The following is a 57,671-nucleotide window of genomic DNA, read 5'->3' as shown; positions in this document are numbered from 1 at the left end:
CCCAAACAGAGTAAAATTCCTGTCCACCCATTTCTGTCGGAGCTTGCATACTTACAATGGATTTGCCTCCTTCCCGAAAATCCAGTTTGGCAACGGGTGATGTGAAGTGTTTAGGTCCCCACCAACGCTTCACAAGCTCGGGTTCAGTCCAGACTTTCCAAACCAGTTCAACCGGTGCATTAAATGTTCTGATAACTTCGACTTGTTTTGCCATGATTGTTTTCAATGAGAGGATTAAATCAATTGGGAATCGTTCTTTGGCAGGCCTACGTTTTCAAATGCTCATGCATTCACCAGCGCCTCAATATCAAATTTCTGCATTTGCATGAAAGCCTTTGCAACACGTGGTGCTTTTTCAGGATTTGACATTAACTCATTTAATAGGGTAGGCACTACCTGCCAGGACAATCCGAACTTATCTTTACACCATCCGCAACGGCCTTCCGAGCCCCCGTCAGCAATAAGTTTGTACCAGTAATGGTCGATCTCTTCCTGGTCTTTACAGGGAATGACAAAGGAAACGGCTTCATTAAATTGAAATTGATTACCTCCGTTCAGGCCCATAAAGAATTGCCCGTTGAGTTGAAAATTCACCACTACTCCTGAATCGTTGATGATGCTTGAGTCGGGGAAAATAGTACAGTAAAATTCTGCTGCAGCCCTGGCTTGACCATCAAACCAGAGGCAGGGATACATTTGCTTTTTCATTTAATTGATTTTTACGTTAATAATGAACTACTTTTTTCGCTTTGTTTTTTTCTTTTGCATTTCATCCAGTAAATCTTCAATTGCATCAAATCTGCCCTCCCACATTTTCCGGTATGGTTCCAGCCAGTCTCCAACTTCTTTTAATTTTTTTAAGTTGAGATGATAGTAAATTTCCCTGCCGGATTGCGTTTGGCCCAACAATTCGCATTCAGTTAAGATTTGAATATGTTTTGAAATTGTTTGCCTGGTTGAGTCAAATTTTTCGGCGATCTCACCTGGTGTCATTGACTGAAGTGCCACCAGGCCCACTATTACCCTGCGGGTTGGGTCGGCTAAAGCCTGGAACACGTCTCTGCGGATATTCATTTTATGCAGCTATTTGACTGCAAATATAAGTGCAGTTATTTGACTGCGCAAATTTTTTTTCAATTGCCCGGCACAACTACATTAACCTATTGTTATCAATCTTATCCAGACAAAAACCTACTTAGGAAAGTACTAATTTCATTTCATGCACCTGAATACTTTATTGGAAAACCTGACAAGTAAAACAACTGGTATTTTATACTACAGTGAATCAGAATATCCGCTGGCTATCGAACAGTGGGGCCTGCTTCCTGCAGCAGCAACAATGGGAAAGATAGCCTCCCGCCACCAGGTGGAACCAGGCATCGTTAAGTCCGTTAGCCCGGCAGATTTCTTCAGCGAAGTAGAGCGCGTACCCGATCCAAACGATGCACCCATTGTAGAAAACGCACAAAAATTTAAAGCCCTTCATCAATTTCTCAACGAACACTTTACCAGCATCCAGGTAGTCCGGGTGGAAAACGGCGCCAGCATTCCGGTGTATATCGTTTGCCATCAGCCCGACGGCACCTGCATTGCACTGGCTACAACAGCGATAGAATCCTAAGCAAATCAGCACATTACCGAAACCCTTTAAAAACATGAATTATGAAACGATTCATCAGGCACTCCATTGCCATTTGTTTGGTTGGCCTATTATTTTCTGCCTGTAAAAAAGAAGCAGATATCCAGCCACTGGAAACCAGTAAACCGCGTACCGCTGCCACAGAATCCGTTGTTCTTCTCAATGAAAACTTTGAATCGGGCAGTAAAACAGCCTATGCAACCGCCAGCGTATCACTGAGCAGCGGGTCCTGGACATTTGACGATGCATTGACCGGCAACCTCGCCGCTGATTTGAAAAATGGCTCCAAATCAGTTCGTATAAGGAACACCGGTAGTATCACCACCGATTTCAGCATGACCAACGCAACCGGAACGGTTACCGTTAGCGTAAAGCATGGTACCTATGGTTCAGATGCAAACAGCAACTGGCAGCTCTGGACATCGGCCGATAATGGGCAAACCTGGACCCAGCAGGGCAACACCATCACCACTTCCGGAAGTCTGCAAACGGCTACGTTCAGCTTCCCGGCAACCAGCAGCCTGCGTATCTCTATCCGTAAAACCTCCGGTGGTTCCAGCAGGATCAACATCGATGATGTGTCTGTTGCTGCCGGCAGCGGCACAGGTGGCGGCGACGGCGGTGGCAGCGCATCCGACGACAGCAACCTGCTCCTTGGCAACCCGAGCAATGCATTGGCAGATATTTCCTCCGAGAATAACTACCTGATGGCAAGAACATATTATGCATTGTCGTATAGCCGCAACCGTGGTACCCCTAATTGGGTGAGCTGGCACATACAATCATCAGACCTCGGTACCTTATCAAGAAGCAACGACTTCCGGGCCGATAGCGACCTGCCCGCCGGCTGGTACCAGGTACAGAACAGCAGCTATAGCGGCTCCGGATTTGATCGTGGTCATAACTGCCCGTCGGGCGACAGAACAGCGTCAGCCACCGCCAATTCTGCTACTTTTCTCATGACTAACATGATGCCACAGGCCCCAAATAATAACCAGAAAACCTGGGCTAACCTGGAAAATTATACCCGCGACCTCGTGAAAGCCGGTAACGAAGTATACGTTATCTGCGGCTCTTATGGTCAGGGCGGTACCGGTTCGCTGGGAGGTGTTACCAATACCATTGATAACGGACATGTAACCGTTCCTTCCAATATCTGGAAAGTAGTGGTAGTAATACCTAGTGGCAACGGCGATCTGAACAGGATCAACGGCAGCACCAGGGTTATTGCCATAAATACTCCCAACCGCAACGACATCGATATCGACTGGACTGAATATAAAACAACTGTTCGGGATATCGAAAGCGCAACCGGCTATAATTTGCTGTCGACGCTGAGACCGTCGTTACAGGATAGCCTGGAAACCAGGTTGGATCCGTGAGAACAGCATACTAATAGCATCACTGTATAAGCAGTAACAGACTAAAATGCCCTCTAAAAAGTGATTAACTTTTTAGAGGGCATTTTTATGGCCGCACCTCACGTGCCTCTCCTTGCAGCATGATCTCCTTGTCGTAAACTGTTTGTTATTTGTCGCATTAACTCCCCATCTCCTCAAATTAAGTATCGGAATTTTACAGGAGAAAGATATTGAATGATTGAAGCAATATTTTGCCACTTTTAAGCATCGACTATGAATTATCGTTTAAGCATCGGGGTTACCTGTTTGATATCAGTCGTTTTTTCTATTGCCTGCCTGGCAGCAGGGGCGGTGGCTGTTGACTATAACTTTGACGCCTTTTCAGATCCCCGGTTGGTACTCAGGTATTCAGCAAAATACCACACCGCCTACTGGTTCAATATCCTGGACATGTTTGGGTATTACCTTTTATTGATACCACTTGTAATGTACTATCATCAACAGTATAAATTTCGTTCGCCCTGGACAGCCCTTATTACATTTAGTGGTCTGGCTTATACGTTGATTGGCGCGATAGGGGCAGTAACACTGGCGGTATCGTGGCGGTTCCTTATGCAGCAGTATACCGATGCAGGCGGAAACCTGGAAGAAGTAACCGAAGTTGTTTTTCTAAACATTACCCTGATTATTACCAAAGGTTACTGGAATATGCTGGAAGCAGTTTTTGCCGCCATATGGTTTGCCGGCATTGGCCGGCTTTTATACAATGAAAATAAGGCTGTTGGTATAACAGGCGTCATCACCGGTATTGCGACCTTGCTGGATGCCACCGGAAATATTTTCGATGTAAAAATATTGGCCGAAACCGGCCTGAATGTATACCTGGTTTCCTCCATTGTATTCGTACTGATGCTGGGCGTAAAACTTATTAAAACCTCCCGGCAACACCATGTCGGGAAATGATCATGAAAGAAGAGTAAATTTTTTTGGTGTCGTGTAGTGCCATCTTTTTGTCGTGTTTTACCCCCTGCTTTGTCACCACCCTGGTTTTACTTTGTGATATACATTTTAGTATAGTAGCTGCTACTGCAGGTATAATATTATTTCACCCAAACGATAACAATTTATTATGCGCAAACTTAAACTTCAGATGCAGCTATCGCTCGACGGATATGCTGCGGGGCCTAATGGAGAGCTTGACTGGATGACATGGAATTTTGATGACCAATTAAAAGAGCATTTGAACGAGCTGACGGATCCGGTAGATACTATTTTGCTCGGTCGTAAATTGGCAGAAGGCTTTATTCCAACCTGGGAAGCCAGGAAATCCGAACCGGCAGGAGAGGACCGGGCATTTGTTGACAAGATGAATGACACGCACAAGATTGTCTTCTCCAGAACATTAAAAAATGCCGATTGGAAAAATACGATAGTTACCAATGGTAACCTGGCGGATGAAATTAATCTCCTGAAGAAAAACAAGGGAGGTGATATGATTATGTACGGTGGGAATGATTTTGCAGCTAACGTGATTAACGAAAACCTGGTTGACGAATACAATTTATACATTCACCCCGTAGCCATAGGGAATGGGTTAGCCCCTTTTTCGGGTAAGAAGGATTTGGAACTGCTGCAGTCAAAAGTGTTCCCTTGCGGCATTGTGTGGGTGCAGTATAAATCAAAATCATAGCCTGTCTAAATAGAAATTTTTGCAAATGAAAAAAGCACTTGTATCAGCAGCATTACTTATCAGCAGTTTTATTTCAATAAAATTAATGGCACAGGAACACCCACCGCTAAAACCGGATACAGCGGGCTACGCACCTGTAAACGGTTTGAAACTGTACTACGAAATTTATGGTGAAGGTAAACCTTTGGTGTTAATTCACGGGGCATATCAAACGATCCCCTTATGTTGGGGAGGGATGATAACCGAACTTAAGAAAACCCGGAAAGTGATAGCGCTGGAGTTGCCGGGGCATGGCCATACCGTGGATATTGACCGGCCGTTTTCTTACCCGGCATTTTCGGACGACGTAGCAGCGTTGTTAAAATACATCGGTGTTAACAAGGCCGATATCATGGGTTTTAGTATCGGAGGAACTACGGCCATGCAGCTTGCGGTGCTGCATCCGGATGTGGTGGATCGGCTTGTAGTACTTTCCGCACCATACCAATATACCGGCTGGCTGCCTGTTATGAGAAACATGTTGCAATCGCTGCCCCCGGGTTTTCTTGATCAGACACCCTATAAGGCGGCTCACGCGGGTATTTACAAAGACAGCACTGCCTTCCACAAATTTACGGCTAAGTTCATAAAGTTTGATACGGAGAATTTTGACCTGGGCGATGCCAACATAAAAAATATAAAGGCCTCCGTTTTGTTTATTATGGGAGATAATGACGGCGTGGATATAGCACATAAGGCGAAGATGTACCAGCTATGTGGCGGGAATGTATTTAGTGATATATCCGGACATCCAACATCTCAACTGGCGGTGTTGCCCAATACCGGCCACGTAGATGTAATTATGCAAACGGATAAAGTGCTTGAACTGGCAGAACACTTTTTGAAATAGTCATAGCCTTGTCAGTGATAATATAGCGGCCAACAGGAAATGAACGCATAACCGTAACCATAGCAGGGGGAAGTTTTCGGTGAAAATGAAAGAGGCTACGCTTTGTCGCGGTAATCCAGCGGAGTGTTCCCACTCCACTGTTTAAATGCTTTCCGGAAAGTACCCGGTTCTGTATAACCAAGCTTATAGGCAATTTCAGCGACACTTAATTCATTATGTTTTAGCAGCACGGAAGCCAGTTCAAATTTTATGGTATCGCTTAGTTCCCTGTAAGTGGTATTTTCCTCCTGTAATTTACGCTGTAAGGTACGCGGGGTCATATTCAAAGCCAGGGCAATAGTTTCCAGCTGGGGAAAATCGTAGTGATAGTTACCAAGAATTGCTTCCTTTACCTTTGCCGTAAGCCGCACTCCTTCATTAGCCGTTCTTAGTTTTTCATGCAGCAAATTTTCAATAATTTCGTTTAACTGCGGGTTGTAGCCAAGTATTGGTACTTCCAGGTCTGATTTCTTAAAGACAATACAATTACAATTTTTGTTGAACAGTGGTTTACGCCTGAAAATCTTTTCGTGCTCTGATGTATCATTAACTTTTGAAAACCGGTACAGTACCCGGATAGGATATACTACCCGGCCGGAAAGGACCCTGATGAAATTTAAAATGGCGGCAAAAGGTATATCAACCCCATGGCGGGCGCTCTCAGGGGCGATATCGTTCCAAAGTTGTACAGGCTCAAAATAAAGCAGCACTTCGTCCTCTTTTTCTTCATAAATGAAATCGTATAGTGCTGTGAATGTCCTGGTGAAATAGACTGTTTTTTTGAAAGCCGTAAGTACATCGCTGCTGCTCTGCTGCAGATGCCCGGCCTGGCCGATAATAGGAGGGGCGGCTTTTTCCCCTAAATGTAAACCGATATTAGCGTCGCCGGAAATTTGCAACAGCGCCTCCATAATGGCAATATTGCATTCCAGTGATACCTTCATTTCTATGTTATTTAAATCGTCCGGATGAATATTTGCCGCTTTGCAAATGGCGGCTACTTCCTGCTCATTTCTTGCTCCCAGCATTATCAAATTGCGCATCACGGGCATGGCCACCCAATACGGACTAATGGAGTTTGCTTTCATTTAACTTAAAAAATGAAATAGCAAGGTAATACATTTGTCAATAGATCGTTACAGCTCCCGTAAAGCCGGTTACTAATATTTTGATGTTTACGATATTTCTGTTACCTTAGAAAAGTTAACATCCAATGTACAGCCTTAACCCAATGTAAGGCCCCGTTCCCGAGTAAGGAAATATCTTTTATACCCTGGATTTTATCGCTGAGGCTATAGAAAGGAAAACACAAACTTATACCGTTTTTATCGTCGTTATCATAACTGTTATAACCGGCATTTTATGGATGTAAAATTCAGTACTTTCCTGGCCATGCAATGGGCCACCCTGATCGTGCCTTTCCTGTTTTTAGTGATGCTTTATTATGCCTGGCGGGATGTGAGGTCCTACCTGAAAAGGAAACAACTGAGCGAGGAGGCACGTAACTATGAAGAGTGGCTCAAAAATCAGCGGTTGTCGAACGACCTGGCTTCCGGAGAGCCTTCCGCTTTGGAACAGATCATGCTGGAAATAAATGACTGGGAAAACCGGTCGGAAATAAGGCTTACCAACACGGCAAAGTCCATGATCATTCTTCCGCTGCTGGAGCTGAGTGAGTTCGAAGAATTGAATGCGCAGGATTGGCGCTCCTCGGTGCGCGAAATCCTGAACGAGGCAAGAGAAGATCCCGCCTACCTGGATAAACGTTCCCGTGGCCGTACTACTTCGTTTTCCATACTACGCGGTATTTTCAAAAAATGGTGCAATATTCCTCCTTTTTGCAGAGAAAAATAATGGCTACTTAAAATCCTTACCATGACTAATACCCCATACGATCATCACCAGGAAGCGGTTAAAACTTATATGGAACAGACCAAGTTACTGGTCACGCTGGCATCGGCGTTTCTGTTGGCGCCGGCATTCTTCTATGAGAAACTCGAATTCATCGGCTGGGCGTTGGCAACGGCGGAAGTGCTATTTATCTTGTCAGTACTGGCCGGCTACGTGGTTTTTGGATCGATCGCCGGCAGCCAGCATAAGGGAACGCCGGATGTTTACCGACCTGCTACAATGAATTCTTCAGTAGCCCAACTCATATTCTTCCTGGTGGGGATTGGCTTTTTGCTCTTCGCGGTTTTTAATGCCAAAAAAGAGGCGACGGCCAAAGAAGAAAAGGCTCCGCCCCAGGTGATTTATAGCAATACTTACATTGCGGGCGACACTTGTTGCTGCCGCCCGAATTGTACCGGCAAGCGGAGTCACATCATACTCAAACACGCAAAAAAATAGGGACTTATTGTTTCAAAAGGCGTTTGGCGGAGTCGGAGGATCAATCCAATGACAACAATGGTGAAACCTAACCCATACAAAAACAGGTAGGCGCCGTTTTCCTGGTGCCGCAACCTGTTTGCAAATGGAGGAATGATTCACTGCGTAACGCAGCAGCAACCACGATAATAGCTTTTAGCCGTTAGCTTTTAGTAAATGCAGCGTATAATAATGCGGCGTAGATTAACATATTGTCATCACTGTCGCATTATTATACGCTGCATTTATTAAAAGCTAACAGCTAACAGCTAACAGCTAAATCTTAGGATATATCGTAGCTATAAAACTTTTATCTGTTGCTGATAATACTGTATTCCAGCCTACGGAGAAACCATTTGTAGTAAAGCCTTTATCTATTGGATATTGCATAATAGAAGCGGGGTCATATTTGCTGTACTGCGTTACCTGGCTGCTGTATTTGTAAAAAACATTATAATCAACATCCGATTTTGACCAGCCAAACTGTGCGTAGTAAGCATAAACGACAGGTTTGTTCCACAGGATGTTGGCCGCCGGACTGGATTGCTCATGAGCCAGGCCTATAGCATGACCAAATTCATGGGTGACGGTTCTGCTGAATTCGCTGTCGTCTGTGGTATCATCAAACCATCCAAAGTGTATGGATTCATCGTTGCCGGGTGCAGCTGTCAGCGCATCAGTGCCAATATATGACCAGCTTTGCTGATCATTGCTGAAACTAACTTTCAGATTAGCCGGCTGATTGTCTGCAACAAAGTTAAACTTGATGCTGGCATAATTTTCCCATACCTTGGCATATGTTTTTACTTTGCTTCTCAGGAATGTGCTCCCATTTAGAAATTTAACCGTAATTACTTTTTTGTTGGGCCACCTGGAGGCTTTTACAACTACTCCCTCTGTAGTAACGTTTCCCTTAATCATAGGTTTGTCAACGCATACCCTGGCCTGTACGGCCGTTTTGTTTTCAATCTGTGCAGGGGCGTTGTCGGTTTTTTTACAACCCGCTACCAATGCTGCCATTAAAGACAGGTAACATAATAGGTGCTTCTTTTCCATGATTTGCTTTTTAAATAAAGGTTTGAGATTTGGGTTAAAAGAGAATTGAAAAATCGATAAAAATATGGTTCATTGTATCGTTGATGTCATCGACAGATTGCTAAAATAGCAAACAGACAGCGTACGCCCCGCTACGATACGGGTCTTGGTTTTCAATAAAGTAGTGCGCTCGTTGTGAATTGTAGTTGTTAGGTTTCCATACTAAATTGGCAATTTTTGAAATATTAAAACTGTCAGGTTGTTTCCAAATATACAGCAAAATGTTATTCGGCAAATTTGTTTCGTATAAAAAAGTTGTGCGTTGGTCTGAATACGCCGCCAATTTAATAGTCTACTGATTTGGTATAGGAAAGTTTATTTTTTTGATAAAAAAAGCTATATTTGAAATCTGTCGAGCAAGAAAATACTATACGCGTAATTTTAAGGTGAACATGAAATCATAAGTAGTAAACCTTTATACCAATTTCTATGAACTTTTTTGAATAAGCCTGTTTGATTTCCCGGATCTGGTACTGTAGATGAATACCTTCACCCATCAGGTGTTGTAGCCATACATATATCTTTCCTGAAACAAAACCAAAATCAATGAACCCGAAAATCCAAAATTTATCGTTGTACTTACTGCGCAGGACCCTTCGTGCCTTGAGGATCTGATACCCGTTGCACCTGTAGTTTTTGATCGCTTATTATTTCCGACGGCCATCACCTGGCGGAACGGCAATGCTATGCCCTGAAACGACGTACCACGTGTAATTTATTTCCTGAAAAAGTAATCCTATTATGAAAACAAAGCTACTCCTGTTTTTAGGGTGTTGTGTGCTGTCATTGTTCGCACAGGCGCAACAACCTGGTCCCGGGGAAAGGGACTACCGTATTCTTCATGTCAACAAAAAATTTACTCCCGGAAAAGGATTCCGGGTAGACAATAACACTATCCGCTCCAATAGCGCAAATACCAGGGTGTTTTTTGTAAGAAACGACTATTTCCTGGTACAGTTTGATCAGCTGCCCACGGAAAACCAGCGGGCTGCGTTGAAAGGCCTGGGTATTACCTTGCTGGACTATTTTCCTAACCTGGCCTATTATGCCCATTTCAAAAAAGAGGTAAGCGCTGATCAGCTGTCGGGGTTAGGAGTGCGTACTATATTACCGGTCGACGAAGGCCTGAAACTATCTCCCGGTCTGTTTGACGGGAAAATCCCTGCGTATGCAAAGAAAGGAGATAATGTAGAAGTACAGGTAATCCTCTATACGGGCGCTGATGCCGTGGCTGCCGAGAAAAACATCCTCCGGCATGCCACTATTATTGACCGCACGTCTCCTGTGCAATGGAAAATACTGGTGCCGCAAAATAAGTTAAGTTCGCTGGTCAATGTAAAAGAGATCAAGTTTATTGAGCCTGTAAGCGATGCCCCCATGCCGGAAAAAGAAGTGGCCGAGCCCGGGAAGGAAGATATATTCAGTAATGACTTCGGGCGTTCCAACTATGTAAACTCTGGTTTTGGCGGTGTATTGTTTAATGGCGACGGCGTAAATGTGATGGTCCGGGAAAACGGCATGTATAAAGGACCGGATCTGCAGGGACGTGTTATGGACGGAACCAATCAGCCCGGCGATCCCTCCAGCCATCCATCCGGTGTGGCCAGCTACCTGGGTGGTGCAGGGAACATCAACCCGCGCGACCGCTCCAATGCCTGGGGAGCTAATATACTGGCCATTTCCGGACAGAATACTTATACACTGTATGATGATCCCGTAAAAAAGATTCGCGTCACCAATATGTCGTACGGCTGGTGGAATACCGATAACCGTACCGTTACTGCGGGTTATAACAGCACTTCACAGGAGCACGATAATTTTGAACGTACCCGTCCCGAAGCGATGCTGGTATATTCTTCCGGTAACGTAGGCGACTATACGACCTTGGGAGGTAAGTACAACGGGATGGCCGGATGGGGTAATATATCCGGCGAAGCCAAAAACGCAAAGAATATCCTGACAATCAGCGGCACAGATTATGAAGATAATTTTCTCGACTGGACCTGTAAGGGACCTGCTTACGACGGCCGCATTGTTCCGCAGCTGGCGATAGAAGGACAGGGCGGTACTTCGTTTGCAGCCCCGAAAATATCCGGCATCTTTGCCATCCTTTCCCAGGCCTATAAAACAGAACTTCAGGCGCCGGTACCGGCCGCATTGATTAAAGCAGTGATGATGAATACTGCCGATGATGTTTATAATCCCGGTATTGATTTTAAAAGCGGTTTTGGCCGCCCAAACGTACGCCGCGCCTACCTGGCGATCAAAAACAGGCGATTCGCGGCCGACAGCATCGCACAGGGTAGCCGTAAGAGCTTTCCCGTTGTAGTGCCCGCAGGTACGGCACAGCTGCGCGTAATGGTGTACTGGACTGACTATGAGGCCACACCCGGTGCCGCCCAGGCCCTGGTAAACGATCTTGATTTAACCGTAAACGATCCGTCCGGCGGTACTACATTGCCATGGGGACTGGATACCACCGCCAACGCAGTTAACCTCAATGCGCTGCCTACCAGGAAAACGGATCATATCAATAACGAGGAACAGGTAACGATCGATAATCCTGCTGCCGGTACTTACAATGTATTTGTAGACGGCTTTAACGTGCCACAAGGCCCCCAGGAGTTTTTCGTGGTATATGAGTTCATTAAAGATGAAGTGCTGCTGAGCTACCCGCTGGGCGGTGAATCAATGGCGCCGGGCCAACAGGAGTATATCCGCTGGGATGCTTTTGGCACACCGGGAAATTTCGACCTGGAATACTCCTCCAATAACGGCGTTTCCTGGGATACCATTGCCACTAATATTGCTGCTGCCAAACGGCAGTTTAAATGGAATGTCCCGAACCTGGCTGCCAATATACTGATAAGGGTAAAACGCGGTGCGCAATCCAACGTATCCGCAGCGGTGCATGTGATGCCCGTTCCAACAGGTTTTAAAACAGACTGGGTATGCGATAATGCGCTGCAGCTGTCGTGGAATAAAGTGCCGGCCACAGGTGTACATTATGAAATATTTAAGCTGGGGGAGAAGTATATGGACTCCATAGGCACTACCACAGATACGATCTTTAATGTAAGCGCACCCGACGCCTCAAAGGAAGAATGGTACGCCGTGCGTGCTGTTGGCACGAACGGTGAGGCAGGGCTTCGCTGTAATGCTATCCGGAAGGATGTTGGACTCTTTAAATGTAACAGTGTTATCACGGGTGTTGCTTTTAATGTCAGGAAAGACAGTGTGCTACTGACCGGCAGCGTGAACGCCTTAGGTAAAACGCTTAGCGCCGTGACTTTTGAATATGGTCCCACCACCGCATATGGATCGGTATTCACTATACCTGGCACCTTTACCGGTACCAGTTTTACCCCGCTGCAACAATGGGTACCTATTGGCATTCAATCAGGTGAAACCTGGCACTATCGCCTCAAAGGTAAATTGGATGGCATAGATGCATTCGGCGACGACCACAGCTTCCAGCCGGCCCCGGGTAACTCCATGAAATTTAATGGTGCAGAAACAATGACACTGGGAACCAACGATGCGGTGAATGGTAACAAACCAAGAACCATCGAATGCTGGGTAAAAACCAGCGTATATAACAGCGACGGCGGAGCGATCACCCTGGCCGGCGGCACCGGCACTACGCTGGGCGACTTTACCCTGGCCACCAACGGCGGTGATAACGGGTGGAAGTTATCATTATGGAATGTAACCCGTACGTATACACTGCCAAATAATAAAGGCGAATGGCATCATATGGCACTTACCTATAACCCGGCCAATACCACTGCAGAACTATACTACGATGGTACGCTTTGGGATTCCTGGAGCACCGGAGGGGCACTGACCACCCTGCCCGGTAACATACGCCTGGGTGTTCGTGTAAACGGATCGTCTTTTTACTATAATGGTGAAATGGATGAAGTGCGTATATGGAATACCGTACGTACAGCAGCGCAGATCAGGGAAAATATGCACCACCCGTTAAGAGGAAATGAAACCGGACTGGTTTATTATGTCAACTTCGACAACATGGAACCGGAAACTTATGAGGTGAAAGGTAAAACAGCGCTCTCGCAAACCGGTTCGTTGCAGAAAGTAAAGGCAGGCTATCCATTTGGAACAGGCGCCACCTATGTCAGCACAGAAGCTGCCGGTAACATTGTTTTCGGCAACGGGGCCGATGTAACGGCGTTCTACAATGCACAGGATGGTAAGCCGGCATCATTTTCAAAGATCGATCTTACATCCGCGATCTTCAGCGGCTTCTCTCCATCGGCCTTCCGCGTAGGAGGGGAATTCTGGATAGGACACCGTTATGCTGCTACAGCAGGCGCCGTGAACATGAACCTGACACTTAAAACGAGCGCAGGTATCAATACCGGCGATGTTGTTAATCCGGGTAAAATACTGGTGTTTACAAGATTGCCTTATACCGACGGTAAATGGCAGTACTCCGGAGCTGCCGGTGCAGCCGACAGTATAGCCAATACCGTTACCATTAATAACCAGACCAGCTACCAGCAATACCTGCTGATGAAAGATGATCAGCCGTTTATGTATGGTTCAGCAGATTCGCTTACGCTGGCAGATGTGAGAGCAGGCGTGGTTACCAGGCCGCAGCAGTTTACCCTGTCGGGCGCCAACCTGCCGTCAACCGTCAGCATCACCGCGCCCGGGGGTTTTGAAATATCTGTGAATGATACTGCTTACGTTAATTCAACGGCTGCGCTTAATATCACCACCACAGGAGGAACACTGCAGCAGGCGAAAGTATTTGTTCGTTTTGTACCCGACACGGCTGGCATATACCAGGGCAACATTCGCATCAGCGCCGGCGCTACTGTACTGGACAGCGTTGCGCTGAAACAGGAAGCCGTTCCGGTGGAAGTTACTGCAGGAAAGGCGATGAACTTCGATGGTAATGGCGATTACCTGGAGGTGCAAAACCTGAACTGGCAACCCACTGAGTTTACTATTGAATGGTGGCTGAAACCAAGATCATTTAAAAACTATAACCAGAGCATCGGCAACGGATGGGGCGCCTTCCTGGCGCATGCCGACAGCGGCGGCGGTTTGAATATAGGCGTAGCCAACAACACTAATTCAAGACTCCTCGTGCCGGCGGCATATGTTGACCTGAACGCATGGCACCATTATGCCTATACGTTTAAAAACGGGGCCGCTAAGATCTATCGCGACGGGAAACTGATTGACAGCAAAACTGCTTCCAGTTATCCGCCCAATTGGACCACTTTCCGTATCGGCGCTAATTCTGCTGACGCTATTGACGGCGAACTGGACGAATTCAGGATGTGGACCGTCGAAAAAACACAACAACAAATCAGGGAAGGAATGCACCTTACTGCCACAGGTACTGAGGCAGGATTAAAGCTTTGTTTGCAGTTCCAGGCATCGCAGAATGGTGTGGTAGATATCTCCGGAAATGGTTACCCGGTACGCCTGGTAAATGCGGTGAGAACCACTTCCAATGCACCAATTGCAAAAGGTGTAAGTGAAACAAAACAGATCCTGTCGCCGGGTGTCACCCGTTTCGGACAAACAGGTATCAGCCTGGATTTCTCTGCTACAGGTACTCATCCTAACGGCGAAGTAGTAGTAAGCAAACTGAATGCTGTTCCGGCTAATGATTTGCTGCCCGCCGCGCAGGACAGTACTTACTGGGTGATCAACAATTACGGAAGTAACGCTGTTTTCACCGGTCTCACAAAACTCAGCATCAGCAGTGGCGCCGGCGCCTCCGGTGCAGGTATGTACCGCTTGTATCGTCGCGGATTTAATGCCTTCGGAAACAACTGGGCGCTTAACGGTAAAACGGTAGCTGCCACCGATAGCAATGTGGTATTCAGCTTTAATGCAGTAGATTCTCTGACCAGCTTCGGACAATTCGCCTTTAATAAAACCACCGGCATTGAACAGGTGGATACGTTAGCCGGACAAGCTTATAAATTTGACGGCAGCGACGCGGGTATCGTGGTAAATGGTCTGAATTGGAAACCGGTCGTGTTTACCATTGAATGGTGGCTCAAAGCCAATAACGCGCAGAGCTGGAATCAGCAGATAGGCAACGGCTGGGGAAGTTTCCTGGCACATGCAAACGATGATAAGAGCATGAGCGTTGGCGTAGCGAATAACGCAGCTTCCCGCGTGGAAATACCAGGCGCTTTCAGCGATCTGAATACCTGGCACCACTACGCATTTAGCTTCGACAATGGTGTGGTAAATGTTTACAGAGACGGGCAACTGGTGGGCACTAGAACGGCTTCTTCTTTCCCGGCAACCTGGTCAGGGTTTACCGTGAATAATACCGGGGGAGATGGTATCAACGGGTCACTGGATGAATTCAGGATCTGGAGCACCGCCCGTACCCAGTCGCAGATCCGCGAAAATATGTATCATACCGTCGACGCGGGTACTGCAGGATTAAAAGTATACCTGCAGGGACAGGGACAACCCGGCGCCGCATTTTTCACCGAGGTATCGGGGAATGCCTATATCGTGGCTGCCGACAGCAGTGTGCAACATGAAGCGTCTGCCGCTCCGGTTGCACGTGGACAAAGTCAGTCGCTTACTATTGACAGCGCCGGACGTTATCATTTCGACCAGGTAGGCCTCGCCCTAAAATATCAACCAGGAGGCGGTTATCCGAAAGGCGAAGCCGTAGTGAGCAGGCTGAATGCCACACCTTATGCAGCGCCTGCGGGAGATGTTTATCATGGGCAGTATTGGATCATCAGAAGCTATGGCGACAGCGCCGCAACTGCTGTCAGCACCATCGCATTAACGAATGCGGTCGATAGTTTACACAATCTGCAGCTCAGCAACAGGGCGTTTAACGCATCAGGCAACTGGGGCGTAACCGCCAATGGCGCCACCACCGAGGGAAATCCTGACGTAGCTATGGGCACCGCAGCTACTGATATCCGCAATAAGCAGCTGGTATTTATGCAAACCAGCAATGCAGCACCTGCCTTTACGGCGCCGGCAAATATTACTGTTGTCAGGAATGACACCTGTGGTTACAATGCCGCGCCAAATGTTACGGGTGTTCCAACCGCTGTGCAGGACGATACAGATTCCCTGCCGGTTATCAGCTATACAGACATGATGGCAAACGGCTCCTGCGCCGCTAACCTGGTTATTACCCGCAGCTGGGCCGCCAGGGACAACGCAGGCAGATGGACCCGTCACGCCCAAACAATCACTGTAAAAGATACAACCGCACCGTTGATCAACTGTAAGGCCAACGCCGTGCGGCAAGTCAACAGCGGCGGGTGTACCTATACCGCTGCAGGAACTGAACTGGATATCACAGCATCCGATCATTGCAGCGCTGTTAATTTCAGCTACTCGCTCAGTGGCGCTACCACCGGGAACGGCGTAGCCAGCCTGGCTGGTGTGGCATTCCATACCGGCGTTACCAATGTCAGTTGGACAGCCACAGATGCATGCGGTAACACCGGCAACTGCAGCTACACACTTACGGTCAACAATGCGCAATTGTCGGTAACCATTCCTGACGCGTATGCAGTAAAACCAGGCGGAGAAGCCAATACCATCTACCTGGGCTATGGCCCTTCATCGCTGAAGCTTACCACACAGGTAACAGGCGGGAAGTCGCCTTACACCTATAAGTGGTCAACAGGCGCTACCGCTGCCACGGCACAGGTAAGCCCGTCTTCCGCCGGTACTTATACCTATTCCGTTACCATTACTGATGCGAATGGTTGCACCGCCTTTGTAAGTAAACAAGTAACAGTAACGGATATACGTGGTGGTTATCAGAAGGTAATTATATGCCACAAAACCGGTAGTGGAAGTTCATTTACGCTGAATGTAAATAAAACGGAAGTACCGACGCATTTGGCGCATGGCGACAGGCTGGGCGCATGTGTTGCCGGCGCTACCAAATTGGCAGCTGAAAATGACTTCCGCGTAATAGTAAGTCCTAATCCAAGTACACAGCGCTTTACATTGCAATTACCAGCCTACGGGGAAGGTATAGCAGCTGTAAAAGTGTACGACCTGAATGGCAGGCTGGTGGAAGAAGTGAGGGGAACAGATAAAACAATCATCTTTGGAGAACGGTTAATGCCCGGTACCTATATGGTAGAAGTGGTACAGGGGAAGAACAGGGAAACCATCACGGTGATTAAAATGTAGCCGAATATTTTAAAAAGATGAAAAGGCCGGGGTTTCCCGGCCTTTTTTACACCTGTTGTTTTTCATGTTGTTCTGACACTTATTTTATATATTTGAAGCGCCGTTTTACTTTCAGCACCCGCCGGCGGCAATTTGTGCTATCTGAAAAAAAATGCTCCGCCAATAGGACCAGCCCTTTTTTGAATCGTCTTATAAGATAATCAACCGTTTAACAGGTATCGCCGGGGGCGGTATACCAGGGCCAGGGGATTGTCTTAAACCATTTTATATCAATTATTTAGATATCAGACAGCGACTAGCAGGTCAATTATTCAGGGGCAGCATATGGGGGAGTACCAGGAAGAAAAAGTAAATGATACGGGACGCCGGCAGCAGGAGCAGTTTTCCTTGTTGTTCCGGCAGTACGAGCATCGTTTGTATGTATTTGCCTGCAATATGGTGCAATCGGAGCTGTTGGCCCGCGATATTATCCAGGATGTTTTCATCAAATTATGGATAAAGAAGGACGACCTGGAAGAGATCACCAATATTGAGCAGTATCTCTATTTTATGGTGCGTAACAAAGTTATTGACGTGTTGCGTAAACTGGCCAACGACCGTAAATTAAGGGATGAGTACTTCCGGAATCACCAATGGCAGGAAAATAAAACAATTGAAATAGTGGAGGTGAAGGAATTTCAGCTGGCCCTCGCTGAAGCGATCAGTCATCTGCCTCCGCAGCGTCGTATCATTTATCAGCTCAGCCAGATCAATGGCATGAGCCGCGAGGAGATTGCACGGGAGCTGCAACTATCTCCCCATACGGTAAAAAATCAGCTTACTGCAGCGCTCTCCACTTTACGCAAATTCGTCAGCAGCCATCTTCGTATTTTTTAAAAAAGTTTATGCTGCAATAGGACCGGGCAATTTTGTATTCGTCTTATATATACGCCACGGCATAACGCCGGCCAAAATTACATACACCATTGGAAAGGGAATATTTTAAATACCTGTTCGATTTATACATCTCCGGTAATGGTACCGAAGCGCAGCGTAATGAGCTGTTCGACTACATTCGTTCGAACCATACCGACGAGTCGCTGATAGCGCTGATGGATGAACATTATGACCGGATCCGGGAGGAAGTACCGTCGTCGGCCTTTGTAAGCCGCTATGGCGATATCAGTTTGCCCGGCAGCATACCTGATCCGAAGGTAAGGCCGCTGAAGACGCAGAGATACCGCCTTTGGGCAGCCGCAGCTATCCTGCTGCTCCTGGTTACTGCAGGAGCCGTGTACCTGGCAGATGCGCCGCAAAAGCCGGTTGTTGGCATCGCCAGTCACCCGGATACCGCATCCACGAATGTAGTGGCCTCAGTAACGACGATACGTACGGGCAACAAGGAACAAAAACTGATTGTGCTGGCCGATAGTACCCGCATCCTGGTAAACGGCGCTACCATCCTTCGTTTCCCGGATACGTTCGGAAAAGATAAAAGAGAAATATACCTGGAAGGAGAAGCCTATTTCGATGTGCAACATGCCGCAGAATGGCCTTTCATTATTCATACCCCGGAAGGAGTGTCTACTATCGTACTGGGTACGGCTTTCAATATTAAAGCGTATCCCGGGCGTAAACAGCTGATCGTATCGGTGGTAACGGGCAAGGTAAAGATTACGAAAGATACGAAGGCTATCTCCGTATTGGGGAACGGACAGGAAATGAGACTGACCACCAGTAATAACAAAATAGAAGAACGCCAGGTGGCGCCACTGCTGGTCGACAGCTGGCAACGGGGAGATATCAATCTCGTCGATGAAACAATGGCGGATATTGTAAAGGATCTGCAGATCTTTTACGGCATCAACATCCGGTTAAATAACCCATCGCTCACCAACCTGGTGCTGACGATAGGATTTAAAAAACAGACATCTGTTGAGAGTGCCCTCCGGATTTTGTGCGAACTGGCAGATGCCAGGTTCGATAAAACCAAAGATGGTTATGTAGTTTATTAACGCAGCATTTAAATCAACCAATTAAAGTACGATGACAAGAAAATTTGTTACAGTGCTGCTGGCAGCGCTATACCTGCATGTTTCGTATGCATATGCCCAGGAGGCAGACGCTAAAGTGACGATTCACAGCAGGCAGGTATCTCTGAAAGAAATTTTCAGACAGATGCAACAACAAACAGGGATGATTTTTGGTTACCAGGCCCGCGACCTGGAAGGCATGCCCGCTATCAGTATGGACTGTAGTAACCTCCCCCTGAAGGAGGCGCTGCACCGCCTGCTGGATAGCACCACACTGGGTTTTGTGATCCGCGGACAAAATGTACTGATCCGCAGAAAGCAAAACGATACCCCGGTAAAACCGGAAGCGCCATTGGCCGCGGTAACACAACGGACTATTTCCGGACGTGTTACCACTGCCGATGGCGTGGGTATTCCCGGCGCTACAATCGTTATTGACGGCAACAGGAATATGTCAACCAATGATAACGGGGAGTTCTTCCTCAAACTCCCTCCCGGTACCAACCTGGTATCCTTTTCAAGTGTTGGCTATGAACATCAGAATATCATCGTCGGGCAGCAGCATGAATATAATGTGATATTGAAAGAAAGGGTAGGCAATCTTAAACAGGTGGAAGTGGTATCCACGGGCTACTCCAAATTGCCGAAAGAACGCGCCACCGGCTCTTTTGGCGTGGTAACGGCCAAACAACTGGAAAAAATCCCGGTACCCAACCTGATCAGCCGCCTCGAAGGACAGGTACCTGGCGTACAACTCAATCTCACAGAATCAGATAACAGCTTTGTATACTCCAATCTTATCGGCGATGTACAGGGCAACGGCAGCTATAGTATTGCGGTACGCGGTACCAGTACGCTTAATAACAACACCAACAATAAGCCCCTGCTCGTAATAGATGGCTTTCCTTCTGAAATGGATATGCGCACCATCAATCCCGCCGATGTGGAGCAGGTTACTTTCCTGAAAGATGCCGCCGCGGCCTCTATCTGGGGAGCCCGCGCTTCTGCAGGTGTGATTGTGATCACCACCAAAAAAGGGAAGTCAGGTGGCGGAACGCCACGTATCTCCTTCACCGCCGGCGCAGGGAGCAACGGCAAACCACGCCTCAATACCCTGCCATTTATGAATGCCGCCCAGATGATTAACTATGAACAGGAACTGGTAGCTAAAAGGTTTATCACCGACCCGGCCGGTTTGCCCGCCAGCAGTCAGCGCCCCATCAGTGAAGCGGTGGACTGGATGTTTCGCCTCAAGAGAGGAGAGGTAACCCAGGCTCAGCAAGACTCCGCCTTTGCCGTACTGAAAGGCCGTGATTCCCGCAGCCAGGTAAACCAATACCTGCTGCAGCCGGCATCTGCGCAACATTATGATCTCAATATCAGCGGCGGCGCCGACAGGTACACCTATTTTGTTTCCGGGGCCTATGATAAGGAAAATACCAGCACCAAAGAAACTTCCGGCGAAAGAATGACCCTGAGCGTTAACCAGGAGTTTAAAATATATAAGAACATCACTTTTTCTGCCAACCTCCGGGGCAGCTGGTTCCGCTATAAAACCGGGAATACCGGCATCGGCGTGTACGCCCGCTCGTATTCCCCCCTCATGCCCTATGATCAATTGGTAGACGTAAATGGGCACGGCGTTGATTTCTCCCGTGCTTATTATTCCGGCCGGCTCAGCAACCTCGAAGCGCAGGGATACCTGCCATGGCGCCTCAACTACATCAACGAAATGGCCATGAATGATAACACCACGAACGAAAGTAACTATGCCGCCAACCTGGGATTAAATGTCCCCATCTATAAAGGACTTTCGTTTAACGCACAATACATGGTGGAAAAGGCCAACAGTAAAGGCAATTTTTTTTACAGCGATAGCAGCTACTATACCCGCAATCTCATTAACAGCGCCACTTCCATTTCCAACGGGAAACTCGTATATGGTATACCGTTAGGAGCCATTTTGAATCAGAACGAGTTTGCAAAAAATAACTACAGTATCCGCGGTCAACTCAATTTTGATCAGAACTTTGCAGGTAAACACCAGGTCAATGCCCTCGCTGGTAGTGAAATCAGGCAAACCATCGACATCACCGGGCTCAGTACACTGTATGGTTACAATGAACAAAACCAGTTTAATAAACCGGTGGATTATGCCACGCCTTATATAACGGTGGATGGCTATTCAGGTAACATACCCGGCAATGGCAGCTATTCCAACCGGCGCAAACGATACCTTTCTTACTTTGGTAATTTTTCGTATACCTATAACAGTAAGTATACGCTGTCGGGAAGCGCGCGTTACGACGACTATAATAACTTTGGGTTAGATAGAAAATATCGCGCAAAGCCTTTCTGGTCCACAGGCCTGTCATGGGCCATGAGCAAGGAAAATTTTATGCAGTCAGTATCCTGGCTGAGCAGCCTCTCCCTGAGAGCTACCTACGGTATTAACGGCAATATCAGCATGTCGGCGCTGCCATATGACCAGTTAGCGCTTGCAACAGATTATAAGTCGCCATATGATCCTTATGCCTTTATCCTGTCGCCGGCGAACCCGGCGTTGCGCTGGGAGCAAACCGGTATCTATAACCTCGGCATCGACTACAGCCTGTTCGATTACCGCGTTAGCGGAAGTATTGAGTTCTATTATAAAAAAGGCAAAGACCTCTTTGCTACTTTCCCGATCGATAACACCCTTGGCTTCGATGACCTCACCCGGAATACCGCCACCCTGGAAGGTAAAGGAATAGACCTGGCCATTGGTGGAAAGATCATCAGGAAAAAAGATATCGAATGGTCTGCTAATTTCGTGTTCTCTTATAATACCAACAAGGTAACAGATGCGCGCTATAATATTACCGGCAGCCTGCTGCAAAGTGGCGGAATGGGCGGCCCCCTGCAGGGATATGCTACGGACTACCTGATGACATTCCGTTATGCGGGCCTGGATAAAAACGGCAGTCCGCTCGTAAAAGGAAGTAAAGGAGATACCCTGAATATCTACCAGCCCATCAGGGATATCAATGATCTGAAGAATGCCGGTCATGTAAACCCGCCTTATTTTGGCAGTCTCAGTCAAACATTCCGCTATAAAGGACTGTCACTGTTTGTAATGCTCACCTATAAGCTGGGTTATGTATTCCAGCGTTCTGTTCCTGCCAATTACCCCGGCAGGTATGGGTTACAGAGTTATGAGATGAATAGCCTGATAGACCAGCGCTGGCGCAAACCGGGCGACGAAGCATTCACCAATGTACCCGGGCTTTCGGGCAATAGCGGCGCAGGCTTTATCCGCTATGCCAATGCTGACATTAATGTGTTACCCGGAGATCATATCCGCCTGAGAGAAGTATCTCTCACGTATGACGTGCCGGCAACCTGGTATCATCGCCTTCCGGTGAAAAATATTTCACTGACAGGCGCTGCCCGCAACCTGGCGTTGCTATGGACGAAAAACAGCGATGGCATAGACCCCGACTTCCCGCCGTCTATCGCCAACCTGAAACTGCCGCCCTCTGCTTCTTACAACTTTTCGCTCAACATCGGCTTCTGACCTGACTACAAAGAAAATAACATGAAAAAATATTATTCCATTCTCGCTATAGCCTTGTCGGCCTTGCTGCTGCCCGCCTGTGGCAAGTATACCGATATAAAAACCGCCGGCGCCATTACCCCATCGGATTACACGAGTTTTCGATACCTGATGAATAATAACGAGGTGCTGGAACGCGGTATGGATGCACCCGACATCACTTCGGATGACATTACGCTGCCCGATGCGGTGATTCAACAGAATACCGGTACCGACAACATGCGTCAGTATATGTGGAACGCCGACTTTTATGACGTGACCACCGCGGATCCCGACTGGAAGAACCTGTACGCTGCTATCTACAACTGCAATCTCGTAACAGACCAGGTGATGAACAGCAGTGGAGGTACTATAACGTTGAAAAAACAGGTGCTGGCAGAAGCTAAAGTGCACCGGGCATATAACTACTTTACGCTGGTAAATATGTATGCCAGACAGTATGATAAAACCAGCAGCGCCACAGAACCCGGGGTGCCGTTACTGCTGAAAGCTGACGTAGCAGTGACGGCGAAACGGGCTACGGTGGCAGAAGTATATAACAGCATTCTCGATGATCTGCATACGGCGACCGCTGATTTGCCGTTACATAATACTTATAACATTTATCCTTCCAAAGCCGCTGCATATGCTTTGCTGGCAAGGGTATCGCTGCAGATGGGCGACTATGCGAACGCCGGCAGCTATGCAGATAGTACACTGTTGATACAAAATGGGTTACTCAATCTGCCTGCCGTTACCGTTTATCCGCAGCGCATTGATGATCCCGAAATTATTTTATCTAAAGCCTCCCCGAATTCCCATGCCTATTATGCTTACCAGGTATTGAGCAATGACCTGCTGGCGCTGTATCAGCCCGATGACTATCGCTACAGCTACCTGACACAAACGCTGTCGCTCAGTGGCGTGAATTATCGCATCTATGCAAAAGAGATCGTGAGCGGCAATAACCGCAATATAGGATTAGCGGTGCCGGAAGTGATGCTGATAAAAGCTGAATCACTGGCGAGAGCAGGGCAGGCAAATGCGGCTATGGGTATGATCAATACATTGCGCGCCAAACGCTTTACTGCCGCTGCTTATACGCCATTAACCGCTGCCGGCGCCACCGATGCGCTGGTAAAAGTTTTAGAGGAGAGAAGAAGGGAATTATGCTGCCGTTGTATTCGCTGGTTTGATCAGAAAAGACTGTTTACAGATGCCCGCTTCGCCAAAAGTATTACCCGTACCAATGTGGCAACTGGTGAAACCTTCACCCTGTCGCCCGGCGGCAACCGGTATATGTTCCCTGTTCCGGCATACAATATTCAGCTGAACCCGGCATTAGAACAAAATCCAAGATAATAAACCTTATACGGAAACCTGCTTTTAAAAAATGAAGATGAAGAAAATTAGCATTGCGCTTTCTGCACTGTTGGGGCTCATTGCCACCGACGTATGCGCGCAGCAACCCTTTCATGTAATGCCCGCCAATCCTGTTTCCGGCGAGATGACAACGATCGCTTATAACCCGGCAACTACGCCATTGAAAGGACTGGCGCCGGTGAAAGGAGTAGTGTGGGTATACCGCAACAATGACTGGGAAGCATACGATCTCCCCATGAAAATGGTAGATACCGGGTGGGTGGGAAGTTTTCGCCTGCCTGTTAACTCGGCTATTATGGTTGCTGATTTCAGCGCCAATGGCATTGCAGACAGGGGAGGAAAGGCTACCTACGCGATGATGACACATGATATCAATGGCCGGGAAATCGCCACCAACTATGCCGCCTGGGCATTCCTGCGCACCAATGCGTTGAAAGATATTACGCCCCCCATCGTAGATGATGCTGCACGCATTACGGATGATATTGGCCTGTTCTGGATGAATACCGAATTAAAGTATCATCCTGAAAGCCGGCGGCATATTTTTTATAATGCCATGACCATATTAAGACGCGCAGATCCTAAACGTGCCGATACCATTACCCCGCGGGAAATAGGCTTTATCAGCAGTTTACCGGATGTGACAGAAAAAGAACTGATTGATATCAGCAACGCCTACCGCAATCTATTGGCGAAACCTGCACAGGCAGACAGTATGAACAAGGTGATCATTTCACGCTATCCGGATGGGATCACTGCCCGCGATCAGATGATCTATCGCATGTTTATCGCCAAACCCGATGAACGTTTACTGCGCTGGAACGATTTTATAAAGCAGTTCCCGCCGGAAAAATTTAAAGACGTAAGTACCGAAACATCGGCGTTATACCTGGAAAAAACTTTCAGGGGAATGGTGTATACCGTTTTTCTGAAAGACAAAAAATTATCTGCACTGGATCCCTTTCTGGATCAGGCCTCGCTGATATCGCTAACCGAGTTTCACCGGCAGTTGATAGTAAATGCGGTGGAGCACGGAGACCTGAAACCGGCGGAAGCCCTGCCTTACTCCACCAAACTGGTAGAACGTATTGCTGCCTTTGCCGACCGCAAAGATGGTGTGGAAAGCCGCTATTATTCCCCGGAACAATGGATGCAGCAGGTGCTGGATTTGTCGGTGGCTGCCTTTAAAGGACATGCAGCTTTACTGCATACTTTGGGAGATGATAAAACTGCCTTGCAGTGGATGGAAAAAGTAAAGGAGATGAAAGCTGCCGGCCGTGCCGATTTCCAGGGACTGTATGCCACCCTGCTGAACAACAATAACCATCCTGATGCGGCGCTGGCCATTGCTGAAAATGCCGTGCGCAACAACATTGCCACCCCGGAGGTGATAGCGCTGGTGAAGAAAAAGTATGTCAAACAACACGGTTCAGCAACCGGTTTCCAACAGTACCTGGATGGTATGAAGAGTAAAGACATCCTGACGGCTCAGCAGGAGCATCTGCGGGCAGCACTGATTCGTGAGCCGGCGCCTGCCTTTTCACTGGAACGCCTAAACGGAGGAACCGTGGAGCTATCCAAACAAAAAGGAAACATCGTAGTGCTCGACTTCTGGGCCACCTGGTGTGGTCCCTGCAAAGAGGCTTTACCCGGTATGCAGATGGCGGTAGATAAATACCGGGCCGATGATAAGGTGAAATTCTATTTTATCGCTACCATGGAAACAAAACCGGATTATAAAACACAGATAAAGCAGTTCCTGTCTGCCAAAAACTACCGGCTGGAGGTGCTGCTGGATGGAAAGAATAAGACTGACGGGCACCTGGATGCCGCTTACAGTGCTTATGCCAGCGCGCTTCATTTCAGCGGTATCCCTGCTAAAATGATCATCGACAAACAGGGCGTTATCCGCTGGACTTCCAACGGCTACATGGGCAGTCCCAGCGCCCTGGCGGATGAAATCAGTTATATTATTGAATTGCTGAAGAAGGAAGGATGATAAAAGGAAAGATGCTTTTGGTTTACTTGCTTTGTTGCCTGTCAGCATTACATGCTACAGCGCAACAAAGCCCGTTCCGAAGTGATTCGGTATTGTTCTTCAACAGGGACAGCTCTATCCGGTTTGGGGCCACCCTAACGGTACCCTCCCAACGAAAAAATTTTCCGGCGGTAGTGTTGGTATCCGGTACCGGCAAACAAAACAGGGATGGCCTCATGGCAGGTCATGCTATGTTCCGTGTTCTGGCAGATTCCCTTGTCCGTATAGGCTTCGCCGTGCTGCGAACAGATGACCGGGGAGTAGGTGCTACCACAGGGGTATACGAAACCGCTACTACGGCAGATTTTGCAGCAGATGCCCTGGATGCGGCAGATTGGTTGCGTAAACAACCGGGTGTCGGCGCCGTGGGACTAATCGGACACAGCGAAGGAGGAGCAGCGGCCATCATCGCTGCTGCCACCGGGAAGATAGATTTTGTGGTTACGCTGGCAGGACTCGCTACCCGGGGAATTGATGCCCTGAAGTTGCAGAATCAGGCCATTATCAACGCGGCGCCTGTTTCAGATTATGATAAGCGCAGGCATCAAACGATTACTACACTGATGTTTGACACTGCTTACCGTTATGCCTATACGAATTTGATGGAATCGAAATTACGCACTACCTACAATGCCTGGAAGCATTCAGACGACAGCGCGTATGCAAAGGATATGCCCGGCAAATATGATCACATGCGCTTTTTTATTGACTCCTATATCCTGCAGGCCAGCAGTGCATGGTACCAGTTTCACCTGCGCTATGACCCGGTACCTTACCTGGAACGCATCCGGGTACCTTTCCTGGCTGTAAACGGCGATAAGGATATCATGGTGCCCTGGAGGGAAAACCTGGACCTGGTGGCACGTACGCTGCGCGAAAATGGAAACAAGGTGGTTACTGTGAAAGTATTGCAGGGATTAAATCATCTCTTCCTGCGTTGCCATAGTTGTACCAACGAGGAATTGTCAAAACTCCCCGGAGACTTTGATACAACGGCGTGGGAGGTTATAAAGCAATGGCTACTGGAGTATGTATCCGCTCAATAGTGGCATCGTTTCACCAGTTGTAACGCCACAATTCATATGCCATCTATCTGTTGGTGGCATAGGATTTGGTCCTCCATAAGAAAAAGGAGGGTATTATGAAAAAGTCCATATCATTTTTCTATTGTAGCCTGACATTTATATTCCTTTTTTTTAGCTGTAACAGCGGATCTCCGGATAGTGAAAAGCGTGCAAAAAAGATAAATAATGCCAGGATCGACAGCCTGAAAAAGCAGGCTGCTGGCCCGACCGAAGCCATACCATCCAAAGGTGACGCCGCTTTCCTGGTAGAGGCAGCCGGCGGAGGATTGATGGAAGTAGCCTTGGGGGAACTGGCCGTGGAAAACTCCCGTAACACCCATGTGAAGAACCTGGGAACCCTGATGGCTAATGATCATAAAACAATCAATGAAAAAATAAAACTATTGGCACTGTCGAAAGATATCACGCTGCCCGACTCCATATCTGCCCATCATAAAAAAGAAAAGGAACAATTGCAGCCTAAAAAAGGAAGCGATTTCGACAACGCTTACATCAATTTGATGGTAGATGACCATGAAAAGGACATCCGGGAATTTCAAAATGCTGCGAAAAATGCGCTTGACAGCGATATTAAGGCTTTTGCAGCAGAGAGCCTGCCAATGCTCTACAAACATCTTGATGTTGCCCGTAATCTGCAAAGGAAAATGGGTACGAAGGTGGTGCCCATACCGGTAGGGTCGCCGCCTTATCAATAAGCGGTCCCATGGGTTGATTTAGTGGAAATAAAACACCAGGTTGTGGAAATTAACTTCACAACAGTAGTGGTTAACAACGGTTTTGGGTTGAGCTAAAACAGGAGCTTTAGCTCAACCCAACCGGTTTATTTTTCGTCTATTCTAAATGAAACCTTACAGATGACGCCGTAGGAAGTTATCTTACTATTGCTTACGTGTACCTTCATGTCTTTCACATACACAGAGTCAATGTTGTGAATGGTTTTCGATACTTCTACAACAGCGTTGTTAACGGCGTCTTCAAATCCTTTTTCTGAAGAAGCAATCACCTCAATTACTTTTACGATAGCCATATTGGATAGTTTAGTGGTGAAATAATAGGAGTGTCGCCACAATTACTATACCTTTTATGTCGGGCGAATGACCGGCTTTTGTCGGGTACTAAAGCAAGAGTGATTTTTTGCAGGTTTTTAGTTGCAAAGTATCAGTTAAACCATGTAGATCTTCCATTAGCTTTGCAGCACAAAAAATGTGCGCCTGCTAAGGCCAACTATGAGAAATATTGCAGGGAATTCAACATGGCATGCAAATGATGCCGCCTTCGACTGGCTATACCCGGAGCGGATACAACAATTGTCGAAGCGACACTGGACGCCGGTGGAGGTAGCAAAGAAATCAGCGGCGTTTCTGGCTACTGGTACGGGCAACAGGATACTTGATATAGGAAGTGGGGTAGGAAAATTTTGTCTTATTGGCGGATGTTGCTACCCGGAAGCTATGTTTTACGGTGTGGAGCAAAGAAAAGAACTGTATCATTTTGCACGGGCTGCCAGGGAAGCAACGGGGCTGGAGAATGTGGATTTCATTAACGGCAATTTCACGCAGTTGGATTTTAATGGCTTTGATCACTTCTATTTTTATAACGCCTTTTTTGAAAACCTGGTTGAGGATGGGCAAATAGACCAGGAGTTGGAATACTCCGTAAGCTTGTATAAGTATTATACACGTTTTATGTTTAAAGAGCTGGATAATAAGCCTGGTGGTACCCGGTTGGTGACCTTTCATAGCCTGGAAGATGAAGTGCCGCCCAGTTATCAGTTGGTGGATGCCACCGTTGATCTTATGTTAAAGATGTGGATAAAGAGAGGATTGTAACTATTTCAAGTTAGCCGTTTTTATAAGCTTGTTTAAGTCTTTTATAATAATTTTTCTGCCCTTTGTTTCCAGTATACCATCTTCTTTAAACTCCGTTAATACACGCACTACATTTTCCCTGGCAGTACCCACGAGGTTGGATAAATCTTCACGACTGATATTTATTTCTACGGCAGTTCCCTCCACATAATTTACTTTGTATTTTTCCCGCAGTACAACTAATTGTAAAGCCAGTCTTTCCCTGACTGTTTTCTGCGCAAGCATGGTCAAACTATTGGCCAGCACTGCAAATTCATGGCTTAGTGTTTTGAGCAGCCGGGTGTTAAGCAGCGGAGAGTTGTTGAGCGCATGCTGGAAATCCTCCCTGGGGATAAAGGCGATCGTACTTTCTTCGATAGTGGCAGCCGAATCGGGATAGCGGCCTTCTGCTAAAATAGCATGATACCCGATCAGTTGCCCGGTACTTGCCACATAAACGATTTGCTCTCTGCCTTCACGGTCTACTTTATACTTTTTGACTTTTCCTTTCGTGATATAAAAAATGCCGGAGGGATAAGCTCCCTCCCTGAAAATGATCTCATTTTTTTTGTAAATCTGCTCGCTTTTATGGGCAGTCAGTAATTCAAATACATCTGCCGGGAGGTCAGCCAGGATAGATTCACTTTTGAAATCCCATTTATCTATCGGAAAAATACCCTTGATACTCATAATCCGCAAAATTAATGCTTTAGAAATTGATAAAACTTACTTTTTGAGATGATAAAGTTTACCACGGGATGATGGAATGATGAATACCTTTAAAGCATGGATACAACTTCTCCTTCCCATTCAACTTCATTGCCCGGGCACACGGGTAAATGGTTTGCGTCCGATTTCAATTTTAACCATCTTTATCCGTTATACATACAGGCGCTGGCCTCAAAGCATTGGACACCACTAAAGGTGGTGGAGAAGGCTTCCCGGTTCCTGGCGGCAACGCCGGGTGCAAAAATACTGGATATTGGCAGTGGCCCGGGTAAATTTTGTATCGCTGGGGCGTATTATAATCCGGATGTATTTTTTTATGGTATTGAGCAGCGCATTGACCTGGTGCGTTATGCCTCGGTTGCCAAAGAAATGGCAGGCTTTAATAATATCACTTTTATGCATGGTAATGTGCTGGAGCTTGATTTTAGGCAATATGACCACTTTTATTTTTTCAATTCATTTTATGAGAATCTTCCCGGTACTTATAAGATAGATGACAGGTTTGTCTACTCCAGGACTTTGTATCATCAGTACAACAGGTACTTACACTATCAATTGGGGAAAGTCCCCGCCGGTACAAGACTGGTTACCTATCATTGTACGGAAGATGAAGCGCCGCAGGGGTATCGGCTGGTGCGTGCAGAAATAGATCGTTTACTGAAATTCTGGATAAAAGACTAGCAAAAGAAGGAGTATCGCCGTACTCCTTCTTGCTACATGTTGGTTGGTGTTTGATATTTACTGTTGTTTTTCCGCTATTATTTTTTCACTCCTCTGTATTGCCTTTTCAAAAGTATCTACCACATTGGCTTTCCCAATATTGAATAGCAACCGCGTTTTTTTTAGCTCTTCATATACCTTGTTTGTCTGTACTTCCGATAAGATCAGCTTTATGCCGCGATGCCGCATGTCTCTATTCACGTCTTTAAGCGCCTGGATGCCTGTTGCATCAATAATAGGCACCAGCCGCATCCTGATGATCAATACCCTGGGCGCATTTTCGATAAATTTGCTGGCGTCTTTGAACTTATAGGCAGCACCGAAGAACAGTGGCCCTGTTATCTCGAATACCTCAACCCCGGGGGGAATGGCATATTTGGCGGCTGCCAACGGATCGCTGCCGGTATTGATTTGCCCGGTGATGATGCTGACATTGCTGAGCTGCGCCATTTTTCTCATAAACAGAAATGCAGATAATATCATCCCTATTTCTATTGCTACGGTTAGATCGACTGCCACTGTCAACAGGAAAGTAAAAATCAATATCACTACATCGCTTTTGGGACCTTTAATGATAGCAACAAAGTTCTCCCATTCGCTCATATTATAAGTCACCACAACCAGGATGCCGGCCAGGGTTGCCATTGGTATAAGGGCTGCCCATTTGCCTATAAAAACCATAATCAGCAATAGTGTGAGCGCGTGGGTGATACCGGCCACCGGTGTACGCCCACCATTCCTGATGTTGGTAGCTGTTCTGGCAATGGCGCCGGTGGCAGGGATGCCACCAAACAGCGACGACATGATGTTGCCTGCGCCCTGCGCTACCAGCTCGATATTGCTTTTATGTGTACTGCCTGTCATCCCATCTGCTACTACAGCAGATAGTAAGGATTCAATAGCCCCCAGTAAGGCGATAGTAAATGCAGGTTGTATTAGCAACCGGATGGTATCAAAATCAAGTTGTGGCAAAGAAGGATGAGGTAACATTGATGGAATAGCGCCAAACCTGCTGCCAATGGTGTCTACCGGTAAATGGAATAACCCTGCCGCCAGCGTTGTTAGAAGAATAGCGATCAGTGACCCGGGAATTCTGTGTGTAACCCTGGGCCACAGGAAAACCACCAGGGTGGTAAAGGCTGCAATGGCCATCGAGTAATAGTTGACAGTGGACAGATGTTGTCCATATACCACCCACTTCTTAAAAAAATCAGCAGGCACAGCTGCCATTTGTAATCCCAGGAAGTCTTTTACTTGTGAGGAAAAAATTACCAGCGCAATACCGCTGGTAAATCCTACTATTAATGGATAAGGGATAAATTTTATCACAGATCCCAGGCGCGCAATTCCCATGGTAATAAGAATAATTCCCGCCATAAAAGTGGCGATGATAAGGCCATTCACCCCATGTTGCTGTACTATGTCATATACGATCACGATAAATGCACCTGTGGGACCGCCTATCTGCACCTTACTACCACCAAATGCAGAAATGATGAAACCGGCTATCACCGCCGTATATAGTCCCTTCTCCGGTGATACCCCGCTGGCAATGGCAAATGCAATGGCCAGCGGTAATGCAACAATACCCACAATGACGCCGGCCAGCAGATCTTTTATAAACTGAGATCTGCTATATCCTTTTAATGTTTCGAGTAATGCTGGTTTGAACATAGAAAATACTTCAATCACAGGCCACCTGTTAATAGCGGCTTATAATGGTTTAACGATGTTATCCGTTTTCCTTTGCTGCCGCCGGTGTTCGGCTTCCGGGTCATGACCAATATAGAAGGTCAGGTATAATGTGCGGGATAACCTCATCAATAGCGGCATGGAAAGCATAAGGATAATGCCGTTAATGGCCAGCCAATAGAAAATGCTGTTGTCTCTCCACGTGATCCCAAAAATCAGCCAGTACCATATGAGGTTAAATATAGAAAACAGCACCGCCAACACGTAGCTTACATAGCCAGTTCCATACCAGAACCCTATCTCCAACTCGGTACGTTGTCCGCATACCGGGCAATAGTCGTGCATATCCAGCACGTTCCTTAGTTCATACGGACGGTCATTTTTGAATAATTTCCCTTTCCGGCAACGTGGGCATTTATTTGCAAAAATACTACCTATAAAACTGGTTTTTTTCATCACCATGTATTCGTTTATTCTGCTGCAGCTTCCTTAGATACAGTATTGCCAATGTATACAAGCGCAAAACGGTAATAGCTCCATTGGTCGCTACTACAGGTAAGCGGAGAAATATTTTCTATTGCGAGCCGCAGTTTGTGGAGGTATCGTTGTATGATAAACCTGTTTTTCTTCTTCTCGGTCATGTTCGTAACCGATACCCGGATAACTTCCGCTGCTTCCGCGTTACTTTTTACGCTCCCCAGTTGACTGGTAATATTGGCGATATATTCATCTATGGTCATGTTCTCTGCTGTTTGTGGTTGCTGTTGCGAGATGGGGCATCAATGGGTTTTCTCCGCTGGAATTTCAGCACGTATCAGTTTCTGATAGTTTTCCGGTGAAAGCAGTGGGATTTGACTGTAGAATTTCAGGGGAGCTACAAAAAATATCCAACCGTTATCTTGCGGGCTTTCCAGTACCAGGTTCAGATTCCCGGATAATTTTTGGTTTTGTCCCAGGTATCTGCAGCTTAGAGGTGCATGTACAGGGATAATTTGGTCAGCGGTGTGAATCTCTGCAACAAGTGTCCCCTGGTCTATGACACCCTTTTGATTGCTCCATTTGATATTAACTATATTTTTAATTCCTTTTAGTCGATGGGCAGAAACACCTACAAACCCAACAGAGCCATTAAAATCGATCCACTCATGATTGTTTGTGAAATTAATCCTCGGGCGAGAAATAGTTGATATTTTCATATCGCAAAGGTACCTTTGATGTCAGTTGATAGCACTGATACTTTGCAATTAAAAAACTGCAAAAAATCACTTTTTTATCCAATAGGTTATTTTCTATGAGTTTAACGGGTCTGTTTCCTATTGATAAATGGAATTTTAAATCACAGTCTATTTTACATAATCTGCCGCAGGATGAATGTGAGCACCTCTATGCGCATATGCAGGAGCAACGCTATAGCAAGGGTGAGGTTGTTTTCAGGGAGGGAGCGGTAGCATCCGGTATTTTCTTTATCAGGAAAGGAAAGATAAAGAAATACCAGGTAGATCAGCAGGGAAAAGAACAGATCATATATGTAGCTAATGCCGGGGAACTAATCGGATATCATGCTATACTGGCAGAAGAACGCTATCCCGATTCCGCCGCCACCCTGGAAGAAAGCACGATCGCATTTATCCCTAAGGAAGATTTTATCTTCACACTGGAAAGATCCGGTACGTTATCCCGCAGGTTGCTCAAAGCGCTCAGTCATGAATTTGCCGTGCTTACAAACAGCATTTCTGTATTTGCGCAGCGATCTGTTAAAGAGCGGCTTGCCATTACGCTGATTGTTTTACGGGAACGATTTAAAGCAGAAACGGCGCCGGGACAGGAAATTATGATCAATATTTCACGGAGCGACCTGGCCAATATGGTAGGTACCGGGAATGAAAATATTGTACGGTTTTTAACCGAGTTTAAGAGCAGCGGTATCTTAACTTCGCATAAAAGGATGATTTGTATTAAAGACATAAAGCAACTGGTGGAGATGTCGGGCTGCGGTAGTTGAGATTTATTTCTAAAATAAGACGTGATATTCACGGCTCCATATATGTGTCAATATGCACCTCCTCAATGATCTCCGTCAGAACGCTTTCATTTTCCAGGGTTCCGAAAGTTAAATTCCTTTTTGATGAAAGCCGTGAATCGCAGAAGCACTGGGCAATAGCTGGCGGCGCTATCCGGATCAATTCTATCGCCTGCATAGCGAGGGCCATTTTTTCTGTGATCAGTCTTGCTTTGTTTTCATCCGGATGAGTCAACAGTTGCTGTAGTTGTTGCAGCTGTAGGTCCAGGCTGGCATCGAGTCCTTTGGCTTGCTCATAGTAGTTCATCAATGCGGCGATGCTGTGGGGTTCTTTATGCATGGCACGTAACACATCCAGCGCCTGAATGTTACCGGAGCCTTCCCATATGGCGTTTACGGGCACATCCCGGTACAGCCGGGGCATGATGGACTCTTCCACATATCCATTTCCGCCGATACATTCCAGCGCTTCGCCCAGCACCAGCACTGCCCGTTTGGTATTCCAGAATTTTCCTGCGGCAGTGGCGATCCGGGTAAAATGCATGGCTTCTTCTTCTGCTAATCCATCATCAAAACCTTTGGCTAAGCGCATGGCAAGGGCAGTGGCAGCCAATGATTCCAGCGACAGGTCAGCCAGCACATTTTTCATCAGGGGCTGATCGATCAGTTTTTTTCCAAAAGCATTTCTGTGCCGGCAATGATGGATCGCTTCTGCAACGGCACGCTGCATGGTAGCAGCTGAGCCAATGGCGCAGTCCAGCCGGGTATGACGCACCATTTCCATGATGTTGGCAATACCCCGGCCCGGTTCCCCGATGATTTTTCCCCATGCCCCGTGAAACTCCACTTCGCCGGAGGCATTGGACTTATTACCCAGTTTATCTTTTAGCCGTTGAAAATAGAGTTTGTTTTTGTCTCCCTCCGGCGTAAACCGTGGTACCAGGAAACAACTGAGCCCTTTGTCAGTCTGTGCCAGCACCAGGAAGGCATCACTCATAGGTGCGCTGCAAAACCATTTTCGCCCGGTGATTTTATAAATGCCGCTTCCTAACGGTAACGCATATGTGATATTGGCACGCACATCGCTGCCGCCCTGGGGCTCGGTCATGGCCATTCCAAACGTAACGCCCTTTTTTTGAAAGTAGGGAATAAACCGCTCGTCGTATTCGTTGGAAAGTACCCTGGGCAACCATTCCCGGGCGATGTCAGGCGCTATTTTAAGCGAAGGAATTACCGCAAAGGTCATGGTCAGGGGGCAACTGCTGCCTTCGTCGATCTGCTGCTTGAGATATGATAAGGCACTATGTGCGAGGTATGCCCCGCCTGCACCGGAGGTCCAGGCAATGGAATGCACTCCCTCCCGGATAGCCGCCTGCATCATCTGGTGATAGGCCGGATGATAAGTGACCAGGTCCAGCCGGTTGCCAAACCGGTCATGGGTTTTCAGTACCGGTATATTTTTATTGGCCAGGTGACCGGCTTCCTGCATATCATGACCACCCATGAGCGCTCCAAACCTGGCAGCCGCTTCGTTTATACTACCACCGCCATAGGCGATAAGCGCCTTTTGAAGCAGGGGATTGGTGGTAAACGAATTGTAATTTTCCAACACAGGAACCTGGTTTGCGGAGGACTGGAAATCAAAATCGGGAGGAAACATAGTGAACGATTTTTGATTCACCTAATTTAAACTATTTTTCTAACGGCGCTATCCCGGAAAAGGATACGCTTGAAAAAGCCAGGAACCCATTGGTAATACACTGCATTAGCCGAAAGGCATAAAAAAACGCTTCCCATAGATAAATCACCTCCGAACTTTACCTTGCACTATTTGTTGAAAGAGATAGACATGCCCATATTTTCATCTTTCAATATTGTAAAATGCAACAAAAAGCAATTTCCTCTGCGTGGCCGGTACTGTCATTTAATGAATGGAAAGATACGCTGGCAACAGTGCATTTGTGGACGCAGATCGTGGGAAAGATCCGCCTGCGGAAAATGCCCTGGCTCAACCACTCCTGGCATGTTACACTGTATGTAACCCCCGACGGACTAACCACCGGCAGCATGCCCTATCAGCATGGTATTTTCCAGATCGAATTTGATTTCATGCATCATCAGCTAATCATCAATACCAGCAACGGGCAGCAGGAAACAGTGTCGCTGCGGCCACGCTCCGTGGCTGACTTTTACCGGGAGCTGTTCGCCCAACTGGCCATCATGGAGGTAGATGTTAGCATTTACACTACGCCCAGTGAAATAGCAGACGCCATTCCTTTCGATAAAGACGAAGTGCATCAGTCGTATGATGCCCTGCAAATGGAAGCATTCTGGCAGGCGATGATAAAGGTCCACCTGGTATTTACCCGCTTCAGAACCCGTTTCACAGGGAAATGCAGCCCGGTGCATTTTTTCTGGGGAGCCTTCGACCTCGCCGTTACCCGCTTTTCCGGACGCGATGCCCCTGAACACCAGGGAGAAGCCCCCAACATGCCCGCTGCAGTTATGAAGGAAGCCTATTCCAAAGAAGTGAGCTCCTGCGGATTCTGGCCGGGAAGCGAGCAATATCCGCATGCCTGCTTTTATGCCTATTGCTATCCTGCGCCCGCCGGTTTTGCTACCCAACCGGTACAACCTTCTGCTGCTTTCTACAGCCAGGAAATGGGGGAGTTCCTGCTAAACTACGACGATGTGCAACTGGCGGCCCAGCCGGAAGAGGCCCTGATGGATTTTCTGCAAACCACTTATGAGGCGGCAGCCAATACCGGCCACTGGGACCGGAAAGCCCTGGAATGCGATCTGTCCCATTTTGAAAATAGCTATGGATGTTACAAGGATAGATAATAGAGATTTTTATATCTTTAGGTCAATAAAGATGTGAATCACATGCGCAAGCGAATCCCCGTTACCTATAACTTTGTAATTTTTTTGCATGCTTATTTGCGCCAGGCGGAACTATCCGTACACAGAAGCGCTCAAATGCCGCGACAGGCAACAAAAGACTTTTATAATAGTGGGGTCGCTCCGGAAAGGGTCATTCATTATTTAAATGGATTAGGTAAGTCTGCTGTACGGGTTACCACTGCCGGCGCTGTTCCAAGGCCATTCACGCTGAGGAAAAAATTGGCATGCCGGTTTATTTATGCCCCCGTTTCCAGGGCATACCTGTTGCAGGAAGAAGTGCTATATGCCATAGCGCTGCTTCGGGAGTTATCAGTATTTCTCGCCGCAGATAAAGTAATACCTTTGGCAACCCGTGATCTGTATCTGAAGCTGGCGCACTTTAACGATGGGCATATTGGATGGAGACTAAGGAGAAAAGACTGGTCCGCCAGCAGGACAGTCGATCATTTTTTTGCCAACGAACGTCTTACCACCACGCCTTTAGAAAACTTTATGACAGGTTTTACTATCTGAAGATAGATCCATTCATGACGTAGATCCTGTCATTATCTACGCAATATTTATCCTTCCAGGGTTAAAATCCGTGTACTTCGGGGTAATTTTTACAAACCTCACTCCAACTAAAAACAATAAATTCGCCCCCATCAACCAATCGCAAGTGGCACTATCTCCCGCAGATAAAAACATTTCCTGTCTTCCAGAAAGTGACAGCCGACGGGCTGCAGGAGAGGATTTGGCCGTTTTCTGGAGCGAACTGCAACAACACAACGAACACGGCTTGTACAAGATCTACCACCAATTGTACGATAACCTGTATCACTACGGCCTCTCTGTAGTACAGGATCCCCAGCTGGTAAAAGAAGCGATCAACGACGTATTTGTGGAACTGTGGAAGAAACGGGAACAGCTCATCATGCCCGATCATATTCCCAACTATATTTTCATCTGCTTTAAACGCCGCCTGAGCAAACTCCTTGGAAAAGGACAGAAAAAGTCAGGCCGGCATGAAAGCCTCCTGTTCCAGGAACTGGAAGTGCAGCCCTATGAAACAGTGCTGATCAGCCGGGAAACAGATATACAGCTGCGTAATAAAATGGAAAACGTGCTGGCGCAACTGACTGCCCGCCAGAAGGAGTTTATCCGTCTTCGTTTTTATGAAAATATGAGCATGGAAGAAATATCCCTCAAAACTTCTGCTTCCATCCGCACTATTTATAATACCCTTCATACCGCCATTGTACAGCTCCGCAAAATAATGTCCCTCTTCCTGCTCACACTTATGTGGTATTTCGAAAAATAACTGGTTTTTCTTTGGTAAAAAACAGAAGTACCGGTCCTCTTTATAATAAACAGGCAGTACATGAATCTACAATTATTTACGGCGGAAGACTTTATGCTCAACGACTCATTTGTGCGTTACTGTCTGCAAAGTAATGACGAGGATGTAGCCTTCTGGAATGACTGGATTGCCCGGAATCCGCATAAGAAAGCGGAAACAGACCAGGCAAAAGAATGGGTATTGCGACTGGGTATGGGGCTTACCCCCGACGAGAAGCAGGAAGAATTCCGAAAGCTGAGAGCCCTGATAGAAACAGGCGACAGCCGCCGGCATCGCTTTAGTAAATACCTGCCTTATGTAGCCGCCGCGGTTTTACTGACTTGCGTTGCAGTTACCTGGATATGGAAAACACCCGCCCATAATACCGTTGCCACCTCCGCCATGACGTATACCACCTGGAAGGCTGACAGTGTCAGAAAACAGGTACTCCTGGCAGACGGCAGCACGGTGATCCTCAACAGGAACAGCGTATTGCGGGTACCGGATAATTATAATCAAGAGGAACGTCACCTCATCCTGGAAGGGGAGGCCTGGTACGAAGTAGCCAAAAAAGAAAACTGTCCCTTTACTGTAACCGCCGGAAAAACTACCGTACAGGCATTGGGTACCGTTTTCAAAGTAAGGGCCTACGGGTTCGACAGCAGCGTAATGGTATCGCTGATCTCAGGAAAGGTAAGGGTGCAGGCGGCTAAAGAGACAAAAGAATTATCGCCTGATCAGTATGTAAAAGCTGTAAACGGACAACTGCTGTCCGGCATCTTTGATGCTGCCCGGGAACAGGACTGGCGCAATGGCAAACTTTATTTCAAAGATGCTTCCCTGGAAGAACTGGCAAAGCTGCTGGAATTCTGGTACGGCATTAAAGTACATATTACACCAGGCAATTATCAACCAATACATTTTAATGGCGAGTTCGTGAACAAACCGCTGCCAGCGGTACTGGCTTCTATTTCTTATATCACAAATCTTAAAATTGCTGTCAGCAAAGGAGAACTATATATCAACCATTGATCATAGCAGCCATACTGCTATAGCATTATAACCAATAAATTATCGAACGTTATGAGTAAGAAACGTATCTCCTGTTATTACAGGAGTATAGCCCGGCGCGTGCTCTGTATAGCCGTGGCAGTGTGTTTGCTGTCATGGACGCAGATCACCGAAGGACTTAAAACAAAACTGGAAATAGGATTTTCCCAATCCACTGTTATCAGTGCATTGCGCTACCTGGAAAAAAATACGACGCTGAAATTCTCGTACAACCGCGACGACCTGGAACGTACCGGTAAATTCACCATCGATAAAAAAGTACGTACTGTTGAGGCATTATTAAAAGAGATATGTACGCTCACCGGTCTTGAATATAAAGTAGCGCAGGACATGATCCTGGTAAAACCAGCTGCTGCACCCACCGCGTCAAAGGCCGATCAGCAAAAGGAAATAGACCTGGAGGGTACGGTGAAAACCAACGGCGGCGAAACCATCCCCGGTGTAAGCGTAAAGGTGAAAGGTGGTAACAAAGGTACCCTTACCAATGTGGAAGGAAAGTTTACGCTGGCCGGTATCGCTGACGATGCGGTACTGGAAGTATCCTACATCGGCTACGAAACAATGGAAATAAAAGTTGCCGGCCGCACTTCTGTCAGCATCACCCTCGATGCATCGGTAAAGGTGCTGGAACAAGTAGTGGTGGTGGGTTACGGCACACAGAAAAAAGGCAATGTAACCAGCGCCATCTTTTCTGTTAAAGGAGACGCTATACAGAACATGTCCACCAACAATCCCATTGACGCCCTGCAGGGCAGGGTGGCTGGTTTAACGGTGACCAACACCGGCGGTCAGCCCGGCGCTGCTGCGGATGTGCGCATCCGTGGTATCAGTACCTTTGGCGATCATAATCCCCTCTATATAATTGACGGAACACCCGGTAATCCCTACTACCTGAACAATAATGATATTGCATCCATAGAAGTACTGAAAGATGGCGCCGCTGCCTCTATCTATGGTTCTGCCAGCTCCAACGGTGTTATCCTCGTCACTACAAAGAAAGGGAAGAAAGGCGCCCCGGTAATTGACTTTAACGCTTACTATGGCGTTGTAAATCCAACCAGCAAATATGATATGCTGGATGCTGAAGGTTATAAGAAAGTCCACAAAATGATGTACGAAAACGCAGGCCGCAACCTGCCTGCCTTCGTCACTAAAAACACCGGTGTAAACACCAACTGGCAGGATGAAATTCTCCGCCCCGGCAACGCTGAAAATTATAACCTGAACCTGCGCGGTGGCGGCGACTATATTACCTATGCCATCAGTGGTGATATTACCAACGAGAAGGGAACCTATATCGGATCTGATTTTAAAAAGAAAACCATCCGCTCCCGTAATGAATATAAGAAAGGCAGGTTAACGGTAGAAGCAAACCTGATCTATTCACAGACTAAATCTTCTGTGCCAAAATTCGCTGTACGGGAAGCCTATTTCCAGTCGCCGCTGTTACCTGTACTGGATAGCAAGGAAAAGTATGGTTATGGCTTACAGGTGGATGGCTTGCCCAAATACCAGAACCCCGCCGGCGCCGATCATTATTTCCAGAACTCCCTCAGCACACAGTATTTCAATGTCAATACACGCCTCAGCCTCGCGCTGTGGAAAGGACTGAAAGTAGTCACCAACTTAAACCTTGTTAATTCCAACGACTTTAACTACTCCTTCAGACCAGCCGTACGCATTAATGCCAACGACGGTGCAGTACCGTATGCTTACCTGTTCAACGAACGCTCCAACTACCGGGAACGCCTGATGGAAAATCTCCTGTACTATGATCTCTCCAGGGGAAAACATACACTGAACCTGCTGGCAGGGTATACCGCACAGGAACAAACAAGGGAATGGCTCAATGTTACGGCCGATGGTAAAACCATCGTACGCACCATACAGGATGGGCAAATAGTAGAGAAAACAGTACCAGGCGGTTTCCTGGATCCGTCCTTTACCACCATTGATGGCGCACTGGGCGGCACTTTTGGCGCAGGCGGCAGCAGTACCAAATATGTCCGCTTATCTACGCTCGGTCGTATCAACTACGCATACGATAACCGTTACATGATCCAGCTCTCTGTTCGCAGAGATGGTTCCTCCAAATTTGATCCCTCCAGGCGCTATGGCGTATACCCGTCTGTAGCCCTGGGATGGAATATACAGAAGGAAAGTTTCATGAGTAGCGCTTCCTGGCTGGATATGCTGAAACTGCGTGCCAGTTACGGTGAATTGGGTAACGAATCCGCACTTACTCCCTATGGCCGCCAGAACCTGATGTATGTAGATAATACCTGGGCAGGCGGTTATGTACAGGGAAGCGGTAGCACGCCATGGACGGGTATTATCGCCAACGACCTGTTAGGCCGTGAGCAACACTGGGAGTCTATTGCGTCTTCTAATGCGGGAGTGGATTTCAGTATCCTCCGCAACAGCCTCAGTGGTTCATTTAACTATTTTAGTAATCAAACCAAAGGACTGCTGATCACCAAAGAAGTGCCTCCGTCTGCAGGGGTAACAGATCCTACCCTGAATGTGGGTAGGATCAGGAACAGTGGCTGGGAACTGGAACTTACCTATAGCGGCCGTAAGAAAGATTTTCAATATAGCCTTACCGGTAGTTTCAGCACCGTTAAAAACGAAGTGGTTACATTGGCCAACGAAGGACAAACACTCTACGGTACCGGTCTTAAATTTGGCGCCGATCATATCGCCAACCAAACCCGCGTAGGCCGTGAAATGGGTGCCTTCTACCTGTATGAGGCCGATGGCATCTTCCAGTCAGACGATGAAGCCGCCAACTACAAAAGCAAAACGGGCGATCGCCTGCAACCCGCTGCCAAAGCCGGTGACGTTCGCTTTAAAGATACCAACGGCGACGGAGTTATCAACGAAAACGATAAAACCTACCAGGGATCAGGCTTCCCTAAATTTGAATATGGATTTAATATCACCCTGAACTATAAAAATTTTGACCTCAACCTGTTCCTGCAGGGCGTAAGCGGTAATAAGATCTACAATGGTAATCGCTTCGAACTCGAAGGAATGGATGCTGGCCGTAACTTCCTCTCTACCACGCTGAACGCCTGGACACCACAAAATACGCATACCGATATGCCACGTGCCGTACTGGGCGATCCCAACAGGAATGCGCGCGAATCTACCCGCTTCCTGGAAAGTGGTAACTACCTGCGCATGAAAACAATCCAGCTGGGATATACGCTGCCGGAAAGCCTGTTGAGCCGCTATAAAATTCAACGCATAAGATTTTATGCCAGCGGCCAGAACCTGCTGACCATTACCAAATACAGCGGCCTCGATCCTGAAGTAGGCAGGGTAAACGCATTGAATACAGGCACCGACCGCATGCAGTACCCGCAGAATAAAAAGGTAATGTTCGGTATGCAATTGTCTTTCTAAGTATAAAATCATTCAAGATGAAAAAATTACGTTTATACATTCCTGTTGTTTTTATATTACTGGTCACCGCATCAGGTTGTAGTAAAGACTTGCTGGAACAACGGTCGCCCGATAAACTGGACACCGAACATTTCTGGACCTCCAAAGAAAGGGCGCTCGCCGGACTCGCCGCCGCCTACTCACAGGTGGAAGGTTTCGTGTACTGGGATAACTATGTGGAAGCCCGCTCTGTGAGGGACTTCTACCGGGAAGACTATGTAGAAGCCGGTGACGATGCCTATAATTACTCCTGGTGGATAGAACATTATAATTTCAATTTTACCTCCGGTAATTATGCCATCGATCTTTTATGGCGGGAAAATTACCGCGGTATTTACTATACCAACCAGGTGCTGGAGAATGTAGCAGCCATGAAGCCCGACATGATAGATGATGCCTCCCGTAACCAGATCATCGGCGAAGCACACTTCCTGCGTGCTTACTATCACTACAAGCTCCTCATGGATTTTCAGCAGATCATTATCAGGGATAAACTGCCGTTGAAAGAAGGCGATCTGCCAAAAGGGTTATCTCCCCGCAAAGAAACATGGGACTTTATCTGCAACGAACTGAAAGAAGCGGAAAAAGCGTTGCCGCTGCGCAGCGAACGCCCTGCATCCGAACTGGGACGTGCAACCAAAGGCTCCGCCCAGGCCTACCTCGGCAAGATTTACCTGTATCGCGCAGGGGAAGATAAAGCCGCTGCCGCCACTTTGATGACCGAAGCCGGAACATGGCTGGGCAAGGTGATCAGCTCTAACCAGTATCACCTGGAAAGCAACTTTATGAGCATGTTCAATGGCGCCGCCAAGAATACGCAAGAATCTGTTTTTGAATTGCAGCAATCCTCAGATGTAAATAATGGCGCAGCCTACAGCTCTTACCTGGGCGACTGGGTAGCTGCCTCGCAGATGGGTGGTTATGGCGAAATATATGGCACACAGCGCCTGCTGACGGAATTGCTGAAGGAAGGCAGAACAGCCGGTGATCACTTATACGATCACCGCGTATACGCCAGCATAGTATTCAACGATCCTTATTTTAATGATGCCGCTGATCCTAAAGCATACGGCTATACGTATAACGACATCTTTGAAGCGGGCACCAATGTCATTGCTTTCAGAAAATGGGTGCCTGCCTCCCTGGACCGTCTCGGAAATGAAAATGCCATCAACGTGCCGCTCATAAGACTGGCAGACGTGATGCTCATGCAGGCAGAGGTACTGAATGAGCAGAACAAACCTGGTGAAGCCATGGACCTCATCAACGACGTGCGTAACCGGGCCGGGATGCCCGCATTGAGCCTCACCGGTAAAACAACCATCTTTAACCAGATCATGCACGAAAGGGTAATGGAATTCACGCTGGAAGGCAGCCGCTTCTATGACCTGCGCAGATGGGGCCTGCTGGAAACCAAAATGAAAGAAGCCGGCCGCTCATTCAGCGCCGACAAAGCTTTCTATCCGCTTCCGCTGAAAGAAACAGTGAATAATCCAATGGCGCAATAATCAGGAGGATGTACTATAAATTATTATCGGCGTTGGCATTGGCACTGCTGTGGGATATCACCCCGGCCCGTGCACAAGCCAACGATTGGGAAAATCCGCAGAAAGTAGCAGAGTATGTATTGCCGCCACATGCCCATTTCATACCCTATCTCAACACAACAGCAGCTGTACGCGGGGACTCCGCGCGTGCAGCTGTATTGTCGCTCGACGGAATATGGCAGTTCCATATGGCACGCAACCCCGCCGGCCGCCCCGGAGAATTTTATAAGAATAACTTTGATGTAAGCCGGTGGAAACAGATCCATGTACCCGCCAACTGGCAAACAGCCGGAGTAGATACCTACATTTTTACCGATGTAGAGTATCCTTTTACACCCAACCCGCCAAAAGTACCGGCAGATTTTAACCCGGTTGGATCTTACCGCAGGGATTTTACCATACCGGCTAACTGGAAGGATAAACAGGTATGGATACACCTTGGCGCCGTCAACTCATTTTTTTATATCTGGGTGAACGGGCATTATGTGGGCCTTAGCAAAGATAGCAAAACACCCTCCGAATTTGATATCAGCCCTTTCCTCAAAGAAGGACTGAACAATGTGTCTATACAGGTATTCCGCTTTAGCGACGGCTCTTACCTCGAAGGACAGGACATGTGGAAGCTAAGCGGTATTGAACGCAGCGTGTACCTGGTAGCCAGGCCACGGTTATGTCTATACGATTTTTTTGCGAAGCCGTTGCTGGTCAACCAGTATAAAGATGGTCAGCTGGGCCTGTCGCTGACGCTGAACAGAAAGCCTTTGGCCGCAGAAGCAGGTCAGCGTATAGAAGTACAGCTATGGGAGAAGGATAACACAGTATGGCAGCAAACATGGACGATCGGGAAAGACAGCACCGTTCACATGAAAACGTTGCTGCCGGATGTAAAGTCCTGGAACGCAGAACACCCCGCATTGTATACACTGGTGATCAACCACCTCGATCGCAAAGGCGCCGTGCTCGAAAGTACCACCCAACGTATCGGTTTCCGCAGTGTTGAAATCAAGGGCGGACTGCTGCTGGTTAACGGCGTCCCCATCCGGCTAAAAGGCGTAAACAGGCATGAACACGATATGTATCGTGCGAGGGTAGTATCTGTTGAAAACATGCGCCGCGACATTGAAGTGATGAAACAGTACAACATCAACGCGGTGCGTAACAGCCACTATCCTGATGCGGAGGAGTGGTACAAACTCTGCGATGAACTGGGTATCTATATCATCGACGAAGCCAATATAGAATGCGATGGTATGTCGTTTCATCCGCTGAAAACATTGTCAGATAAGCCGGAATGGAAACAGGCCTACCTGAACCGCACCAAACGGATGGTGGAGCGCGATAAAAATCATTGCAGCATCATTACCTGGTCGCTCGGCAATGAAAGCGGCTTTGGCGATAACTTTATCGCCACTTATCAATACATCAAAGCAAGGGATAATACCCGCCCCGTACAGTATGAAGGTGCTGGTACCAACAAATGGACGGATATTATCTGCCCGATGTACAAATCCGTGAATGCGCTGAAAAAGTATCTGCAAACGCCCGACAGCCGGCCGATCATCCAGTGCGAATATGCACATATGATGGGTAATAGCGGCGGTAACCTGAAAGACGACTGGGACCTGATCTATCAGCATCCCCGCTTACAGGGAGGGTTTATATGGGACTTTGCCGACCAGACATTTTTTAAAACCGATGCTAACGGCCGGCAGATATGGGCATATGGCGGTGATATGGGCACCGTGGGCGCTACCAGCGATACCAGTTTTTGTGCCGATGGTATGCTGGCGGCAGACCGCACCCCGCATCCGCAGGCTTTTGAAGTACGGAAAGTATACCAGAACGTTGGCATACAACCCGCCGGTGAAAAATGGCGTATATTCAACCGCTTTGATTTTACTAACCTGAACGAATACACGATCAGATGGACGGTAAAAGGCGATGGCGCCACTATCGCAACAGGAGAGTGCCCGCCGCTGTGGTTATCTCCCGGGAAGGATTCCCTGGTCAGCATGGCATTACCTCCTATAGTACCATTGCCGGGCGCCAGTTACTATATTCATTTTGAAACAGCAGATCCGCACGGCAACGTAGTAGCGACGGAACAGTTCCGTTTGGCCGGATATTTACCCGCAGTGAAAGAAAAGATGAACGGTGATCCACTAACGGTAACGCCTGAAGGAAAGATTGGCAATCGCCTGTTCAGCGCCGGGTTTAATAAAATCACCGGTTGGCTGGAAAGCTTTACAGCAGGTAACAGGCAGCTGATGCAGGGACCATTGCAGCCTTCCTTCTGGCGCGCGGTAACAGATAATGATATCGGAAATAGTTTGCAGGTTCGATGCGGCATATGGCAGCATGCCCTTGAAGATGCACAGCTGAAGCAGTTTGAGATAACGGCGCCGGGAGCTGTGCGTACGATGGTAAAAACAGTACACTATCTCCCGAAAGTTAAAGTAACCTATACCACCACCTATAGCATTGCCGTAAACGGCGATATCACAGTAGCTGCACAATTTACGCCGGCAGACACCACGTTGCCCGAAATACCACGCATGGGTATGCGCATGCTGGTGAAACCGGAATATGACCAGGTGTCATGGCTCGGCCGTGGTCCCTTCGATAACTATACAGACCGGAAATACGCGGCAGACGTGGATGTATATACCATGCCGGCAGATTCCCTGTTCCATCCTTACCCACGCGCACAGGAAAGCGGCTACCGCACCGATGTGAGCTGGATGGCATTGCAGGATAAAAATAAAAGCGGCTGGATGTTTTTATCCGATAGCTTACTCAGCGCAGGCGTATTACATTTTGATATGCAGCGGCTGGACTTTGACCGTAAACAAAATAAACATGGCGGTTCCATGCAAAATGAAGATCTCCTCTGGTGGAATATAGATTACGGCCAGCAGGGGGTGGGCGGCGACAACAGCTGGGGCGCAAAAGCGCATCCGGAATACCTCTTGCCCTGTCGTACTTACCAATACAATTTTACTTTAAGATACCTGTCGCCCGGAACAAACCCGGTACAAAGCGGCAAACAAAGATTTGAATGATATGCGGAAATGGTGGTGGTTATTATGCTGCAGCGCACTGGGTGTAAAAGCGCAGCAGGCAGACAGGCAACAATTTGCAGACGTACTGGACATCAGGCATGTGGTAACAGACACTGCGCAGGTAGGCGTTAGTTTTTTCTCAGATCTCGGCGCATGGCATGCGTATGCCCTGCCTGGCCAAACAGCAGATCAGGGCGCATTTATAGGCCCGCTGCTCATGGATATGGATGGTCGTTGGCTGAGTAACGCTATCGCAAAATTGCAGGTGTTCGAAAACGGGAAAGAACTGTTGCCCGCAAATGCCACCCAACATTATTACCCGGGGCTGCTGGAACAACGTTATGAGTTGGATGGCATGAAGGTACACCTGCAATTGCTTTTTAGCAGCAAGCATACTGCCATGATCCACGCAGCTATTATTAATCCCGGCATAAAGCCGCGGAAACTGTTGCTGCAATGGGGCGGAAGGACCGTCCTGCACGGGCAGCAATGGCAACGGGCCGGCAATCATTTGGAGCTTAACGGTAACGGGCATACGTTTTATATCGACTATGCCTCACCCGATAACTGGTCAATTCAACAAACCGGTGCGGGATATACTGCTGCAAAGAATATCCGTATACCCGCAAATGGCCGTTGGGAAGAAACGCAGTTGCAATCCTATAATCAGCGGGCAGCGAAAAACGAATCATTTAATACGGTGCTGGAGCAAAACCGGCAGCGGTGGAATGGCTACCTGTCGGCAGGTTTCGGAAAGGATACAGCCCAGCACCGGCTGATGACAAAATGCATCATGACCCTCATCACCAACTGGCGCAGTGCCGCTAAAGGTCTGAGGCACGATGGTATTTTTCCCTCCGCCAGTTACCAGGGATTCTATGGCTTCTGGGCATGGGACAGCTGGAAACAGGCAGCGGCGGTAAGTATGTTTCATCCTGCACTCGCAAAGGATAATATACGTGCCATGTTTGACTATCAGCTGGCAGATGGTATGATCATCGACTGTATCTATACCGATAGCAAAGAAAACAACCGCAGGGATACCAAGCCGCCGCTGGCCGCCTGGGCGGTGTGGGAAGTATTCCGGCAAACAAAGGATACTGCTTTTGTAAAGGAAATGTATACCCCGTTAGCCCGTTACCATGAATGGTGGTACGCTAACAGGGATCATGATGGCGATAGCCTCTGCGAATATGGCTCCACCGATGGCACCCGCATCGCAGCTGCCTGGGAAAGTGGTATGGACAATGCCGTGCGTTTTGATCATGCCCGTATGCAGAAGAATAATGCCGGCGCCTGGTCCCTTGATCAATCGTCGGTAGACCTGAACGCTTATCTCTATGCGGAGAAATTATATCTCGCTAAAATGGCAGCCCTGCTGCATTTACAGGATACCTGGACAGCGGGAGCGACTGCATTAAGGGAAAAAATCAACCAGCAATATTATGATACTGCGACCGGCTTTTACTACGATCGTGGCGCCATACTGTCGGATGTGCAGGGAGCAGAAGGCTGGCTGCCGTTGTGGGCGGGAATAGCCAGCCCGTCACAGGCCGCAGCGGTAGCAGCTTTGCTCCGGCAACCGGAAAAATTTAACACCTATCTGCCTTTGCCGGTGCTGGCCGCCGATCATCCGAAATTTGATCCGCTGAAAGGATACTGGCGCGGCCCGGTATGGCTGGACCAGTTCTATTTTGCGGTGAAAGGACTTAAGGCATATGGTTTTGATAGTTTGGCGCAGGAGTTTACAACAAAGCTCCTGCACCACGGCACCGGTATGCATGACCAGCTGCCGCTGTATGAAAACTATCACCCGCTTACCGGAAAAGGATTGAACGCACCAAATTTCAGCTGGTCGGCAGCACATACGTTATTGTTATTGCGTGAGTAAATAAGCACATTATGGATATACAGGAAATGAAAACGCTGGTGCAGCAGCACTATGGGCTGGAGGTGAAGGTGACTTCCCTCGATGGCTATGAAGAAAGTAATTACCTCCTGGAAGATGCCGGGGGACAAAAGTACATCGGTAAGATAGCGGGTGCGGAAAACAATCCTCACCTGCTGGATGCACAGGTGAAAATATTGCAACACCTGGCGGATACCACCGTGGCCAAAGGGTTCCAGCGGGTGTTGCTAAACCGGCACAACAACCCGGTGACCACCATCGGCGAGGGAGGAACAATACAATACCTGCGTATCCTCAGCTACCTGGATGGAAAAGTATGGGCCGATGCAGGTCAGCCTACTCCTGCATTGCTGCACCACCTGGGGCAGTTTATGGGAGAAATGGACCAGGCATTACAGGGCTTTTTTCATCCCGCCGCCTATAGGGTCTGCAGCTGGGATCTGCGCAATACCCTGGCTGCCCGGGAAAATATCAACGCCATTAAGGATCACGAACGCCGGCGCATGGTGGCCTATTTTCTGCTGCAGTTTGAAACGGAAATTGCACCGCAGCTGCCAGGTCTGCGCATGGCAGTGATCCACAACGACGCCAACGACTATAACCTGCTCGTGAAAAATGATGCTGTTGCCGGTCTTATTGATTTTGGCGACATGGTATACACCCAACTGGTAAACAACCTGGCCATCACCTGCACCTACGCCATGTTGCACCGGGAAGATCCGCTGGCAGCCGCAGCTGCCGTGGTGAAAGGATATCATGAAGCCATGCCTTTAACAGAACAGGAAATTGCTTGTTTATACTACCTGGTTGCTGCGCGTTTATGCGTGAGCGTTATTAACTCCGCCACACAGGCGGTAGCGGGCAGCGATAATCAGTTCCACTTTATCACGGAGAAACCTGCCTGGAAATTACTCTATCAGCTTATCAAAATAAACCCAGTGGCGGCCGAAGATGCTTTCCGGGTTGCTGCCGGCATGGCGTCCAAAATTAACCGGGATGATCGTTATACACCATTGCTCACAGAAAGAAAACAACGCATCGGCCGTAATCTCAGCATCAGCTACCGGCAGCCTCTCAAAATTATAAGAGGCGCTTTGCAGTATCTCTACGATGATAAAGGCGGCACCTATATCGATTGCGTCAACAACGTAAGCCATGTTGGGCACTGTCATCCTACGGTGGTGAAAGCTATACAACAACAGGCGGCAACACTCAATACCAACACCCGCTACCTCCACGATGAACTGATCAGCTATGCACGGGCGCTCACGGCTACTTTGCCGGAGCCGCTGCAGGTATGCTATTTCACCAACTCGGGCAGCGAGGCCAACGACCTCGCGATCCGTATGAGCCGCCACTTCACACAGCAAAAAGAAGTGATAGTGCTGGATCACGCCTACCACGGTACCTCCACGGTAGCGATGGAACTAAGTCCCTATAAATTCGACGGAAAGGGTGGGGCAGGGAAACCGGCGCATACGCATAAAGCTGTAAACCCGGACCTGTACCGGGGCCCACACCGGTACGATAATCCCCAAGCGGGCGCGGTCTATGCACAGGATATTGAGGAGATTATAAAAAAAATATCGGGAGAAGGAAAAGGCATCGCGGCATTCATTTGCGAAACACTGTTGGGCGTTGGCGGACAAATTCCATTACCCCCCGGCTACCTGGAAAAGGTATATCAATACGTACGCACAGCAGGCGGCGTTTGTATTGCCGATGAAGTACAGGTAGGATTTGGCCGTGTAGGCGATCGGTTCTGGGGCTTTGAACTACAGCAGGTAGTACCGGACATGGTGGTGCTGGGCAAACCAATTGGTAACGGTCATCCGCTGGCTGCCGTTGTTACTACGCAAGCCATCGCTGATGCCTTTAATAACGGCATGGAATACTTTAACACCTTCGGTGGTAACCCGGTGTCCATGGCATGCGGCAAAGCCGTATTACAGGTAATACAGGAAGAGGAAATGCAGCAGCATGCACTGCAAACCGGTGAACACTTTTTACAGGGCCTCCGGGTACTGATGAACAAACACGCCATCATCGGTGATGTACGCGGACACGGACTGTTTATCGGCGCCGAACTGGTGCGGAACAGGGTTACACTTGAACCCGCCGTACCGGAAATAGATGTGGTAGTGGAGAAGATGAAGGACCGCGGATTCCTGATCAGCACAGACGGGCCACTGCATAATGTACTGAAAATAAAGCCACCATTAGTATTTAACAAAGAAAATGCGGATGCCTTTTTGTGGCACCTGGACCAGGTGTTGGAAGAAGTAATAGCATAATAGAAAGACTGACCCTTTTGCACCTCACCGTGCCGGAGGGTCAGCACTATTGTATCCGGCGGTATTCAGAATTCTTTTAACCTGAAAAACATAAGATGAATGGGCTCCTGTGGTGCAGAATTTTTCTCCTGGCCTGGTTTAGGCGGAGCCGGTGAAGGCACCTTCATTACAAAGTAGTCACCCGCTTTCCCCAATATCCTGTTTCGTGAGCGGAAGCTGGTATCCTTCCTGCTGTTGTATTCTGTTAGCTGAAGCACCTTGCCCGTTTTTTTGGAGAAGAATACATTCCGGGGACTGATCCTCGATTGAAAATCATACCTGAAAGAAACCCATCGGTCGGTAATAAACAACGAATTATTATCGTAGATGATATTGGCCGCTTCCATTTTCTTCCAATAGGCAAAATGATCCCTGATAGTGGTAATGGCTTTGATGTCGTCTGTTATCAGGTTTTCTTTTGGGGCTTCTACCTGGTATACCGGTACGGCTGCATTCAGCGTTATGCTGTAAATTTTATCGTCCAGCAGCGGGAAATAAAAAACGGAATCCCTGTAGTTGTCAAATTGATGCGGGTAAGCCACATCCAGTTCCCGGATGAGCGGGAAAAAAGAGAGTTGCTGGGAATGATAGGTAACCATTGTCTCCTTTTCTTTATAAACCCTGAGCCTGGTCATCTCTTTATTATTATTCACAATCTCGCTTACATACATTCCTTTGCTTTTTGCAAATGTTAACCCAAAGTACCTGGAACCAATGATTTCAAGCACATCGATCAGTTTGCCACTGATATCATACCTGAAAATTTTATTTTGACTGAGGTCTAATATTTCCACCTGGTGCAACTGTTCATCGTAAATAACGTCCGTCATGCTGGCGTATTGTCCTGGCTGATTGCCCTGCTGATGAATGCTTGTTTTGGGAATACCCTGTTGATCAAATATTAATACTGCACTTTGAGAACGATCCGCAATAATGATCAGGCTGTCGGTTGCAAAGAAATTGGTAACATGCGTAACGAAAAAATCTTTCGTCGTTTTCAAAGAAACAGCGTAAACACTGTCGGCGATATCTTCTATAAAAACAGTTTGACTATCCAGTGGGTTTATGCTGATTTTGATAGCCGGTGCATCGAATCCGGCACTTCCCCGTTTTTGCGCGCACGAAGCCAATAGCAGTATCAAAAAGATCAGTAGATGTTGCTTCATTAAATATGTGATTGAGTCAGCTGAGGAATATGGGTAAAGAGGCTGTGTCAAAATTTGATGCAGCCTCTTTGGGTGAAAATAATCAAGGTACCTGCGTAGGTGGAATGTTAGTTACATCATGGTAATTATTGTGCGGAGTAAAAGCATTGTACTCTGCGCCACATTGATTTCCTGAGTTGTTAGGATAAAATACATAATAGCCGGTATCATAACCAATCCAATGCTCCACTACATGATAGTAATCGTCGTTTACCCAAACCCAGCTGCCGGTTCTGAAGGTTTTGTCGCCGGTAACGCCGCAATACCTGTTACCACTGCCATTTGTATCCACCCAGGCAGCAGATGCTTTGTTGGAGGAATTTGTAATGTCAAAGCTCATGAGTGCATATTGCAGGTTGCAAACTAATGTTATAACTACGGCAATACCACCAGCGATTTTAAGTATTTTTTTCATGGTTATAATTTTAAGTTGAAATATTTTGTTGGTTAATCATAGCTGCTTGATGTAATAAATAGACCCCGTTGGGGTCACCAATGCTGCAATAAAAACAGGTCAACGGTGATGCCACAGAGATCGGATACCTGCATCATCACCTTATCTATGGGTTGTATCATTTTGATGGATTGTTTGCCTGGAGGTCATTTCTTTTCTCCAGCTGGTCCTTTAATTCCTGCTTTAACGTATCGCTGTTGCGCCATACTTTACTGTGCTGATGCGCGTAAACGCCGATGGCGAGTGTGTAAACAAAAGCCAGTGTTACGGTCAGCGTTCTATACTTCGTGTTTTCAAGCGCCTTGTCAACAAAAAACGCCACCAGGAAAAATATGCCGATGGAGGCGATATAAGCGTACCTGTCGGCCACAATAGCAAACCTGGACATGGGAATGATATGGAGCACCATGCCAATGTGAATGAGAAAAAATGCTATGCCAAAAAACACCCATCGCTTCTGCCAGAAATCCCGGAATGAAAACAGTATGATCAGCAGCAGCAAAGGATACATCCAAAACCTTATCGGGACTTCTTCCCCGATAGCATTAGGGAAAACATACAGGTAACTTAATTTAACCGGGATCAGGCATTTTACCAGGTATTCTGTAGTGGAATAGCTGGCAAATATGATGTTCTGGTAAAAGGGATAATGACGTGTATTGGAAAGTAAACCCACCTTATCCGCACTTTGCGAAAGCAGGGTGATATAGCCCATCCCGAATGCGAGCACAAACATTGGCGCCTTTTCGAGCCATACCCGCTTGTTTTTCAAATGCCTGTTTACTGCGTAATCCACCAGCAGCAGGCATACCGGGAATGTTACCGCCTGTTCTTTTCCTCCAAAAGAGAGGATGAAAAAAAATATGCTAAACAGGTAGTATTTTATTTTTGAGGTAGATAAATACTTCAGGTAACAATGAAGCCCCACCAGGTACCAGCAACTATAAACAAGAATTTTAGACGCCGATATCCAGGCTACAGACTCTACCAGCAGCGGATGAACGGCCATGACGGTAGCTGTGAAAAACGAAATCCTGGTGATGGAAACAGGTTTAAAATTCTCCGATTGAATTAATATCTTCCGGATAAAAAAATAAACCAGCAGCACATTACACAGATGCAGCATCACACCCGTCAAATGAAACCAGAATGGATTGTAGCCAAATGCGGAATACAGTAGCGTATACGACAGCTGGTTAAGAGGAGCGTATTGCCCTTTGTAAAATTCGGTCAGGATAGCCCAAAGGTTTTGTGCGTTCAATCCATTTTCGGTATATGGATTAATCACTACCCATTGGTCGTCCCAATGGGTTTGAAATTGATGGGAGAGTACCGGGAAGTAAACCAGCAGCGTTAACGACACCAATGTGATAACAGATGCTGTTACGTCATCAATAGTGGTAAATCCTTTTAGCTTCAGGGATTTACGCTGGGCGGAAACGGCGCTAACGTTGTGATTCATTTTAAACAGGGTAGACGATGAAAAAAATAATGGAAAACAAGCGGGCTAATTATTATGATATGTTATTCCGGGTTCGGGTTCAGCTACGATGACAGTGGGTCGTGGAATCAATGATAAGCATATCTATAGCATATACGCCAACGCTTTCTATCTACTCAAAAGATTATAAAAACAGGATTTGAATTAAATATACTATAATTTATTCCGTATTGCAATATTTATTGAGGAATGGCGGATGATGGGGGGTAAATTAGTGTAAGACTAATATAAATATATGGTATGGGCTGTTTGAAAGTGCTATTGCGTAAGGCTTTTCTTTCTATAATCTGAGACGAAATTCACCCCACCTCGCCAAAAAACAAACAAAACAAAACTATATATTTGTCGCTGTCCTTATATCACCGCACCAAAGGACGAACAACCAGCACCCTTTAGGGTAGAGCAATGAGCACTTAATAACAACGCGTTAAATACGAAATATGAGAGTTGTATTTTACTTATTTATTTTGACCGGGATTCAAACCGCTTTCGCGCAGGACATTAACCGCGACTTCAAAAAAAGAGAAAAAACATTATCAAAACACCACGAATATCACCAGGCATTGGTGATGAAAATTATGAACAGCGTTGTTGATAAAGATGGTGGACCGGTTGTGATTTGCAATTTCGAGAAGACCTTGTCACTGATCAGGGACATGGATAATATGACGCTCGGAGTCCCCAAAATACTGTACCTGGTTGGCTGGCAATACAACGGTCATGACGACAGATACCCGGCGTTTTTTGAGGTGAATAATGCACTGAAACGCCCCCGGGATAAGGATGGTCTGCAGAGCCTTAACTGGTTGGTGAAGGAAGCAAAGAAGTACCACACGACTATCAGTCTGCATATTAACATGACAGACGCCTACGATAACAGCCCTTTATGGAAGGAGTATGTAGAAAATGACCTGATCTCGAAAAATGAAGATGGAAGCCTGAAGGTGATAGGGAATTACAATGGAAGAAATGCCTACCAGGTAAACTACCGCAATGAGTGGGAAAAAGGATTTGCACAAAAAAGAGTAAACCAATTGCTGAAATTACTACCCTGGTTGAGAGAGGCGGGGACGATCCATTTAGATGCATGGTATGTAAGGGAGAGTAAGGGGCACAAAGAATCCGAAGAAACAGAAAGAGAATATCAAAAGAAGATTGGCCGCTATTGGCTTCAACAGGGAATCGACCCCACCAATGAGATCGTATTGGATTATCTGACCGGCATCGTGCCTTATTGCTACCATTTTAATTTTCGTACGCAGAAAGACTACCTGGATGTTCCTGCCAGCGTGCTTACAGGCACACATATGAACCCGGATATACGCAGCAGCGATTTCGGACTTCAGTTCTTGTTTGGAACCAGTACCTATGGTGAAACTTCCTTTCCGGGTGCATGGAGTAAAGTGCTTGAAGAAAAGTGGGAAGCTGTTTTTATAAATAACTTCTTCCTGAATTTTCCTCAATACTATTATCTGAACAGATTGAACAGGCTAAGAGTGGAAGGAGAAGGAAATGATAGAACCGCCTATTTTTCAGGAGGAGTGAAGGTATCTCTCCGTGATAGTACAGTACTTGAAAATGACCGTCAGTTAAGGATTGGCAGTACGCTCTGCTTCCCTGCACGATGGACCGGTAATAATAGCCTGGTAGCTTTTAGTACTAAAGATACCACCATTTCATATAGGCTGCCGAAAACATGGGCGATAGCCGGGAAGGCAGCTGTTTTTGCTATATCGAAGGCAGGTTTGGCAAAACAGAATGATATTACAATTAGTGCAGGTCAACTTAAATTGCCGCTGAAGGCAGGTGTTCCGGTTTGCATACGGCCAGGAAAGTAGTTAAAAATCACAATGCATTGTTGGCATGACGTGGCGCTTTCTCTATCCTCGGATCATTTGCGCCACGATCATATATTTCTTAATATATTCATCAAGTTTGTTCTCGTCTACAGCAGTGAGAAGTTTTTTAATTGCCTTGGTTTTCGTGATTTCTATCCCTTTCCCGCATACTTTGACTATTGACAACAAAGCTGCTTTGGTAGGCGGTACCGGATCTTTATAAGTATTATTGGTAATACAATAACTGGCATACCTGGCCATATATACAGCAATCAGTTTCGGATTCTTTTCTACCAGTTCAGCAAATGCCGGAGATACTACAACGGTAACGTTAGGCGAGCCCGTTAGCCACCTCAAAATAAATACATTGATCTCCTGCCGGAGTTCCGGTTGTTTGTCAAGGTCTGTTTCTTCCAGCCAGTCGGCCACGTCTTTCACCAGCGATTCGTATTTGGCATAATCTTCTTTCGCTTTTAGCTGGCTGTCATCGGGGAAGTCGGGCCATTGTTGCGCCCGGGCATGAAAAGCAGTGATGCTGAATAATACGGTAACTACAGCCAGAAATAACCATTTCATCAGATACAGGAATTTGTGTTGTGTTTTTTGTGATCGTTGGGCTTCGGTTGCTAATTTATCTATTTTATACGTAAATTAAGCGATTTGTTAACTGATTGTAGCTTAGTAACTTATATAAAAGATGTCAGCACGTAGTAACAAG

At 47.2% G+C, this 57,671-nt stretch carries 44 protein-coding genes (1 of these 44 running past the window's edge); 28 read left to right on the top strand and 16 right to left on the bottom strand.

All coding sequences use genetic code 11. The features are described 5' to 3' along the window. The 3 genes in view from KE626_RS25685 to KE626_RS25675 are tightly spaced (at most 56 nt apart) and all read right to left on the bottom strand, a layout consistent with a single transcriptional unit that may run on beyond the window. A protein-coding gene (locus KE626_RS25685) for an SRPBCC family protein (RefSeq protein WP_211975883.1) crosses the window boundary here: on the bottom strand, positions 1–226 show its start. The gene continues 266 nt to the left of window position 1, outside the view; 226 of the gene's 492 nt are visible here — the first part of the coding sequence; the start codon lies at positions 224–226; its stop codon lies beyond the left edge, outside the window. Positions 227–282: 56 nt separating this feature from the next. Further along, positions 283–708 (bottom strand): VOC family protein, encoded by a 426-nt coding sequence (locus KE626_RS25680; protein WP_211975882.1) that lies wholly within the window; start codon positions 706–708, stop codon positions 283–285. A gap of 27 nt (positions 709–735) precedes the next feature. Then, complete coding sequence (locus KE626_RS25675) at positions 736–1,074, bottom strand: ArsR/SmtB family transcription factor (RefSeq protein WP_211975881.1); 339 nt, start codon at positions 1,072–1,074, stop codon at positions 736–738. Between the two features lie 145 nt (positions 1,075–1,219). Here KE626_RS25675 and KE626_RS25670 point away from each other — a divergent pair, with 145 nt between their 5' ends. From KE626_RS25670 to KE626_RS25650, 5 genes are all read left to right on the top strand, one after another. Then, positions 1,220–1,621, top strand: coding sequence for a nuclease A inhibitor family protein (locus tag KE626_RS25670; RefSeq protein WP_211975880.1), 402 nt, complete (start codon positions 1,220–1,222; stop codon positions 1,619–1,621). A 41-nt stretch (positions 1,622–1,662) separates the two neighbouring features. After that, positions 1,663–3,021: a DNA/RNA non-specific endonuclease gene (locus KE626_RS25665; protein WP_211975879.1), complete on the top strand. Its 1,359-nt coding sequence runs from the start codon at positions 1,663–1,665 to the stop codon at positions 3,019–3,021. A 252-nt stretch (positions 3,022–3,273) separates the two neighbouring features. Beyond that, positions 3,274–3,963 (top strand): hypothetical protein, encoded by a 690-nt coding sequence (locus KE626_RS25660; RefSeq protein ID WP_211975878.1) that lies wholly within the window; start codon positions 3,274–3,276, stop codon positions 3,961–3,963. A gap of 166 nt (positions 3,964–4,129) precedes the next feature. Next, positions 4,130–4,690, top strand: a complete 561-nt coding sequence (locus tag KE626_RS25655; protein WP_211975877.1) for a dihydrofolate reductase family protein — start codon at positions 4,130–4,132, stop codon at positions 4,688–4,690. Positions 4,691–4,715: 25 nt separating this feature from the next. Continuing rightward, positions 4,716–5,579 carry an alpha/beta fold hydrolase gene (locus KE626_RS25650; protein WP_211975876.1) on the top strand — a complete coding sequence of 288 codons (864 nt, stop codon included), beginning with the start codon at positions 4,716–4,718 and terminating at the stop codon, positions 5,577–5,579. Positions 5,580–5,674: 95 nt separating this feature from the next. Here KE626_RS25650 and KE626_RS25645 read toward each other — a convergent pair whose 3' ends face one another. Next, positions 5,675–6,706, bottom strand: a complete 1,032-nt coding sequence (locus KE626_RS25645) for an AraC family transcriptional regulator (protein ID WP_211975875.1) — start codon at positions 6,704–6,706, stop codon at positions 5,675–5,677. A 274-nt stretch (positions 6,707–6,980) separates the two neighbouring features. Between KE626_RS25645 and KE626_RS25640 the strand changes: the two genes are divergently transcribed. Together KE626_RS25640 and KE626_RS25635 are read left to right on the top strand one after the other, a co-directional pair. Next, positions 6,981–7,472: a hypothetical protein gene (locus tag KE626_RS25640; RefSeq protein ID WP_211975874.1), complete on the top strand. Its 492-nt coding sequence runs from the start codon at positions 6,981–6,983 to the stop codon at positions 7,470–7,472. 21 nt (positions 7,473–7,493) lie between these two features. After that, positions 7,494–7,967 carry a hypothetical protein gene (locus KE626_RS25635; RefSeq protein WP_211975873.1) on the top strand — a complete coding sequence of 158 codons (474 nt, stop codon included), beginning with the start codon at positions 7,494–7,496 and terminating at the stop codon, positions 7,965–7,967. Between the two features lie 294 nt (positions 7,968–8,261). On the opposite strand, the gene KE626_RS25630 is transcribed toward KE626_RS25635, so the two are convergent. Continuing rightward, on the bottom strand, positions 8,262–9,041 hold the full coding sequence (locus KE626_RS25630) for a M12 family metallopeptidase (protein ID WP_211975872.1): 780 nt from the start codon (positions 9,039–9,041) through the stop codon (positions 8,262–8,264). Positions 9,042–9,821: 780 nt separating this feature from the next. On the opposite strand from KE626_RS25630, the gene KE626_RS25625 reads away from it, so the two are divergent. From KE626_RS25625 to KE626_RS25590, 8 genes are all read left to right on the top strand, one after another. Further along, positions 9,822–17,264 (top strand): LamG-like jellyroll fold domain-containing protein, encoded by a 7,443-nt coding sequence (locus KE626_RS25625; RefSeq protein ID WP_211975871.1) that lies wholly within the window; start codon positions 9,822–9,824, stop codon positions 17,262–17,264. Between the two features lie 324 nt (positions 17,265–17,588). After that, positions 17,589–18,140 carry an RNA polymerase sigma-70 factor gene (locus KE626_RS25620; RefSeq protein ID WP_211975870.1) on the top strand — a complete coding sequence of 184 codons (552 nt, stop codon included), beginning with the start codon at positions 17,589–17,591 and terminating at the stop codon, positions 18,138–18,140. Positions 18,141–18,229: 89 nt separating this feature from the next. Continuing rightward, on the top strand, positions 18,230–19,258 hold the full coding sequence (locus tag KE626_RS25615) for a FecR family protein (protein ID WP_211975869.1): 1,029 nt from the start codon (positions 18,230–18,232) through the stop codon (positions 19,256–19,258). A 31-nt stretch (positions 19,259–19,289) separates the two neighbouring features. Continuing rightward, on the top strand, positions 19,290–22,832 hold the full coding sequence (locus KE626_RS25610) for a SusC/RagA family TonB-linked outer membrane protein (RefSeq protein ID WP_211975868.1): 3,543 nt from the start codon (positions 19,290–19,292) through the stop codon (positions 22,830–22,832). Positions 22,833–22,853: 21 nt separating this feature from the next. Then, complete coding sequence (locus tag KE626_RS25605) at positions 22,854–24,212, top strand: RagB/SusD family nutrient uptake outer membrane protein (RefSeq protein WP_211975867.1); 1,359 nt, start codon at positions 22,854–22,856, stop codon at positions 24,210–24,212. Between the two features lie 37 nt (positions 24,213–24,249). Next, a complete protein-coding gene (locus KE626_RS25600; RefSeq protein WP_211975866.1) occupies positions 24,250–26,232 on the top strand; it encodes a TlpA family protein disulfide reductase in 1,983 nt (660 codons plus the stop codon). An 11-nt stretch (positions 26,233–26,243) separates the two neighbouring features. Continuing rightward, positions 26,244–27,317 carry an alpha/beta hydrolase family protein gene (locus KE626_RS25595; protein WP_211975865.1) on the top strand — a complete coding sequence of 358 codons (1,074 nt, stop codon included), beginning with the start codon at positions 26,244–26,246 and terminating at the stop codon, positions 27,315–27,317. Between the two features lie 95 nt (positions 27,318–27,412). Beyond that, complete coding sequence (locus KE626_RS25590) at positions 27,413–28,051, top strand: DUF4142 domain-containing protein (RefSeq protein WP_211975864.1); 639 nt, start codon at positions 27,413–27,415, stop codon at positions 28,049–28,051. 125 nt (positions 28,052–28,176) lie between these two features. Here KE626_RS25590 and KE626_RS25585 read toward each other — a convergent pair whose 3' ends face one another. Next, on the bottom strand, positions 28,177–28,383 hold the full coding sequence (locus KE626_RS25585) for a dodecin family protein (RefSeq protein WP_211975863.1): 207 nt from the start codon (positions 28,381–28,383) through the stop codon (positions 28,177–28,179). Positions 28,384–28,582: 199 nt separating this feature from the next. On the opposite strand from KE626_RS25585, the gene KE626_RS25580 reads away from it, so the two are divergent. After that, positions 28,583–29,185 (top strand): methyltransferase domain-containing protein, encoded by a 603-nt coding sequence (locus KE626_RS25580; protein WP_211975862.1) that lies wholly within the window; start codon positions 28,583–28,585, stop codon positions 29,183–29,185. On the opposite strand, the gene KE626_RS25575 is transcribed toward KE626_RS25580, so the two are convergent. Further along, the gene (locus KE626_RS25575; RefSeq protein ID WP_211975861.1) at positions 29,186–29,893 is read right to left on the bottom strand and encodes a Crp/Fnr family transcriptional regulator; all 708 of its coding nucleotides are present in this window, start codon (positions 29,891–29,893) and stop codon (positions 29,186–29,188) included. It lies immediately after the preceding gene. 96 nt (positions 29,894–29,989) lie between these two features. On the opposite strand from KE626_RS25575, the gene KE626_RS25570 reads away from it, so the two are divergent. Beyond that, a complete protein-coding gene (locus KE626_RS25570) occupies positions 29,990–30,613 on the top strand; it encodes a class I SAM-dependent methyltransferase (RefSeq protein WP_211975860.1) in 624 nt (207 codons plus the stop codon). 57 nt (positions 30,614–30,670) lie between these two features. On the opposite strand, the gene KE626_RS25565 is transcribed toward KE626_RS25570, so the two are convergent. The 4 genes from KE626_RS25565 to KE626_RS25550 are packed head-to-tail and all read right to left on the bottom strand — an operon-like array spanning position 30,671 to position 33,540. Then, the gene (locus KE626_RS25565) at positions 30,671–32,344 is read right to left on the bottom strand and encodes a SulP family inorganic anion transporter (protein WP_346344478.1); all 1,674 of its coding nucleotides are present in this window, start codon (positions 32,342–32,344) and stop codon (positions 30,671–30,673) included. A 21-nt stretch (positions 32,345–32,365) separates the two neighbouring features. After that, entirely contained in the window at positions 32,366–32,800 is a 435-nt protein-coding gene (locus KE626_RS25560) for a DUF983 domain-containing protein (RefSeq protein WP_249207691.1), read from the bottom strand. Between the two features lie 14 nt (positions 32,801–32,814). After that, a complete protein-coding gene (locus KE626_RS25555) occupies positions 32,815–33,084 on the bottom strand; it encodes a hypothetical protein (protein ID WP_211975858.1) in 270 nt (89 codons plus the stop codon). Between the two features lie 39 nt (positions 33,085–33,123). Continuing rightward, the gene (locus KE626_RS25550) at positions 33,124–33,540 is read right to left on the bottom strand and encodes a biotin/lipoyl attachment domain-containing protein (RefSeq protein ID WP_211975857.1); all 417 of its coding nucleotides are present in this window, start codon (positions 33,538–33,540) and stop codon (positions 33,124–33,126) included. Positions 33,541–33,635: 95 nt separating this feature from the next. Between KE626_RS25550 and KE626_RS25545 the strand changes: the two genes are divergently transcribed. After that, positions 33,636–34,346 carry a Crp/Fnr family transcriptional regulator gene (locus KE626_RS25545; protein ID WP_211975856.1) on the top strand — a complete coding sequence of 237 codons (711 nt, stop codon included), beginning with the start codon at positions 33,636–33,638 and terminating at the stop codon, positions 34,344–34,346. A 28-nt stretch (positions 34,347–34,374) separates the two neighbouring features. On the opposite strand, the gene KE626_RS25540 is transcribed toward KE626_RS25545, so the two are convergent. Then, positions 34,375–36,024 (bottom strand): acyl-CoA dehydrogenase family protein, encoded by a 1,650-nt coding sequence (locus KE626_RS25540; protein WP_211975855.1) that lies wholly within the window; start codon positions 36,022–36,024, stop codon positions 34,375–34,377. A 221-nt stretch (positions 36,025–36,245) separates the two neighbouring features. On the opposite strand from KE626_RS25540, the gene KE626_RS25535 reads away from it, so the two are divergent. The 9 genes from KE626_RS25535 (at position 36,246) to KE626_RS25495 (ending at position 51,916) form a co-directional block, all read left to right on the top strand. After that, positions 36,246–37,208 (top strand): DUF5996 family protein, encoded by a 963-nt coding sequence (locus KE626_RS25535; RefSeq protein WP_211975854.1) that lies wholly within the window; start codon positions 36,246–36,248, stop codon positions 37,206–37,208. A 42-nt stretch (positions 37,209–37,250) separates the two neighbouring features. Further along, positions 37,251–37,781: a hypothetical protein gene (locus KE626_RS25530; RefSeq protein ID WP_211975853.1), complete on the top strand. Its 531-nt coding sequence runs from the start codon at positions 37,251–37,253 to the stop codon at positions 37,779–37,781. 145 nt (positions 37,782–37,926) lie between these two features. Beyond that, positions 37,927–38,568 carry an RNA polymerase sigma factor gene (locus KE626_RS25525; RefSeq protein ID WP_211975852.1) on the top strand — a complete coding sequence of 214 codons (642 nt, stop codon included), beginning with the start codon at positions 37,927–37,929 and terminating at the stop codon, positions 38,566–38,568. 60 nt (positions 38,569–38,628) lie between these two features. Further along, complete coding sequence (locus KE626_RS25520; protein WP_211975851.1) at positions 38,629–39,618, top strand: FecR family protein; 990 nt, start codon at positions 38,629–38,631, stop codon at positions 39,616–39,618. A gap of 51 nt (positions 39,619–39,669) precedes the next feature. Beyond that, a complete protein-coding gene (locus KE626_RS25515) occupies positions 39,670–43,065 on the top strand; it encodes a SusC/RagA family TonB-linked outer membrane protein (protein ID WP_211975850.1) in 3,396 nt (1,131 codons plus the stop codon). A 17-nt stretch (positions 43,066–43,082) separates the two neighbouring features. After that, the gene (locus KE626_RS25510) at positions 43,083–44,612 is read left to right on the top strand and encodes a RagB/SusD family nutrient uptake outer membrane protein (RefSeq protein ID WP_211975849.1); all 1,530 of its coding nucleotides are present in this window, start codon (positions 43,083–43,085) and stop codon (positions 44,610–44,612) included. A gap of 8 nt (positions 44,613–44,620) precedes the next feature. Then, positions 44,621–47,713, top strand: a complete 3,093-nt coding sequence (locus KE626_RS25505) for a glycoside hydrolase family 2 TIM barrel-domain containing protein (RefSeq protein ID WP_211975848.1) — start codon at positions 44,621–44,623, stop codon at positions 47,711–47,713. 1 nt (position 47,714) lies between these two features. Further along, on the top strand, positions 47,715–49,604 hold the full coding sequence (locus KE626_RS25500; protein WP_211975847.1) for an MGH1-like glycoside hydrolase domain-containing protein: 1,890 nt from the start codon (positions 47,715–47,717) through the stop codon (positions 49,602–49,604). 11 nt (positions 49,605–49,615) lie between these two features. Then, positions 49,616–51,916: an aminotransferase class III-fold pyridoxal phosphate-dependent enzyme gene (locus tag KE626_RS25495; protein ID WP_211975846.1), complete on the top strand. Its 2,301-nt coding sequence runs from the start codon at positions 49,616–49,618 to the stop codon at positions 51,914–51,916. A 65-nt stretch (positions 51,917–51,981) separates the two neighbouring features. On the opposite strand, the gene KE626_RS25490 is transcribed toward KE626_RS25495, so the two are convergent. From KE626_RS25490 to KE626_RS25480, 3 genes are all read right to left on the bottom strand, one after another. After that, positions 51,982–53,121 carry a DUF4934 domain-containing protein gene (locus tag KE626_RS25490; protein WP_211975845.1) on the bottom strand — a complete coding sequence of 380 codons (1,140 nt, stop codon included), beginning with the start codon at positions 53,119–53,121 and terminating at the stop codon, positions 51,982–51,984. An 82-nt stretch (positions 53,122–53,203) separates the two neighbouring features. Next, a complete protein-coding gene (locus KE626_RS25485; protein WP_211975844.1) occupies positions 53,204–53,575 on the bottom strand; it encodes a hypothetical protein in 372 nt (123 codons plus the stop codon). A gap of 157 nt (positions 53,576–53,732) precedes the next feature. Beyond that, entirely contained in the window at positions 53,733–55,076 is a 1,344-nt protein-coding gene (locus KE626_RS25480) for a hypothetical protein (RefSeq protein WP_211975843.1), read from the bottom strand. Between the two features lie 479 nt (positions 55,077–55,555). Here KE626_RS25480 and KE626_RS25475 point away from each other — a divergent pair, with 479 nt between their 5' ends. Continuing rightward, a complete protein-coding gene (locus KE626_RS25475) occupies positions 55,556–56,953 on the top strand; it encodes an endo-alpha-N-acetylgalactosaminidase family protein (protein WP_211975842.1) in 1,398 nt (465 codons plus the stop codon). 42 nt (positions 56,954–56,995) lie between these two features. Here KE626_RS25475 and KE626_RS25470 read toward each other — a convergent pair whose 3' ends face one another. Continuing rightward, a complete protein-coding gene (locus KE626_RS25470) occupies positions 56,996–57,529 on the bottom strand; it encodes a hypothetical protein (protein ID WP_211975841.1) in 534 nt (177 codons plus the stop codon). Positions 57,530–57,671: the final 142 nt, after the last annotated feature.

Source organism: Chitinophaga hostae (assembly GCF_018224885.1).
In the GTDB taxonomy this organism is placed as follows: domain Bacteria; phylum Bacteroidota; class Bacteroidia; order Chitinophagales; family Chitinophagaceae; genus Chitinophaga; species Chitinophaga hostae.
Note: the sequence above shows the minus strand (reverse complement) of the source record. Positions and strands in the feature narration are given on the sequence as shown.

What these genes read in the sequence shown, in the direction of transcription:
- KE626_RS25570 (WP_211975860.1), top strand. Translation starts at nt 29,990, where the DNA reads ATGGATACAACTTCTCCTTCCCATTCAACTTCATTGCCCGGGCACACG.
- KE626_RS25620 (WP_211975870.1), top strand. Translation starts at nt 17,589, where the DNA reads ATGGGGGAGTACCAGGAAGAAAAAGTAAATGATACGGGACGCCGGCAG.
- KE626_RS25520 (WP_211975851.1), top strand. Translation starts at nt 38,629, where the DNA reads ATGAATCTACAATTATTTACGGCGGAAGACTTTATGCTCAACGACTCA.
- KE626_RS25475 (WP_211975842.1), top strand. Translation starts at nt 55,556, where the DNA reads ATGAGAGTTGTATTTTACTTATTTATTTTGACCGGGATTCAAACCGCT.
- KE626_RS25625 (WP_211975871.1), top strand. Translation starts at nt 9,822, where the DNA reads ATGAAAACAAAGCTACTCCTGTTTTTAGGGTGTTGTGTGCTGTCATTG.
- KE626_RS25585 (WP_211975863.1), bottom strand. Translation starts at nt 28,383, where the DNA reads ATGGCTATCGTAAAAGTAATTGAGGTGATTGCTTCTTCAGAAAAAGGA.
- KE626_RS25650 (WP_211975876.1), top strand. Translation starts at nt 4,716, where the DNA reads ATGAAAAAAGCACTTGTATCAGCAGCATTACTTATCAGCAGTTTTATT.
- KE626_RS25605 (WP_211975867.1), top strand. Translation starts at nt 22,854, where the DNA reads ATGAAAAAATATTATTCCATTCTCGCTATAGCCTTGTCGGCCTTGCTG.
- KE626_RS25640 (WP_211975874.1), top strand. Translation starts at nt 6,981, where the DNA reads ATGGATGTAAAATTCAGTACTTTCCTGGCCATGCAATGGGCCACCCTG.
- KE626_RS25655 (WP_211975877.1), top strand. Translation starts at nt 4,130, where the DNA reads ATGCGCAAACTTAAACTTCAGATGCAGCTATCGCTCGACGGATATGCT.
- KE626_RS25600 (WP_211975866.1), top strand. Translation starts at nt 24,250, where the DNA reads ATGAAGAAAATTAGCATTGCGCTTTCTGCACTGTTGGGGCTCATTGCC.
- KE626_RS25470 (WP_211975841.1), bottom strand. Translation starts at nt 57,529, where the DNA reads ATGAAATGGTTATTTCTGGCTGTAGTTACCGTATTATTCAGCATCACT.
- KE626_RS25480 (WP_211975843.1), bottom strand. Translation starts at nt 55,076, where the DNA reads ATGAATCACAACGTTAGCGCCGTTTCCGCCCAGCGTAAATCCCTGAAG.
- KE626_RS25490 (WP_211975845.1), bottom strand. Translation starts at nt 53,121, where the DNA reads ATGAAGCAACATCTACTGATCTTTTTGATACTGCTATTGGCTTCGTGC.
- KE626_RS25530 (WP_211975853.1), top strand. Translation starts at nt 37,251, where the DNA reads ATGCGCAAGCGAATCCCCGTTACCTATAACTTTGTAATTTTTTTGCAT.
- KE626_RS25680 (WP_211975882.1), bottom strand. Translation starts at nt 708, where the DNA reads ATGAAAAAGCAAATGTATCCCTGCCTCTGGTTTGATGGTCAAGCCAGG.
- KE626_RS25555 (WP_211975858.1), bottom strand. Translation starts at nt 33,084, where the DNA reads ATGACCATAGATGAATATATCGCCAATATTACCAGTCAACTGGGGAGC.
- KE626_RS25540 (WP_211975855.1), bottom strand. Translation starts at nt 36,024, where the DNA reads ATGTTTCCTCCCGATTTTGATTTCCAGTCCTCCGCAAACCAGGTTCCT.
- KE626_RS25535 (WP_211975854.1), top strand. Translation starts at nt 36,246, where the DNA reads ATGCAACAAAAAGCAATTTCCTCTGCGTGGCCGGTACTGTCATTTAAT.
- KE626_RS25495 (WP_211975846.1), top strand. Translation starts at nt 49,616, where the DNA reads ATGGATATACAGGAAATGAAAACGCTGGTGCAGCAGCACTATGGGCTG.
- KE626_RS25675 (WP_211975881.1), bottom strand. Translation starts at nt 1,074, where the DNA reads ATGAATATCCGCAGAGACGTGTTCCAGGCTTTAGCCGACCCAACCCGC.
- KE626_RS25665 (WP_211975879.1), top strand. Translation starts at nt 1,663, where the DNA reads ATGAAACGATTCATCAGGCACTCCATTGCCATTTGTTTGGTTGGCCTA.
- KE626_RS25595 (WP_211975865.1), top strand. Translation starts at nt 26,244, where the DNA reads ATGCTTTTGGTTTACTTGCTTTGTTGCCTGTCAGCATTACATGCTACA.
- KE626_RS25560 (WP_249207691.1), bottom strand. Translation starts at nt 32,800, where the DNA reads ATGAAAAAAACCAGTTTTATAGGTAGTATTTTTGCAAATAAATGCCCA.
- KE626_RS25505 (WP_211975848.1), top strand. Translation starts at nt 44,621, where the DNA reads ATGTACTATAAATTATTATCGGCGTTGGCATTGGCACTGCTGTGGGAT.
- KE626_RS25515 (WP_211975850.1), top strand. Translation starts at nt 39,670, where the DNA reads ATGAGTAAGAAACGTATCTCCTGTTATTACAGGAGTATAGCCCGGCGC.
- KE626_RS25575 (WP_211975861.1), bottom strand. Translation starts at nt 29,893, where the DNA reads ATGAGTATCAAGGGTATTTTTCCGATAGATAAATGGGATTTCAAAAGT.
- KE626_RS25645 (WP_211975875.1), bottom strand. Translation starts at nt 6,706, where the DNA reads ATGAAAGCAAACTCCATTAGTCCGTATTGGGTGGCCATGCCCGTGATG.
- KE626_RS25635 (WP_211975873.1), top strand. Translation starts at nt 7,494, where the DNA reads ATGACTAATACCCCATACGATCATCACCAGGAAGCGGTTAAAACTTAT.
- KE626_RS25510 (WP_211975849.1), top strand. Translation starts at nt 43,083, where the DNA reads ATGAAAAAATTACGTTTATACATTCCTGTTGTTTTTATATTACTGGTC.
- KE626_RS25610 (WP_211975868.1), top strand. Translation starts at nt 19,290, where the DNA reads ATGACAAGAAAATTTGTTACAGTGCTGCTGGCAGCGCTATACCTGCAT.
- KE626_RS25630 (WP_211975872.1), bottom strand. Translation starts at nt 9,041, where the DNA reads ATGGAAAAGAAGCACCTATTATGTTACCTGTCTTTAATGGCAGCATTG.
- KE626_RS25545 (WP_211975856.1), top strand. Translation starts at nt 33,636, where the DNA reads ATGAGTTTAACGGGTCTGTTTCCTATTGATAAATGGAATTTTAAATCA.
- KE626_RS25485 (WP_211975844.1), bottom strand. Translation starts at nt 53,575, where the DNA reads ATGAAAAAAATACTTAAAATCGCTGGTGGTATTGCCGTAGTTATAACA.
- KE626_RS25580 (WP_211975862.1), top strand. Translation starts at nt 28,583, where the DNA reads ATGAGAAATATTGCAGGGAATTCAACATGGCATGCAAATGATGCCGCC.
- KE626_RS25660 (WP_211975878.1), top strand. Translation starts at nt 3,274, where the DNA reads ATGAATTATCGTTTAAGCATCGGGGTTACCTGTTTGATATCAGTCGTT.
- KE626_RS25670 (WP_211975880.1), top strand. Translation starts at nt 1,220, where the DNA reads ATGCACCTGAATACTTTATTGGAAAACCTGACAAGTAAAACAACTGGT.
- KE626_RS25500 (WP_211975847.1), top strand. Translation starts at nt 47,715, where the DNA reads ATGCGGAAATGGTGGTGGTTATTATGCTGCAGCGCACTGGGTGTAAAA.
- KE626_RS25590 (WP_211975864.1), top strand. Translation starts at nt 27,413, where the DNA reads ATGAAAAAGTCCATATCATTTTTCTATTGTAGCCTGACATTTATATTC.
- KE626_RS25550 (WP_211975857.1), bottom strand. Translation starts at nt 33,540, where the DNA reads ATGAAAATATCAACTATTTCTCGCCCGAGGATTAATTTCACAAACAAT.